The 57,671-nt window shown below is 47.5% G+C and carries 52 protein-coding genes (2 of these 52 cut by a window edge); 21 read left to right on the top strand and 31 right to left on the bottom strand.

Annotated features, from left to right (window positions below; all coding sequences use genetic code 11):
• Positions 1 to 242, bottom strand: the 5' portion of a protein-coding gene (locus tag HB364_RS01770; RefSeq protein WP_167286180.1) for a hypothetical protein. The gene continues 232 nt to the left of window position 1, outside the view; only the first 242 of its 474 coding nucleotides appear in the window; it begins with the start codon at positions 240 to 242; its stop codon lies off the left edge, out of view.
• 282 nt (positions 243 to 524) lie between these two features.
• Between HB364_RS01770 and HB364_RS01765 the strand changes: the two genes are divergently transcribed.
• From HB364_RS01765 to HB364_RS01750, 4 genes are all read left to right on the top strand, one after another.
• The gene (locus tag HB364_RS01765) at positions 525 to 3,311 is read left to right on the top strand and encodes a S9 family peptidase (RefSeq protein WP_167286179.1); all 2,787 of its coding nucleotides are present in this window, start codon (positions 525 to 527) and stop codon (positions 3,309 to 3,311) included.
• Between the two features lie 19 nt (positions 3,312 to 3,330).
• Positions 3,331 to 4,254, top strand: coding sequence for an NAD(P)-dependent oxidoreductase (locus tag HB364_RS01760; protein ID WP_167286178.1), 924 nt, complete (start codon positions 3,331 to 3,333; stop codon positions 4,252 to 4,254).
• A gap of 246 nt (positions 4,255 to 4,500) precedes the next feature.
• Entirely contained in the window at positions 4,501 to 4,974 is a 474-nt protein-coding gene (gene greA, locus HB364_RS01755; protein WP_167286177.1) for a transcription elongation factor GreA, read from the top strand.
• Positions 4,975 to 5,089: 115 nt separating this feature from the next.
• Positions 5,090 to 5,479: an HIT family protein gene (locus HB364_RS01750; protein ID WP_167286176.1), complete on the top strand. Its 390-nt coding sequence runs from the start codon at positions 5,090 to 5,092 to the stop codon at positions 5,477 to 5,479.
• 4 nt (positions 5,480 to 5,483) lie between these two features.
• On the opposite strand, the gene ruvC is transcribed toward HB364_RS01750, so the two are convergent.
• Entirely contained in the window at positions 5,484 to 6,053 is a 570-nt protein-coding gene (ruvC, locus tag HB364_RS01745) for a crossover junction endodeoxyribonuclease RuvC (RefSeq protein ID WP_167286175.1), read from the bottom strand.
• An 80-nt stretch (positions 6,054 to 6,133) separates the two neighbouring features.
• Here ruvC and HB364_RS01740 point away from each other — a divergent pair, with 80 nt between their 5' ends.
• Positions 6,134 to 7,090, top strand: coding sequence for a lysylphosphatidylglycerol synthase domain-containing protein (locus HB364_RS01740; protein ID WP_167286174.1), 957 nt, complete (start codon positions 6,134 to 6,136; stop codon positions 7,088 to 7,090).
• A 58-nt stretch (positions 7,091 to 7,148) separates the two neighbouring features.
• A complete protein-coding gene (locus HB364_RS01735) occupies positions 7,149 to 7,958 on the top strand; it encodes a DUF3108 domain-containing protein (protein WP_167286173.1) in 810 nt (269 codons plus the stop codon).
• A gap of 28 nt (positions 7,959 to 7,986) precedes the next feature.
• Here the strand turns inward: HB364_RS01735 and HB364_RS01730 are convergent, their stop codons facing one another.
• From HB364_RS01730 to HB364_RS01710, 5 genes are all read right to left on the bottom strand, one after another.
• The gene (locus tag HB364_RS01730; RefSeq protein WP_167286172.1) at positions 7,987 to 8,826 is read right to left on the bottom strand and encodes an MBL fold metallo-hydrolase; all 840 of its coding nucleotides are present in this window, start codon (positions 8,824 to 8,826) and stop codon (positions 7,987 to 7,989) included.
• A gap of 16 nt (positions 8,827 to 8,842) precedes the next feature.
• Complete coding sequence (locus HB364_RS01725) at positions 8,843 to 10,138, bottom strand: MFS transporter (protein ID WP_167286171.1); 1,296 nt, start codon at positions 10,136 to 10,138, stop codon at positions 8,843 to 8,845.
• Positions 10,139 to 10,184: 46 nt separating this feature from the next.
• Positions 10,185 to 11,018, bottom strand: coding sequence for an undecaprenyl-diphosphate phosphatase (locus HB364_RS01720; protein ID WP_167286170.1), 834 nt, complete (start codon positions 11,016 to 11,018; stop codon positions 10,185 to 10,187).
• A 23-nt stretch (positions 11,019 to 11,041) separates the two neighbouring features.
• Positions 11,042 to 11,299, bottom strand: a complete 258-nt coding sequence (locus HB364_RS01715; protein WP_167286169.1) for a DUF3098 domain-containing protein — start codon at positions 11,297 to 11,299, stop codon at positions 11,042 to 11,044.
• A 135-nt stretch (positions 11,300 to 11,434) separates the two neighbouring features.
• Positions 11,435 to 12,310: a cell division protein FtsX gene (locus tag HB364_RS01710; RefSeq protein ID WP_167286168.1), complete on the bottom strand. Its 876-nt coding sequence runs from the start codon at positions 12,308 to 12,310 to the stop codon at positions 11,435 to 11,437.
• Positions 12,311 to 12,563: 253 nt separating this feature from the next.
• Here HB364_RS01710 and leuS point away from each other — a divergent pair, with 253 nt between their 5' ends.
• Complete coding sequence (gene leuS, locus HB364_RS01705; RefSeq protein ID WP_167286167.1) at positions 12,564 to 15,350, top strand: leucine--tRNA ligase; 2,787 nt, start codon at positions 12,564 to 12,566, stop codon at positions 15,348 to 15,350.
• Here leuS and HB364_RS01700 read toward each other — a convergent pair.
• Entirely contained in the window at positions 15,347 to 16,354 is a 1,008-nt protein-coding gene (locus tag HB364_RS01700) for a hypothetical protein (RefSeq protein ID WP_167286166.1), read from the bottom strand. The genes leuS and HB364_RS01700 overlap by 4 nt on opposite strands.
• A gap of 204 nt (positions 16,355 to 16,558) precedes the next feature.
• Between HB364_RS01700 and HB364_RS01695 the strand changes: the two genes are divergently transcribed.
• Positions 16,559 to 17,038 (top strand): hypothetical protein, encoded by a 480-nt coding sequence (locus tag HB364_RS01695; RefSeq protein ID WP_208419831.1) that lies wholly within the window; start codon positions 16,559 to 16,561, stop codon positions 17,036 to 17,038.
• Between the two features lie 140 nt (positions 17,039 to 17,178).
• Here HB364_RS01695 and HB364_RS01690 read toward each other — a convergent pair whose 3' ends face one another.
• Positions 17,179 to 20,436, bottom strand: coding sequence for a S41 family peptidase (locus HB364_RS01690; protein WP_167286165.1), 3,258 nt, complete (start codon positions 20,434 to 20,436; stop codon positions 17,179 to 17,181).
• Between the two features lie 195 nt (positions 20,437 to 20,631).
• Here HB364_RS01690 and HB364_RS01685 point away from each other — a divergent pair, with 195 nt between their 5' ends.
• Positions 20,632 to 21,342 (top strand): peptidoglycan DD-metalloendopeptidase family protein, encoded by a 711-nt coding sequence (locus tag HB364_RS01685; protein WP_167286164.1) that lies wholly within the window; start codon positions 20,632 to 20,634, stop codon positions 21,340 to 21,342.
• Positions 21,343 to 21,356: 14 nt separating this feature from the next.
• Here HB364_RS01685 and HB364_RS01680 read toward each other — a convergent pair whose 3' ends face one another.
• The 4 genes from HB364_RS01680 to HB364_RS01665 form a co-directional block, all read right to left on the bottom strand.
• On the bottom strand, positions 21,357 to 21,641 hold the full coding sequence (locus HB364_RS01680) for a hypothetical protein (RefSeq protein WP_167286163.1): 285 nt from the start codon (positions 21,639 to 21,641) through the stop codon (positions 21,357 to 21,359).
• A gap of 94 nt (positions 21,642 to 21,735) precedes the next feature.
• Complete coding sequence (locus HB364_RS01675) at positions 21,736 to 22,626, bottom strand: NAD(P)H-binding protein (RefSeq protein ID WP_167286162.1); 891 nt, start codon at positions 22,624 to 22,626, stop codon at positions 21,736 to 21,738.
• 67 nt (positions 22,627 to 22,693) lie between these two features.
• On the bottom strand, positions 22,694 to 23,122 hold the full coding sequence (locus HB364_RS01670) for a MarR family winged helix-turn-helix transcriptional regulator (RefSeq protein ID WP_167286161.1): 429 nt from the start codon (positions 23,120 to 23,122) through the stop codon (positions 22,694 to 22,696).
• A 334-nt stretch (positions 23,123 to 23,456) separates the two neighbouring features.
• On the bottom strand, positions 23,457 to 24,152 hold the full coding sequence (locus tag HB364_RS01665) for a type 1 glutamine amidotransferase (protein WP_167286160.1): 696 nt from the start codon (positions 24,150 to 24,152) through the stop codon (positions 23,457 to 23,459).
• 49 nt (positions 24,153 to 24,201) lie between these two features.
• Between HB364_RS01665 and ruvB the strand changes: the two genes are divergently transcribed.
• Positions 24,202 to 25,230 (top strand): Holliday junction branch migration DNA helicase RuvB, encoded by a 1,029-nt coding sequence (gene ruvB / locus HB364_RS01660; protein ID WP_167286159.1) that lies wholly within the window; start codon positions 24,202 to 24,204, stop codon positions 25,228 to 25,230.
• A 123-nt stretch (positions 25,231 to 25,353) separates the two neighbouring features.
• Positions 25,354 to 26,280 (top strand): hypothetical protein, encoded by a 927-nt coding sequence (locus tag HB364_RS01655; RefSeq protein ID WP_167286158.1) that lies wholly within the window; start codon positions 25,354 to 25,356, stop codon positions 26,278 to 26,280.
• Positions 26,281 to 26,346: 66 nt separating this feature from the next.
• Here the strand turns inward: HB364_RS01655 and HB364_RS01650 are convergent, their stop codons facing one another.
• On the bottom strand, positions 26,347 to 27,048 hold the full coding sequence (locus HB364_RS01650) for a response regulator transcription factor (RefSeq protein WP_167286157.1): 702 nt from the start codon (positions 27,046 to 27,048) through the stop codon (positions 26,347 to 26,349).
• A gap of 126 nt (positions 27,049 to 27,174) precedes the next feature.
• Between HB364_RS01650 and HB364_RS01645 the strand changes: the two genes are divergently transcribed.
• Complete coding sequence (locus HB364_RS01645; RefSeq protein ID WP_167286156.1) at positions 27,175 to 27,546, top strand: co-chaperone GroES; 372 nt, start codon at positions 27,175 to 27,177, stop codon at positions 27,544 to 27,546.
• A 152-nt stretch (positions 27,547 to 27,698) separates the two neighbouring features.
• A complete protein-coding gene (locus tag HB364_RS01640; protein WP_167286155.1) occupies positions 27,699 to 29,264 on the top strand; it encodes a helicase HerA-like domain-containing protein in 1,566 nt (521 codons plus the stop codon).
• Here the strand turns inward: HB364_RS01640 and HB364_RS01635 are convergent.
• Together HB364_RS01635 and HB364_RS01630 are read right to left on the bottom strand one after the other, a co-directional pair.
• Positions 29,261 to 31,150 (bottom strand): RecQ family ATP-dependent DNA helicase, encoded by a 1,890-nt coding sequence (locus HB364_RS01635; RefSeq protein ID WP_317170688.1) that lies wholly within the window; start codon positions 31,148 to 31,150, stop codon positions 29,261 to 29,263. The genes HB364_RS01640 and HB364_RS01635 overlap by 4 nt on opposite strands.
• Before the next feature lie 11 nt (positions 31,151 to 31,161).
• Positions 31,162 to 33,348 carry a heavy metal translocating P-type ATPase gene (locus tag HB364_RS01630; protein WP_246228281.1) on the bottom strand — a complete coding sequence of 729 codons (2,187 nt, stop codon included), beginning with the start codon at positions 33,346 to 33,348 and terminating at the stop codon, positions 31,162 to 31,164.
• A gap of 203 nt (positions 33,349 to 33,551) precedes the next feature.
• Here HB364_RS01630 and tsaE point away from each other — a divergent pair, with 203 nt between their 5' ends.
• Together tsaE and HB364_RS01620 are read left to right on the top strand one after the other, a co-directional pair.
• Complete coding sequence (tsaE, locus tag HB364_RS01625) at positions 33,552 to 33,965, top strand: tRNA (adenosine(37)-N6)-threonylcarbamoyltransferase complex ATPase subunit type 1 TsaE (RefSeq protein ID WP_167286154.1); 414 nt, start codon at positions 33,552 to 33,554, stop codon at positions 33,963 to 33,965.
• Positions 33,966 to 34,024: 59 nt separating this feature from the next.
• On the top strand, positions 34,025 to 35,239 hold the full coding sequence (locus tag HB364_RS01620) for an alanine dehydrogenase (protein ID WP_167286153.1): 1,215 nt from the start codon (positions 34,025 to 34,027) through the stop codon (positions 35,237 to 35,239).
• A 143-nt stretch (positions 35,240 to 35,382) separates the two neighbouring features.
• On the opposite strand, the gene HB364_RS01615 is transcribed toward HB364_RS01620, so the two are convergent.
• From HB364_RS01615 to HB364_RS01595, 5 genes are all read right to left on the bottom strand, one after another.
• The gene (locus tag HB364_RS01615) at positions 35,383 to 36,030 is read right to left on the bottom strand and encodes an ABC transporter ATP-binding protein (RefSeq protein ID WP_167286152.1); all 648 of its coding nucleotides are present in this window, start codon (positions 36,028 to 36,030) and stop codon (positions 35,383 to 35,385) included.
• On the bottom strand, positions 36,011 to 36,817 hold the full coding sequence (lpxA, locus tag HB364_RS01610) for an acyl-ACP--UDP-N-acetylglucosamine O-acyltransferase (protein ID WP_167286151.1): 807 nt from the start codon (positions 36,815 to 36,817) through the stop codon (positions 36,011 to 36,013). The genes HB364_RS01615 and lpxA overlap by 20 nt, the downstream gene beginning before the upstream one ends.
• 222 nt (positions 36,818 to 37,039) lie before the next feature.
• Positions 37,040 to 38,446 (bottom strand): bifunctional UDP-3-O-[3-hydroxymyristoyl] N-acetylglucosamine deacetylase/3-hydroxyacyl-ACP dehydratase, encoded by a 1,407-nt coding sequence (locus HB364_RS01605; protein ID WP_167286150.1) that lies wholly within the window; start codon positions 38,444 to 38,446, stop codon positions 37,040 to 37,042.
• A gap of 145 nt (positions 38,447 to 38,591) precedes the next feature.
• Entirely contained in the window at positions 38,592 to 39,644 is a 1,053-nt protein-coding gene (gene lpxD / locus HB364_RS01600) for a UDP-3-O-(3-hydroxymyristoyl)glucosamine N-acyltransferase (protein WP_167286149.1), read from the bottom strand.
• A gap of 15 nt (positions 39,645 to 39,659) precedes the next feature.
• The gene (locus tag HB364_RS01595) at positions 39,660 to 40,877 is read right to left on the bottom strand and encodes an HD domain-containing protein (protein WP_167286148.1); all 1,218 of its coding nucleotides are present in this window, start codon (positions 40,875 to 40,877) and stop codon (positions 39,660 to 39,662) included.
• A 207-nt stretch (positions 40,878 to 41,084) separates the two neighbouring features.
• Here HB364_RS01595 and porX point away from each other — a divergent pair, with 207 nt between their 5' ends.
• From porX to HB364_RS01570, 5 genes are all read left to right on the top strand, one after another.
• Positions 41,085 to 42,641, top strand: a complete 1,557-nt coding sequence (gene porX / locus HB364_RS01590; protein WP_167286147.1) for a T9SS response regulator signal transducer PorX — start codon at positions 41,085 to 41,087, stop codon at positions 42,639 to 42,641.
• Positions 42,642 to 42,847: 206 nt separating this feature from the next.
• Entirely contained in the window at positions 42,848 to 43,123 is a 276-nt protein-coding gene (locus HB364_RS01585; RefSeq protein ID WP_167286146.1) for a hypothetical protein, read from the top strand.
• Positions 43,124 to 43,147: 24 nt separating this feature from the next.
• A complete protein-coding gene (locus HB364_RS01580; protein WP_167286145.1) occupies positions 43,148 to 43,924 on the top strand; it encodes an MBL fold metallo-hydrolase in 777 nt (258 codons plus the stop codon).
• 63 nt (positions 43,925 to 43,987) lie between these two features.
• The gene (locus tag HB364_RS01575) at positions 43,988 to 44,926 is read left to right on the top strand and encodes a ComEA family DNA-binding protein (RefSeq protein WP_167286144.1); all 939 of its coding nucleotides are present in this window, start codon (positions 43,988 to 43,990) and stop codon (positions 44,924 to 44,926) included.
• Between the two features lie 106 nt (positions 44,927 to 45,032).
• Positions 45,033 to 46,175: an acyl-CoA dehydrogenase gene (locus tag HB364_RS01570; protein ID WP_167286143.1), complete on the top strand. Its 1,143-nt coding sequence runs from the start codon at positions 45,033 to 45,035 to the stop codon at positions 46,173 to 46,175.
• 124 nt (positions 46,176 to 46,299) lie between these two features.
• On the opposite strand, the gene HB364_RS01565 is transcribed toward HB364_RS01570, so the two are convergent.
• The 10 genes from HB364_RS01565 to HB364_RS01520 form a co-directional block, all read right to left on the bottom strand.
• Positions 46,300 to 46,473 (bottom strand): hypothetical protein, encoded by a 174-nt coding sequence (locus HB364_RS01565; RefSeq protein WP_167286142.1) that lies wholly within the window; start codon positions 46,471 to 46,473, stop codon positions 46,300 to 46,302.
• 85 nt (positions 46,474 to 46,558) lie between these two features.
• Positions 46,559 to 47,797: an ATP-dependent Clp protease ATP-binding subunit ClpX gene (gene clpX, locus HB364_RS01560; RefSeq protein WP_167286141.1), complete on the bottom strand. Its 1,239-nt coding sequence runs from the start codon at positions 47,795 to 47,797 to the stop codon at positions 46,559 to 46,561.
• A 125-nt stretch (positions 47,798 to 47,922) separates the two neighbouring features.
• Positions 47,923 to 48,552 carry a ClpP family protease gene (locus tag HB364_RS01555; protein ID WP_246228280.1) on the bottom strand — a complete coding sequence of 210 codons (630 nt, stop codon included), beginning with the start codon at positions 48,550 to 48,552 and terminating at the stop codon, positions 47,923 to 47,925.
• A gap of 18 nt (positions 48,553 to 48,570) precedes the next feature.
• Positions 48,571 to 49,266, bottom strand: a complete 696-nt coding sequence (locus tag HB364_RS01550) for a ClpP family protease (protein ID WP_167286140.1) — start codon at positions 49,264 to 49,266, stop codon at positions 48,571 to 48,573.
• A gap of 203 nt (positions 49,267 to 49,469) precedes the next feature.
• Positions 49,470 to 50,849: a trigger factor gene (gene tig, locus HB364_RS01545; protein WP_167286139.1), complete on the bottom strand. Its 1,380-nt coding sequence runs from the start codon at positions 50,847 to 50,849 to the stop codon at positions 49,470 to 49,472.
• Between the two features lie 180 nt (positions 50,850 to 51,029).
• Complete coding sequence (locus HB364_RS01540; RefSeq protein WP_167286138.1) at positions 51,030 to 51,845, bottom strand: universal stress protein; 816 nt, start codon at positions 51,843 to 51,845, stop codon at positions 51,030 to 51,032.
• 219 nt (positions 51,846 to 52,064) lie between these two features.
• The gene (locus HB364_RS01535; protein ID WP_167286137.1) at positions 52,065 to 52,784 is read right to left on the bottom strand and encodes a LytR/AlgR family response regulator transcription factor; all 720 of its coding nucleotides are present in this window, start codon (positions 52,782 to 52,784) and stop codon (positions 52,065 to 52,067) included.
• Positions 52,781 to 53,911 carry a sensor histidine kinase gene (locus HB364_RS01530; RefSeq protein ID WP_167286136.1) on the bottom strand — a complete coding sequence of 377 codons (1,131 nt, stop codon included), beginning with the start codon at positions 53,909 to 53,911 and terminating at the stop codon, positions 52,781 to 52,783. The genes HB364_RS01535 and HB364_RS01530 overlap by 4 nt, the downstream gene beginning before the upstream one ends.
• A gap of 92 nt (positions 53,912 to 54,003) precedes the next feature.
• A complete protein-coding gene (locus tag HB364_RS01525) occupies positions 54,004 to 56,448 on the bottom strand; it encodes a TonB-dependent receptor (RefSeq protein ID WP_167286135.1) in 2,445 nt (814 codons plus the stop codon).
• A 39-nt stretch (positions 56,449 to 56,487) separates the two neighbouring features.
• Positions 56,488 to 56,982: a hypothetical protein gene (locus HB364_RS01520; RefSeq protein ID WP_167286134.1), complete on the bottom strand. Its 495-nt coding sequence runs from the start codon at positions 56,980 to 56,982 to the stop codon at positions 56,488 to 56,490.
• Positions 56,983 to 57,315: 333 nt separating this feature from the next.
• On the opposite strand from HB364_RS01520, the gene HB364_RS01515 reads away from it, so the two are divergent.
• Positions 57,316 to 57,671, top strand: partial view of a sialate O-acetylesterase gene (locus HB364_RS01515; protein WP_246228279.1) — the 5' end (the start) only. The gene runs 1,165 nt beyond the window's last position; only the first 356 of its 1,521 coding nucleotides appear in the window; its start codon is at positions 57,316 to 57,318; its stop codon lies off the right edge, out of view.

Below are 57,671 nucleotides of genomic sequence, written 5' to 3'. Positions count from 1 at the left end.
TTTCCTGGTTGGCCGCAATGGCTGTAATAAATGCTGAGCTGGTCATTATAATTGGCCTTGCCCAGTTCAAAACTTTTAACCCCTCCTTTCATATGTACATGTTGTTCAAACACCAGTTTGTTGTTCAGGTAAATGCTAAAGCTATCGCCACCACGATAAGAAGAAAAAGAAAATAACGTGGCGCATACGGCCAGCAGGGCCAGCGTTTTAGCCCAAAGGCGGTTACTGTTAATGAATTTCATAAAAGCTATTTTTTATAGTGAATAATTACATTACACCACAAAACAATAGCATATCCCGCCCCTGAAATAATTACTTTGACGAACCAGTCAATAACCTTGACGATATGCACCGCTCTGCGAGGCTTGCAGCCTCGCACCCCTATTACAGGGCCTCTGGCCCTATCGAAGCAAACGCCCTACGCTGGTGCAAGTATGCAGCCCGGCCCTGTGTCTGGCGTACTTGTGCCACTCACAACTCACATTTCTTCCGTACTTTAGCCCCTTATTAAACCCAGTCTTTTTATGAAACTTGTTGGTTCCCTGTTAACCCTTTTCCTGCTGCTGACCACCACCCTTACAGCCCAGAAAAAGTACCTGACCCCCGACGATTATGGCAAATGGCAAAGCCTGAGCTATGCCGACATATCGCCCAATGGCGAGTGGATCGCTTACATTGTAGCCTCCCAGGAGGAAAACGACACCCTGTATGTAAAAAACCGGCTTACCAATAAGCAATACAAGCTGGAATTTGCTACCAACTTCGAGCTGTCCAAAGACAACCAATGGATTGCCTGGCAGATCGGGGTATCCTATAAAGAAGCCGAAAAACTGCGCGACCAGAAACTGCCCATCCGTTATAAAATGGGTTTGCTCAACCTGGCTACCGGCAAAAAAGAGATCATACAGGATATCAGCTCATTTCGTTTTTCCCGCAATGGCAAGCTCCTCGCCGTTAGCCTGGAGCCGCCCAAGGAAAACAAAGACAAAGGTGCTGTACTCTTATTGAAAAAGCTGGCCGATAGCAGCACCCGGATCATTGGCAACGCAACCACTTATGCCTTCAATAAAAAAGGCGACTACCTCGCTTACATTGTGGAGTCGGCAAATATTGCCGGTAATTCTGTAGAGCTATTCAACCTGGATAACTACTCCCTCAAGGTCATTGCCAGCGATACCTGCAAATTCTCCAAGCTCACCTGGCAGAAAGAAGGAGAGGGACTGGCATTCTACAAGAGCTTCAAAAAAGAAGGTTATGAAGAAGAAAATGCCATGGTATATGCTTATGTCAACATCTATAAAGCGCCGGCACTGAAAACCTTTGATGGTACAAAATACAAAGGCTTCCCGGATAGCATGCGCATCAACAATGCTTCCAATCTTGTACTCAGCGATGACATGAATGCCGCTTTCTTTGGTATCAAAAGCTGGACTGCCAAGCCAAAGAAAGAAGATAAAAAAGCCGATAGCAGCAAAACAAAAACGGATACCGCTAAAAAAGCCGATTCCACAAAGAACGTAGCTGCCGCACCGCCGAAGAAAGAGGATAAAATGGCGGCAGTAGATATCTGGCATTGGAAAGATACAGAGATACAGCCCCGCCAGAAGATCACTTACATGCAGGACAAGGAATTAAGCTATCAGTCAGTATGGAACCTTGATAACAATACCTTCTTCCAATTGGCGCAGGAGGAAACTCCTTACGCCGCTTTCAGCGATAACAGGAAATGGGCCGTTACCTACACCAATACAAAATACAGACCGGCCTTTAAAGAGGACTCTGCTGATTTCTACCTCGTGAATGCCAGGACCGGTGAGAAGAAGCTCTTGTTTGAAAAAATGCTGTCAGGCTTTTATACAGGCCCGCAACCTTCTCCCGAAGGGAAATACCTGGTATACTTCAAAGACAAAAACTGGTGGAGCTATAACACAGCTACTGGTCAGTCCGTGAACCTGACGGAAAAAACAGGCGCTACCTTCTGGAATACCCGCGATGATCATCCGGCTACCAAACCACCCTTTGGTTTTGGCGGATGGCTCAAAGGCGATAAAGAACTGCTGGTATATGATGAATACAATGTATGGGCGCTGAATCCCGATGGTAAAGCTGCCCGCAAACTGACGGACGGTGAAAAAGAAGAGATCCAGTACCGCGTGTACAGGCTCGACTTTGAAGATCCCTTTATTGACGATACCAAACCCATTTACTTGTCGGCTTATGGAGATAAGACCAAGAAGTTTGGCTTCTCCAGGCTGGAAAAGAACAAGCTCACTAAACTGCTGTTTGAAGATGCTTACCTGAGCAGGCTCGTCAAGGCAAAAGATGCCAACGTGTTCACTTACTCAAAACAGGATTACCATATTTCTCCTGAGCTGTATACGACAGAGAACTTCGGTGATAGTAAACAGGTAGTGGCTACCAACCTGCAGCAACAAAACTATTACTGGGGCAAAAGCGAGCTGGTGAGCTTCACCAACAAGAAAGGCAAGCCAATGCAGGGAGCCCTGTTCTATCCGGCCAACTACGAGCCGGGTAAACAATATCCCATGATCGTGTACATCTATGAAATTTTATCCAATACGGTGCACATGTACGCTTCGCCATCTGTACGCAGTGCCTACAATACGAGCAACTATACCACCAATGGCTACTTTGTGTTCCGCCCCGATATCGTGTATGACATCAATGAGCCCGGCACCAGCGCCGTGGATTGTGTGGTGCCTGCAGTAGAGCAGGTATTGAAAACCGGTATGATCGATAAGAACAAGATCGGTTTGATGGGACATAGCTGGGGCGCTTACCAAACGTCTTTCATCATTACACAAACCAACCTCTTTAAAGCAGCCTGCGCCGGGGCGCCGCTGACCGATCTCATCAGCATGTCCATGTCTATCTACTGGAACTCCGGTATCCCCGACCAGAAGATATTTGAGATCAGCCAGGGGCGTTTTGATGGCCCCTGGTATGACCGTATGGATGCGCACATACGTAACTCGCCCATGTTCAACGCCGATAAGATCAAAACACCCTTACTGGTGGCTTTTGGCGATAAGGATGGTGCGGTAGACTGGCACCAGGGTATTGAAATGTATGGCACCATGCGCCGCATGGAAAAAGAACACGTGATGCTGGTATATGCCGATGAAAACCATGGCCTGGCCAAAAAAGAGAACCAGATCGATTACCAGAAGCGCCAGCGGGAATGGTTCGATCACTTCCTGCTGGGTAAACCAGCCCCTTCCTGGATCAAAGAAGGCACCAGCTATCAGGATAAAATGAAAGCCCTGGAAAAAGAGACCAAAACACCTTAAATAAGATAGTGTAGCAGTAATGAAGAAAGTTATAGTTACGGCCAAAGTGCACAGTTACCTCGTGGAACAATTGCAGTTGAAAGGATTTGCGGTAGAGTACCTCCCGCAGATCACCTATGAGGAATTATTACAACAGGTAGGAGAAGCTGCCGGCCTCATCGTTACCACCCGGTTGAAAATAGATAAGCCTATGCTCGACAGGGCGGAGAAGCTACAGTGGATCGGCCGGTTGGGCAGTGGCATGGAGCTGATTGATGTGCCCTATGCCGAAAGCAAAGGCATCACCTGCGTAAGCAGCCCGGAAGGTAACCGCAATGCAGTAGCCGAGCAGGCGCTGGGCATGTTGCTGAGCCTCATGAACAAAATGAACAGCAGCATGCAGGAAATACGGGAAGGTAAATGGGTCCGTGACGCTAACCGTGGCACCGAGCTCACCGGTAAAACAGTGGGCATCATTGGCTTTGGCAATACCGGCAGCGCTTTTGCCAAAGTGCTCGCTTCCTTTGATGTTACCATCCTGGCTCATGACAAATACAAATTCGGCTTTGCCAAAGGGTTGATCAAAGAGGCCAATGCCAGCCAGGTGGCGCGGTATGCTGATGTGATCAGTATGCACCTGCCTTTAACCGATGAAACCTATCATTATGCCAATGATGATTTCTTCGAAGCCCTGGAACGGACTCCTTACTTTATCAATACCTCCCGGGGTAAAGTGCACCATACTGCTGCACTCATCAGGGCATTGAAAAATGGTAAGATCGCGGGAGCGGCCCTGGATGTACTGGAGAATGAAAAGCTACCTGCCTATACAGAGGAGGAAAAACAACAGCTCGACTGGCTGCTGGCCCAGCCCAATGTGTTAATAACTCCCCATATTGCCGGCTATAGCCATGAAGCCTTTTATAAAATGGCTAAAGTGGTATTGGACAAGCTGGGGGTTTGATAAATGTGTATACGCTACACTAAATAAGGCTGAATAATAACGCCTTATGCAGGAGGGGCTGCCAGGTGAAGCCAGTTGCCGTTAGGAACAATATTCCGGGCAGTATTGAATACTATTTCGAAATAAGTCATACTTTTGCTTTAGTACACAATCATGCAACGCTTCAGCGGGATACCTGAGGCGTTGTTCTTTTTTTCTGTTTACGGAAGCCCCCAGGCGCTTCCAGGTTAAAAAAAGGAGGTTTTTATGAGCAGTGTTTTGTATGTAAGTAAAGAAACACTTGAGCAAATGAGAGAAGAATTATTACGTATGCGCACGGTAGACAGACCCGCTGCTGCCCGGGCCATTGCTGAAGCACGCGAAAAAGGCGACTTAAAGGAAAATGCAGAGTATGATGCTGCCAAGGAAGCACAGGGCATTCTCGAAGCAAAGATCAAAAAGCTGGAAGGTGACCTGGCCAGCGCCCGTATACTGGAAGCTGATAACGTAGATACCAGTAAAGTATCTATCCTCACCAAGGTCACGCTCAAGAACCTGACTACCAAAAAGGAGCTCACCTACCAGATCGTTTCAGAAAAAGAAGCCGATCTTAAGCTGGGTAAAATATCCATCACCTCGCCCATTGGCAAAGGATTGCTGGGTAAAACAGTGGGGGAAGTAGCCGAAGTGCAGGTCCCCGCGGGAGTGGTCAAATTCAAGATAGAAAACATCACCGTATAGATTGACAACCCCGCCAACCGGCGGGGTTTTTTGTTAGCTTTGAGGGATGAAAGGGCTGTCTTTCATACGACTTAAATCCACATTGCTTAATCTCATTTCCAAAATCAGGGGTGGTATGACCATTTTTTCAAAGATCATTGCCGGAGAAATACCTTCTTATAAAATTGCAGAAAACGATAAATTCTTTGCTTTTCTCGACATCTTTCCGCTGGTGGAAGGCCATGTGCTGGTAGTACCGAAAGTGGAGGTAGATAAGTTTTTTGACATGCCCGATCAATACCTGGCTGAGATACTCACCTTTGCCCGGCCCATTGCGCATGCCATTGAAAGCGTTTTCCCCTGCAACCGTTGTGGTATCTCTGTAGTAGGGCTGGAAGTTCCTCATGCGCACCTGCACCTCATACCCATTAACAGCGCCGATGACCTCAACTTTACCCGGGGCAAACTAAAACTGTCCCCCGACCAGCTAAAAGCCATACAGCAAAAGATCGTATCAAAACTCTGACATCCTACTTCGTCTTCACTCTTCCCGGATTGGCCTTAACGAAAGCCTCCCATCCCTTCACCTTATTGCCTGCATCTGTCTTTATCATCCGCTCCTGGTAATGGTGGCATACGGCTACGGCCAGTGCGTCGGAAATATCATGGTGGGCAATCACCGTATCCTGTAAGGGGAGGATCCTTTGCAGCATCTTCCATACCTGGTCCTTATCGGCATTACCGTTACCGGTAATGGATTGCTTTACCTTCTTCGGCGAGTACTCATATACGGTTAAACCTGCTCCCATAGCCGCAGCAATCGCCACGCCCTGGGCCCGCCCCAGCTTCAGCATACTTTGTACGTTCTTTCCGAAAAAGGGCGCCTCAATGGCAAAATATTGCGGTTTAAAGGTCACGATCAGCTCCGTGATCTTCTGGTGGATCAACTGCAACCGTTCATAATGGTCTTTCTTACTGCTCAATCGCAGTACATCCATCTCTAATACCGTGATCTGGCGGGTAGAGGCGGCAATAATACTGTACCCCATCATCAGGGTGCCGGGGTCAATACCAAGAATTATTTTTGGCGAGTGTTGCAAGGAGTGGGTCAATTCAGTTTATTTTGTACCTCATTTAGTTATAGCCACTGAACAAAAATATCAAAATAATCCTCAACTATGTGATCGGCCCGTTGGTGTTCTGCCTCCTGGCGGGGTCCATTTACCATCAATTGCAACGCCAGCCCAATTGGAAGGGATCATTTTTGCACATTCAGCAGGCTTTTACCGGACCAGGAATATGGAAATTATGGCTTGCAGTGATCTTAATGCTGGTAAACTGGGGCATTGAAGCCCGCAAATGGCAGGTGGTCATCCGGCGGATACAGCCTATTTCCCTGGTACAGTCGCTAAAAGCCATCTTTACCGGTACTACCATGGCTTTCTTTACACCCAACCGCATCGGGGAATATGTAGGCCGCATACTGTACATCGAAGAAAATAAGCGTATCCAGGCTATTTCACTCACCATTGTGTGCAGTATTGCGCAGTTGCTGGTGACCCTTTTTGCCGGATTGGGAGGATTGCTATACATGAAAGGGGTAATTGCCCAAAAACAGCCGGGCGATGGGTCCCTGGTATTCTGGATCAATACCCTCCTGTACATTACCGCAGCGGGTGCGCTCGTTTTAACATTATTTTATTTTCGATTAGCGTGGCTGGTGAGGTGGATCGAAAAAATACCAAAGATCGAGCGGTTTGTACGGCATATCCGTGTTTTAGATTCCTTTAACGCAACTATCCTGCTGCGCATCTTGTCTTTATCTGTAGCCCGGTATTTCGTATTCATCGGGCAATACTATTTGCTCTTTGCGGTTTTTGATGTATCCTTAACCCCCGGACAGGTATTGGCCTCCATAGGGGTGGTCTTCCTGGTGCTGGCCGTGGTACCCACCATCGCGGTCATTACCGAACTGGGTGTACGTTGGAAGGCCAGCATTGAAGTGGTACAGTTTTTTAGTACCAATACATGGGGGGTATTAGCCACTTCGTTGTCTGTATGGATTATCAATTTGGTAATACCTGCATTGATAGGGAGTTTGCTAATTTTAGGAATCCGTATCTTCAGGAACAAATAAAAGCGCAGGAATTCAGGCAGTATTGATTTTGATACATTATTAAGAATAAGATTGTTACATGAAACTCTACCGACCTTTGGCTTTCTTTCTGCTCGTGGTGATCAGTTTCCCGCTCCGGGCAGGTAACGGTTCAGGCGATGGCTTTTGCGACATCCGTAACACTGCTTACCAGGCCAGCGAAATATTGACCTATAAAGTCTTTTATACCGTTATAGGCGCTTATTTCGGGGCGGGTGAAGCCACCTTCAGGTCTAACATTGAAAACCTCAACAATAAGCCGGTATACCACATAACAGGAGAGGGTAAAACCTATAGTTTTTATGATGGGGTCTTCAAAGTGCGGGATAAATATGAAACCTATATCGATACGGCTACCTTCCAGCCTTACCGTTTTATACGCAACGTAAACGAAGGCAGCTATAAGAAATACGAGACCGTTACCTTCAATAAAACCACCAATACGGCCATTACCAATGATGGTGTGTTCAAAACGCCGGAATGTGTGCAGGATGTATTAAGCGCCATCTATTATGCACGCAACATTGACTTCAGCAAATACAAGCCCAACGATAAGATCACCTTCTCTTTATTCCTCGATAAAGAAGTCTTTGAAATGTACATCCGTTACCTGGGCAAGGAAACAGTCAAGACCAAATACGGAAAATTCAGGGCCATCAAATTCAAGCCCCTGCTCATCAAGGGCACCATCTTTGAAGGAGGTGAGAAAATGACCGTATGGGTAAGTGATGACAAAAACCACGTACCACTGCGGGTGGAAAGCCCCATCTCTGTAGGTAGTGTGAAAGTAGACCTCATCAGCCAGCGCAATCTTCGCCACGACTTTACATCACTGATCGAGTTACGGTAAAAGATTTTCAGACTTCAGACTTCTGACTTCAGATCTCCGCCAGCCTGAACACTTCTTTCTGCCGTATACCCCTTTCTGTCCCTTGAAGGGTACAGCATTCGTTGACCGGATCATGTTCAAAAAAGAGGATATAATCATTCTCCAGCGCTTCCTGCAGGAATTGTTTCTTTTCCAGTAGCGTGGTCAGGGGAAACATATCATAGGCCATTACATAGGGCAGGGGGATATGTCCGGTAGAAGGCAGCAGGTCGGCCATAAAAACGAGCGTACGGTCCTTATAAAGGATCTGCGGCAGCATCATCGCATCGGTATGCCCGTTCACAAAACGGATGGAAATATGCTCAGTAAAAGAAATGCCGTTGGTAGGCTCTACAAACTTTAACTGCCCGCTCTGTTCTATCGGTAATATATTTTCTTTCAGGAATGAAGCTTTCTCCCGTTCATTGGGTTGGGTAGCCCATTCCCAGTGTTTCAGGTTACTCCAGTATACAGCATTCTTAAAAGCAGGTACCAGTTGATCTCCTTCCCGTACAATACTGCCGCCGCAATGATCAAAATGCAGGTGGGTAAGGAATACATCTGTTATATCGTTCCGGTCAATGCCCAGCTTATGGAGGGATGCATCCAGCGAATCATCGCCATGCAGGTAATAATGTCCCATGAATTTGGCATCCTGTTTATTACCGATGCCATTGTCTACCAGTATCAGCCGGTTGCCTTCCTCGATCAGCAGACAGCGCATGGCCCAACTGCATAGATTGTTTTCATCTGCCGGGTTCAGTTTGTTCCAGATGCTCTTGGGCACCACGCCAAACATCGCGCCGCCGTCCAGCTTAAAATTGCCGGTATGGATCGTGTATAACTTCATGACTACAAGGTATTCATTATAACCGGATCTGCGCCTTTCTTTGCTTGTGGGCAGTATAGAAAAGCATTAACAGTCCCAACACAAAAAATACAACCAGGATCAATACGGAGTTCCGCATGCCACCATGATGTTCTGTAAAGTCTTCAATAATACCAAAGCTGAACAGCCCGATCACAATAGCCAGCTTTTCCGTCACATCATAAAAGCTAAAGAAGGATGCCGTATCCTTGGTTTCAGGCATCAGTTTGGCGTAGGTAGAGCGGCTCATGGATTGTATACCACCCATTACCAGGCCTACTAGTGCAGCCAGTATATAAAAATGAATCTCGGTAGTAATGAAATAAGCCGTCAGGCATACTCCTATCCATAATACCACTGTTGCGATCAGCACCCTTATATTACCATACCGGACAGACAGACGCGACATGCCTATAGCGCCTATGATTGCCACCAACTGTATGATCACTGCTGTAATGATCAGTTTTGTGTCTTCCAGGTGTAATATTTTAATGCCAAAATCTATAGCTATCAGCATCACTGTTTGTACACCCATACTATACAGGAAAAAGGCAGCCAGGAAATTGCGAAGTACCGGCATTGCTTTGATCTGTTTCCAGACGATCTGCAATTCATGAAAACCATTTGCCAATACATTCTTTCTTGCCTTTCGCTCAGATTTATTACTCTCCGGCAGTGCTTTAAAAGTGATCTGGGCAAACGCGATCCACCAGACGCCTACAAGTAAGAAAGTAAGTTTAAGCGGTAATGGACTATCTGGTATGGCCAATACAAGCCCAAAGCCGACAAGCTGCATCAATACACTGCCAACATATCCAAAAGAATATCCCTTGGCGCTCACCCGGTCCCTGTCTTGCTCGGCAGCTATTTCCGGTAAATAGGAGTTATAAAATACCTGGCTGCCATAAAAACCAATGCCGGCAAACATAAAGCATAGTAACCCCAGCGTTACATTGTCCTTATCGAAAAAGAACATAATTGAGCAGCTCAATGCACCCATATAACAGAAAAAGCGCATGAAATTCTTTTTACTGCCCCGGTAATCCGCCATTGATGAAAGAATGGGAGAAAGCAATGCAATCAATAAAAAGCCGAAAGCAAGGACATAATCTTTCAGTGCTGTATTGACAAAATGCCTTCCCAGGAATGGCACACCATCCGGAAAGTTTTTAGTCGAAGTAACAAAGGCATAATAGGCAGGGAAGAAAGTCGTCGTAATAACCAGGTTGTACACCGAATTGGCCCAGTCATACATGGCCCATCCGTTGATCACCTTTTTGGAAGCTGTTTGCATGGCAGAAGGGTTTATAACATGTTTGTCACCACACCTCAGGGGCCTGCTACTCTGTAATCACCTGGGTAAAGATCAGGATCAGCAATACAATACCGGCAATAATGCGGTACCAGCCGAATAAACGGAAACCACGTTTCTGTAAAAAGCCAATAAAAAAACGGATGGCCAGCATGGCCACCACGAAAGCAACAATATTACCTACAATAAAAGCATACAAATTATCGGATGAGCTCAGGAGAAGCTCATATCCTTTTTGTGCCGTGCCGGAACCATCCCAGTCTTTTACAAACAGGGAATAGCCGCTGGCCGCACACATCGTAGGCACCGCCAGGAAAAAGGAGAATTCTGCCGCCAACTTCCTGCTCAGCTTTTGTTGCATGCCACCAATAATTGTAGCGGCACTGCGGCTTACGCCCGGTATCATCGCCACGCACTGCCACAGGCCAACAGCAAAAGCTTTCCCATTGCTGATGTCCGGCTCGGTCTCAATCCGCTGGCCGGCCTGCTGGTTAAAGATCTTATCAACAAACAACAGGAAAACGCCCCCCACCAGCAGCGAGATGGCTACCGTGGTCGGACTTTCCAGTAAAGCATCAATCTTATCAGAGAATAAGGCGCCTAACGCAATAGCGGGTATCACCGCAATGATCAGTTTCACATAAAACTGCCAGCGTTTAAAGTCGAAAAACTTCTTCCAATACAGGACTACCACGGCGAGAATAGCGCCCAACTGGACCGCTACTTCAAATAACTTGGTAAACTCCTGTTTGTGAATATCCATCAGGCTGCTGGCGATGATCATATGCCCGGTGGAAGAGATGGGGAGATATTCAGTAATGCCTTCTACTATAGCGATGATAATAGCCTCAAATATGCTCATGGAAGAACTTGATTATTTCCCAATTAACTTTTCGGTTTCCGGAAAATAGCAAATACTTCAATGCCCAGTCCGAGCAGAATAAGGATGGGAGCTACGGTAATACGTCTTACGCTATATACCTCATCATTGGTAAATACATTGGGGTCCTTGCTATTGCCGCCGGCCATCAGGAGCAGGCCCAGTAACATCACTGCCAGTCCGGCAACAATCCAGATATAATTCTCTTTACCAAAGAGGGTAGAGGAAGTTTGCTTTTTATCAGTCGTTAACTTTTCAGCCATTATCCAATACAATTAGGGCTGCAATATAGTAAATAAGCTCAAAGGCACAAGTTTCTGGCAAACAGGCTCGTACCCTTGCTTGTCTGTAAGCTGAATGGCCGATTGATCCCGCAAGCTTGCGGGACCGATTCACGATTAATACAGGTCGTCCAGCTTCATTTTCAGGTACTTCACCACACTCCGGTAAGTACTGAACAGGGAAATACTGATGCCCAGGATCACCAGGAAGGCGAACAGCAAGGCCATCTTGCCATTATCGCGCAGGTCGCGCAGGTAGGGCAGGAAATACTCGCTCAGCATCATCACCACGTAAATGATCGCAATGGCCATAATGGCGGAAATGGTGCCGTTAACAATGGCCCGTACCGTCATGGGGCGGGCGATAAAGCCGCGGGTGGCTCCTACCATTTGCATGGTCTTGATAATAAACCGGTTACTATACATGGCCAGGCGGATCGTATTATCGATCAGTACAATGGAGAAGATGCAGAAAATACCTGCCAGGATAGCGAAAACGATCAGCCCTACCCGTACCGAAGAGCTCATCTTTTCGATCACAAAAGCGGGGTATTGTACGCTTTCCACGACCATCGACTGCTTTTCCAGGTCGGTCTTAATAGTGGTCACACTGTCTTTATGTACGTAATTAGTCTTCAGGTTCAGGTCAAAAGAGGCCGGCAGGGGGTTCTCGTCCAGCAGCTCTTTAAAATCGTTCTCACCGCTCTTCAGCCAGCGCTGTTTGGCGGTTTCCTTATCAATATATTCGTAAGATTTTGTATATGGCTGCGCGGCGATATAGGTCTTTAAAGTCTCCACGTCCTGCGGGGTGATATTCTTGCGCAGGAATATCTGCACCTTCACATCTTCCTTCATCTCCTCCGTATATTGCCGGGCATTAAGCAGTAACCAGCCGAAAATGCCCACAAAGAACAATACAATGGTTACCCCGAGGATAGCCATAAAATAAGAGGGTTTTGAACGCCTGGCTGATCCTTTTCCTAATTGCGCCATGAAACAATCATTTTGATGGGTTAGTTAATAAACCGATAACGGCAAAAATAGCAGTTTTATCCCGCTTAAGCCGGATAATCCGTATTTTTGACGCCCTACTAACGGATGCGGAGCCGGAAAAATTTTTCGGGGTAACGCCTTTTAACGTTTCCTCAACGAATATAAAAGTAGCGACGCCCCGGAGTGCCAGCCCTGGTGCAAGGGGTACAAGAATAATACCATTAAAAAAATCTGAATCGTAACGGAGAGATATATGGAATATAAATTCAGCCAGATAGAGAAGAAATGGCAACAGATCTGGAAAGAGACCAACGCATACAAGGTGAGCAATACAAGTGACCGGCCCAAATACTATGTGCTGGATATGTTCCCTTACCCCAGTGGGGCAGGCCTCCACGTAGGCCATCCGCTCGGCTACATTGCCAGCGACATCTTTGCCCGTTATAAGAGGCTCAAAGGCTTCAACGTACTACACCCCATGGGCTATGACGCCTTTGGTCTTCCGGCCGAACAATATGCCATAGACCATGGTATTCACCCCGCCGTAGCCACGGATGCCAATATCAACAACTTCCGCCGGCAGTTGGACAACATCGGCTTTTGTTTCGATTGGGACCGGGAAATAAAGACTTCCGATCCTTCCTATTATAAATGGACCCAATGGATCTTCCTGCAGCTCTTCCATAGCTGGTTCAACCGGAAAACGAAGAAGGCAGAACCCATTGCCCAATTAATAAAGCAGTTTGAAAAGGAAGGCAATGTCAGCCATCCCTGTCCCGGCGATTCCTCTATCCGGTTTACCGAGCAATTATGGGTAAGCTTTGATGAGCGCCAGCAAATGGACATATTAATGGAATACCGCCTGGCCTATTGTGGCTTTGGGGAAGTGAACTGGTGCGAAGCATTGGGCACGGTACTGGCCAATGATGAAGTAGTGAATGGCGTAAGTGAACGCGGCGGCTTTCCCGTGGTGAGAAAAAAGCTGCGCCAGTGGTACCTGCGCATTACGGAATATGCCGATCGCCTCCTGGAAGGACTGGAGCAGGTTGACTTCAGCGATGCCATGAAGGAAATGCAAAGCAACTGGATCGGCAAAAGCTACGGCGCTGAGATCACCTTTGCGTTTAAACCCGCAAACGCCCCACTCGCCACTCGCCACTCGCCACTCACCGTCTATACCACCCGCCCCGATACCATCTTCGGCGTAGACTTTATGGTCATTGCGCCCGAACATGAATTGATTGACCAGATCACTACGCCCGTTCAGAAACAGGCGGTGGAGGATTATATCGCCTATGTAAAGAGCCGCAGTGAGCGGGAGCGCATGGCCGAGAAAAAGATCTCCGGTGTATTCACCGGCGCCTATGTGCTCAATCCTTTCGATCAGCGCGAGATCCCGGTATGGATCTCTGAATATGTATTGGCGGGATATGGTACCGGTGCCATCATGGCCGTGCCTTGTGGCGATGAGCGTGACCATAAATTTGCCAACCACTTCGGTATATCCATCACCAACATCATCGGCAGCCATTACAATGGCGAAGAGGCCAACCCTACCAAGGATGCCATCCTGGAGAACTCTGGTTTCCTCAACGGACTGGTGATGCGCCAGGCCATGGAAGTAGCCAGCAATAAACTGGAGGAGCTGGGCATCGGCATCCGGAAAGTCAACTATAAAATGCGGGATGCCGCTTTCAGTCGCCAGCGTTACTGGGGTGAACCATTCCCCATTGCCTGGAAAGAAGGCGTGGCTTATCCTTTATCCGAAAGTGAATTGCCGGTATTATTGCCGCACCTGGATGAAATAAAGCCTGGTCAGGAAGGTGAGGGGCCATTGAGTAACCTGCCTGAGTGGATCAACTCCTCCCCCATTGGCGGACAAAGGGAAAGCTCTACCATGCCCGGTTATGCCGGCAGTAGCTGGTACTTCCTGCGGTATATGGACCCGCATAATGACAACACCTTCTGCGACCGTAAAGCCAGTGATTACTGGGGCCAGGTAGACCTGTACATCGGTGGTACCGAACATGCTGTAGGTCACCTGCTCTATAGCCGCATGTGGACCAAGGCCCTCTATGACCTTGGTTACATTGGTCATGATGAGCCTTATAAAAAACTGGTGAACCAGGGAAAGATTGGTGGTGATTCCAGGCTGATATACCGCCTGCGTGGCACCAATCAGTTTATATCAGCCGGTTTGAAAGACCAGTATGAAACAGATGAACTGCATGTGGATGTTTCCATTGTGGATGGCTATGTGCTGGACCAGGAAGCATTCAAACAATCAAGGGCAGAATATGAAACGGCTTCCTTCATCCTGGAGGATGGCAAATACATCTGTGGCTCACGCCTGGAGAAAATGAGCAAACGTTACTTCAATGTGGTGAACCCGGATGATATTGTAGATAAATACGGCGCTGATACCTTCCGCATGTATGAAATGTTCCTCGGACCGGTAGAGCAGGACAAACCCTGGGATACCAAAGGTATTGAGGGTGTACACCGCTTCCTGAAAAAGCTATGGCGTTTGTTCTATGATGAAATGAAAGGGCAGGTATGGAATACAGCAGCGCCTACGGATGCAGAGTTAAAAGTATTGCACAAGGCTATCAAGCGGGCAGAGGAAGATACCGAAAGGTTCTCTTTCAATACGGCCGTGAGCTCCTTCATGATCTGTGTGAATGATCTTTCTGAAATGAAGTGCCACAAAAAGGATATCCTGCAGCCTTTACTCATATTGCTTACGCCTTATGCACCACACGTGTGCGAAGAGTTGTGGCATTTACTCGGAAATGACTCCGCCATCCTGGATGCTGCCTATCCGAAATTTGAACCCAAATACCTGGTAGAAAGCAACAAGGAATACCCCATTTCTGTGAATGGTAAACTGCGTACTACCATCAACATCGCATTGGATGCGCCGCAGGAAGACGTGGAGAAAATCGTACTTTCCAATGATGTCATCCAGAAATGGATGGAAGGCAAGCCACACAAAAAGATCATCTATGTGAAGGGGAAGATGGTGAATGTGGTAGTTTAAGGTTGTTTAATCAATCTTATCAAGGCACTGCTGTTTTCATCAGCATACAGTCTTGCTTCATAGCGTTTCTTGCCTACAATGGCTACCATGAAAGAAGTATTGGGCGGAATGGAGCCCAGGTTCTCAGCTACCATCACCAGTTCATTGTCATTGGCCAGTTCATCCGCATCCAGGAAAATAGTATAAGGCTGATCGGTAAGGCGGATATTCTTAAAGATGAGCTTCTTGTTCAGGAATAGAGCAATAGAGTCGCCATCCACCTGTGCATTGTCATAAAAGCGCAGCTCAATCTTCTTGCTGGTAACAGGGATCACTGTTTGCAGCTTATTGGTACGGGCCGTGAACTTATCTTCCGGTGTAATAGGATTGCTCACCTTCTTCTCTGCAGGTACAACCGGCGCAGGCGCTTTCACCTTGGGGGCAGCTACCGTTACCGGTGCTGTGGCAGGGACGGTCGTAGCCGGTATCTCTCTTTCCGGTACCTCTTGTTCCATAGGTGGCGGGGCAAAAGATAGCCGTGCTATGCTGTCAATAATATCCGGGTGATTGGCGCCTACCAGGTAATTATCAATCACAAAATCCCATTCATCGGTGAAGGTGGGGCTGGTAATCTTCTCCAGCGCTACTGGTCCTTTGGGTACGTCTTTGTGGTCGCGCTCGGTACTGCTGCCATCCAGCAGCATCTTATCTTCCCCCGGACAGTTAAAATCTGCCACGCTCAGTACCGGCTCTTTGGAGGAGCCAAACAGCCCACCGGATGCTTTGTCTTCCAGCAAGGCTTCATCCCACCAAACCACGTCATTGGTTTGTCCATCAAAATACCCACGCACGGCATAGCGCCGGTAATGGTTCTTAGAGGTATAATAGTAAGCGGTGCCCAGCAGGCTGTCGCCTTTCTTCACCAGCTTCAGTTCTGTACGCACATTACCGGTCTTTCCCTTCCAGGCGCCTGTAATGGTTTGTGACAGAGCAGGTTGCCTGACCAACAAAAATGTTGCTGCCAAACAACACAGCGGAATAGTGATAGTTTTCAAATGGTTATTGTTGGATGATACCTGTAAAAACGCACTCCACACATGAATATTTTACCTTAAGTTTCTTTTAACGAATGGCATAACCAAGGTGGGCCGCCCCGTACAACGGGGGCGACTCACCTTTAATCTGAACAATGCATCCGCTGCATTGTTTTTTTTAGGAAATTAGTACCTATGGCTTACCCAACGATAGAGCTGATAGAGGGGCTGCGCAAAGCCGCTGCCACGTTGCGTGACGGTGCTTATTATGCCTGGGGACATCATGGCGCCTGTAACTGCGGGCATCTGCTGCAGGCCACTACACAGTTGAGCAAAGAAGAGATACGCGCCTATGCCCATACTGGCCCGGGTGAGTGGACAGAGATTGCCCAGGAAGCCTGCTCTGTGACCGGCGCTCCCATCACCTTGTTGCTGACTAAACTGGAACAGTTAGGACTAACACCTACCGATATCCATCATGTGGAATACCTCGAAGACAGGGAAGTGTTGAAGCAATTGCCTGGCGGCTTTCGCTGGCTGAAAAGAAATAACCGGGAAGAGGTGATTCTGTATTTTGAAACCATGGCCAATATGCTGGAAGATAAGCTGGCGGCCCGTGTATCCATCCCGTATGGTCAGTTATTTGAACAGCCTGTGGCTGTAACATTCATGTAGCGCTCATGTAATGCAAAATAAAACGGTGAGCACCTTTTGAAGAAAGGCTCACCGTTTGCTTTATTACACCATGTTCGTTTTCAATTCATGCACTTCTGTCTTCCTCGTTGCCTGAATGCCTCACTGCCTGGTTGCCTTTCTTAAAACCCTTTCTTCGGTCCTTTCTTAATCTCTTCCAGCATCTCTTTCACGGCCCTTTCCAGTTGCTGGTCTTTACCTTTCAGCACATCCTTATAATTATTGGCCAGCTTAATATCCGGCTCCAGTTGCAGGTTCTCGGTGGGGCGCTTCTCTTTACCAATAGTAGCTACCATAGGAATGCCAAACACCAGGGTCGGGTCGATCTGTGTTTCCCACCATACCGCTGTACCAGTACCCGGCACGGGCATACCGATCAGTTTGCCCAGGTCAAGACTCTTATAAGCGTATGGGAACAGGAAGGCATCAGAATAATTGCTTTCACTCATCAGCACACAGGAGGGATTGCTCCATTTATTGCGTGGCTCGCCCGAAGTGGGTGTTACGCCCTGTGGTGAGAAATCCATATACTTCTTACCGCCCAGGAAAGTCACCAGGTCATCATGCAGCCAGCCGCCACCATTAAAACGGGTGTCTACGATCAGCGCTTCTTTGATGGCATTCTTGCCCAGCACATCTTCATACACCGTGCGGAAGCTGCCATCATTCATGCCCTGCACATGTACATAACCTACCTTACCGCCGGAGAGCTCATCTACCTTCTTACGCATGATCTTTACCCAGCGTGCATACAGTAGCCCCTGCTCTTCCTGCTGTGCAATAGGCTTCAGGGTTTCTTCCCAGCGCTCTTTTGTAGCGGGATTGTACAGGTTCAGCAAAACATTCTTACCAGCTTTGCGGTTCAGTAACTTGTTCCAATCCATATTCTCTGTGATGGTTTCCCCATCAATCTTTTCAATCACGGTGCCTACTGCAATCTTTGTCTTGGCATTCAGTAAGGGGCCGCCTTCTACTACTTCCATCACCTTCACACCCGCGCCATCATAGGTTTCATCATACAGCAATCCCAGGCTGGCAGTCGCATCGGTATTCACCTGTGGAGGGGCATAGCGTCCACCAGTATGGGAAGCATTCAGTTCGCCTAGTAGCTCACTCAGCAATTCCTGGTAATCATAATTATTATTGATGTAGGGCAGGAATTTCTCGTAAGTGGTTTTATACAGCTTCCAGTCTGTGCCCTGTAACTTGGGATCATAGAATTTCTTCATCACCTGGCGCCAGGCATGTTCAAAAATATAGGTCCTTTCTGCTGCGGCATTCAGGATCATCTCACCATTCACAGTAACCGGGGTAACCCGGCCAGCCTCCGCATCCACCTTCATAATGCGGCCATCACTTACTACAAACAGGCTCTTGCCATCCTTGGAAATATCCATACCTGCGGGGCCGCCATCCAGCTTGGTAAGGATCTTGGTTTCGCGCGTGCGGGTATTGGTAAGCCATAGGTCATACCCCTTTTCCACCCGGGCCAGGTAATACAGTTTCTCTCCATCGGAGGATAATATATAATCGGAGATATTGCCGGAATTGATCGTAAGCCTTTCCTTACGGTTGTCGAGGTTCTCAAACAGCGGCTGCCAGTCTTTTTCCTTTTTGGCAATGGCAGCTTGTAAAGCAGAATCCTTCTTTTCTTTCTTTTCATTTTCCTCTTTCTCCTTCAGCAAGGCATAATCATCTTTGCTCAGTTTGAAGCGGTCATACAGTTCCTGGTCAAAGAACATAGCGTATATATCCACCTCCCGGGCGCCCTGGAAGGCCAGTGGTTTCTTACCATCACGGTCGGTTAGCCACAGCAGCACTTTTCCGTTATAGCCCCATTTGCCGCCAAAGTCGGAGAAGCCGCTTTCCGTCACATTCTTTCTTTCACCGCTGCCATCTGCTTTCATCAGGGCTATCTCTGCCGTGGTCCAGCGCCCTTCAGCCGAATTGAAGGCGATCCACTTGCCATCCGGTGACCATTTGTAACCCTGGTCACCATCTGCATAAGAAAAGTTAACGCCCTTGGGTACAATCGTACGGCTCTTTTTGGAAGCGATATTGTACACCTTCACAACATTCCTTTCTTCCAGGTAAGCTACTTCTTTACCATCCGGGGAAATCACCGGCTGAAACTCTTCTGCTTCTGTAGCGATCAGCGGTTCTTCTTTCAATACCGTGGAGGCATAGAAATAAGGCTCTTCTTTTCTGTCAATCGTGGTGCGGTAAATATCCCAGCTATTGCCCCGCTCGGCGGCATAAATGAGCGAACGGCCATCGGGGGTAAATTCCACCGTGCGTTCCTGTTGCGGTGTATTGGTAATACGCTTGGTAATGCCACCTTCCACAGAAGTCACAAATACCTCCCCGCGTACTATGAAGGCAATCTCTTTCCCATTGGGCGATAAAGCCGTTTGGGTAACGCCGGTATTGATGGGAATGATCTTTTCTATATTGGTGCGTCCATCCGTATTAATGCGGATAGCTACCTTCTTTGGCTGATCGCCTTCTTTCAGGGTATAAATCTCGCCATCATACGAAAAGCAAAGCGTGTTGTCATTGGCGCGGGAGAGGTGACGTACAGGGTGGTCTTTAAAGGTTGTCAACTGCTGCTCCGCGATCTTTGTTTTAACGGGCGCTTTATAAATATTCTGGCTATTGCCATTCTTTTCGCTCAGGTAATAAAAAGACTGGTCATCGGCAGAAAAGAGTGGCTCACGGTCTTCACCGGCAAAGCCCGATACCTGCTGGTAGTCATCCTTCTTCACATCATAGATCCAGATATCCCGCGTCACGGCAGAAGTATGGTGTTTGCGCCAGGCATCCTCATAACCTTTCCTGTCCTGGAATACCAGTTGATCTCCTTTACTATTGAAACGGGCAAATTCTGAACCGGCCGACAGGAACATCACAGATCGTCCGCCTGTAACCGGTACCTCATACAATTTCTGGAATAAGCCACGCTGGGGAAAACGTACGCTGGTATAAATATCATTCCTGTTGGTGCCAAAGATCACCTTCTTGCCATCGGGTGTAAAGTCATACGGATAATCATTGGCCGAATGATACGTGAGGCGGGTGGCTTCACCGCCGGCAGCCGGCATCACATACACATCAAAATTACCATAACGGTCACTGGCAAAGGCAATATACTTGCCATCACGGCTCCATACCGGCATAAAATCATGCGCTTCATGTAAAGTTAAGGCAACGGCATCGCCACCGGTGGCGGGCACCTTATACAGGTCGCCTTTATAACTGAACACGATCGTTTTGCCATCCGGCGATAAGGCGGGGTATCTCAACCAAAGTGGTGAGGATTGGCGGGCCACTGTTATCTGCCCGATAGTCAGCAGAAACAGTGCGAACAGGTATTTATTCATAAAAATGTGTGTTTTTGTAATCCGAGGTTGATTTAAAGGTAGCAAACCGGGATATTTGCAGGAGGCGGGAATGCATAAAAGGCGGCAAATTGCTTATAAACGGCAGTACCGGAGACCTGACAGGTTTCGCTTACGACGCAAACAAAACCTGTCAGGTCTTGAAACAGTAGTAACAATCTTTTCAAAATCCTCTATATGCCCTCTGTATTTGAAAATACGATTCGTAAATATCAGTCTACTTTTCATCCGGTAGTGCCCGTTGATCCTGCAAAGGATAAACTATTGCTGCTCGACTTTACAGAAAAGAATACAGAGCTTACGAGTAATATCATCAGCGATACGGCCAGCTTTTCAGCCTACATCAACCGTAAACTGCAGGCTGCTGATTGCCGGCTGGGTATTGGTGGTTACAATGAGCACAGGACCGTGTACAACCGCAGCGCTTTATTTGATGCAGCAGTACCTGGTGAAGAGCCCCGCCGCCTGCACATCGGTACAGATATCTGGGGCGCAGCCGGTACACCGGTGTATGCTTTTATGGGAGGCATGGTGCATAGCTTTGCTTTTAATGACCATTTTGGCGATTATGGCGCTACCATGATCCTGCTGCACCAGTTGGATGGATTGCCTTTTTATACCTTATACGGCCATGTTAGCCTGAAGGATATTCAGAAACTTTCCAGCGGACAATATATTTCCATCGGGCAAAAGATCGCCCATTTTGGGGAGCCTGCAGAGAATGGCCACTGGCCGCCTCACCTGCATTTCCAGATCATACTGGACATGGAATTAAAAGAAGGGGATTATCCGGGTGTATGTAAATATTCCGAAAGACAAAAATACCTGGGCAACTGCCCCGACCCGGAACTGATACTTCAACTGAAGCGTTATACCAAAAAGCCATAAGGTCCTTCACTACATCAGAGCAACGCTTTTACGATCTCTTCCCATTCCTGTTCCAATGAATGGCCGGGCATGCGCTTATTGGCTTTATTGTACCAGTAATTGGCATTAAAAACATCGCCTTCCTTGCGGTGCAGGTAGGCATGGATCCAGGAAGCTGTTTTATCAGGTACATCCTGTATAATCTCATGGGAAGCGTCCCAGTCGCCTTTGGCATCATACCACAGTGATTTTAAGTAAACGCTTATTCCCGGTGGTGGTGTGGCATGGGTGATGCTGGCATAAAACTGATCGTAGTTCATAGTGTTTCAAAGATACAAAAACAAAGAAGTGATACCTTTCCTTGGAGAAGCAAGGGAAAGGTGTCACCTCTTATTGCCAATTCATGTAATTCGCTTAATTCGCATTATAGGCCGCTGCAAACGTCTTTGCAAAATCATCCAGCTTTACCTTTCCCAATGGTTGCTTGTGCTTCCAATAATCTTCAAACATAATACCGTTATCAATAGCATGTCCCATTTCAATATAGTTGTCGGCAAGGTCCTCGGTCAGGCCAGCTTGTAACATGCCTGCTTTGGCCTGGTCGTCGGGGAACTTAACCCAGGGAAGGTCTGGCTTGCCAATGGCTTTGCCCAGTGCGGAGGCAATGGCGTCTGTACCTACTTCATCACTGACGATATACCGTACCTGGTGACCTTTAAAATCCAGCTTCAGGAGTTCTTCCGCCGCCACTGCAGCAATATCACTCGTATCAACGATCGGGAACTTGTTGGCAGCCACACTAAAATTGCCACCTGCAATGCCAGCCTGTTTGATCAACCCGATATTGGCAAAGAGGTTATAATAGAAATAGGACGGGCGAAGGTGCAGGACATTGGTGCCGGGTAAAGTGCGTAATGACTGTTCTACCCGGTACAGGCCGCTTACGGGACCTACGCCTTCGGGGAGGTGGGCGCCGATACTGCTGAGTTGTACCACGTACTTGATATTGGCGGCTTTAAGCGCTGCTGTAAAGTTTTTGCCCGTTTGCTCCAGTGTTGCTTTTACAGCAGTATTGGTATAATCGGGCGGGTTCATAACGTATACCGCATCTGCTCCCGCAAAGGCGGTGGTCAGGAAGGCAACATCGTTTACAGAGCCAATCGCTGCTTTAGCCCCCTTATTGACTAATTCCTGCAGGTTGGCGGCATTGCGCCCGATGACTGTTACCTGGTGGCCTGCTGCCAGTAATGCTTCTGCCAGGGGCTTTGAAATGTGGCCTGCGCCACCTGTAATTACGTACTTCATAATAGTTGATTTAAAATAATTGTTGTGTTAGGCTTATTTGTATGTACAAGTATTGGTATAAAAAAAATTACTCACCCAGTTTATCGGCCAGGCAGGCCATATTCTTCACCATGCGCTTACTTTCTTCTTTGCCAAGGATATAGGTGTAGTTTTCAATAAAATGGTCCAGGCATTCCTGTAGTTTGGGATATAGTTCTTTGGCTTGGGCGGTAGGGTACACCTTGGTAAGCTTGCCTTCTGTGCTACGGGTTACCAATCCTTTATCCTCCAGCTTCTCAATGAGCCGGGTAATGGTAGAAGGGGTCAGGATCAATTGTTCACTCAGGGCCGTCGGTTGTATGCCTGGCTCTTCGATGGCCAGCATCAGCAGATAAGCGTGACTGGGCGACAGGTCTACCTTCTTCCAGCTTTCCATAGCCAGCTTCTCTATCCTGCGCCCCAGGGCATTGGCTACGAAGTACATGCAATGGCGGTATTTGCTTTCCGAAGGTTTCATTGACAAGACAAAGGTAGGGGCTCTTATTTGTATATGCAAATATATTTTTAATATCCCCATTGAGTTACTCTTAGGCCGGTTTCCTTTAAGGCTGGTTAAGGGCATCTTTGTTGATAAGCTGTATTTAGCCTACTTATAAAATGCTTATTAGTCGTAGATATCCCGCCTTTATATAAAGACAGCTTATCTACGGCTTATCTACGAGATATATACGGGATATCTACGGCTTATTCCCAAATATGGACACAAGAGAGGCATAACAAACCTGCTGGTAATCCCAAAGTGGAGTAATTCAATGCGAAGACTGATACAAGGAATTGAAAATAAGAGAGGATCAGAGAGTCAGGAACCTGTTTATAAAATCCAACAACTGTTTTTGCTGGGCAGCCGCATAGCGGGCGCTTAATTCCTGCATTTGCCCGGCCGTTTGAATATAAGGGGCGGTTACCAGCTCCTCCTGCCCATATTTTGCCATTTGCTGTACCAGGCTGGGGGTGGCTTCCATATGAAATTGTAATCCTGCCACCTGCTCATTTAGGAGGAAGCCCTGGTTAGGACAAATGGAGGTAGCAAATAAATGTACTGCGCCGGCTGGCAGGTCGAAAGTGTCACCATGCCAATGGAAGGTGATGAACTCATCAGGCAGCGTTTCGGTGAGCGGCAAAGTTTTTTCATTGATGATCTTGCGGATGGGCCACCAGCCAATTTCTTTTTGGGCATTGGGGTATACTTTGGCGCCCGATACTTCGGCAATAAGCTGTGCACCGAGGCAGATGCCCAATACTTTTTTACCGGCAGCGATCACTTCTTTTATAAAGGCTTTTTCTGTTGCCAGCCATGCGTATTTATCTTCTTCATATACACCCATAGGGCCGCCCATGATGATCAGCAGGTCTATATTGTCAGCAGCAGGAAAGGGATCTCCTTCAAATATTTTGGTGTAGCTGATCGTGTGTTGCTGTGCTGTAGCCCATTCCAGTAAATAGCCCGGCGTTTCAAAGTGTACGTGTTGTATAAAATGTACGTGCATGGTATTACTGCCTTACTTTTGTGTAGATTTACAAAGTTGACCGAAAAGCATGTCCAATCCAAACTTAAATACAGAAAGAAATTCCTTATCTGCCGCTGATAAAGAGTTCGAAAATAATATCCGTCCCACAGAAATAGAAGACTTCGCCGGGCAGGGACAAATTATTGAGAACCTTAAAATATTTATCAAAGCAGCCAAGCTGCGTGGTGAGGCATTGGACCATGTGTTATTTCATGGCCCTCCGGGATTGGGCAAAACCACGTTGAGCCGTATTGTGGCCAATGAGCTGGGCGTGAATATCAAAGAAACTTCCGGGCCTGTTATTGAAAAGCCGGGTGATCTGGCCGGACTGCTCACCAACCTGGAGCCCAATGATGTATTGTTCATTGATGAAATTCACCGGCTGAGTACGGTGGTGGAAGAATACCTGTATGCTGCGATGGAAGATTACCGGCTGGATATTATGATTGACAGCGGTCCCAATGCACGAAGCATACAGATTAACCTCAATCCCTTTACGCTGGTAGGCGCTACTACGCGCAGCGGCCTGCTCACGGCGCCCTTATTATCCCGCTTCGCGATCAAATCACGACTGGAATATTATACGGCCGAGGTGCTGCAAAGGATCATTACACGGGCAGCCGGCATTCTGCATGTGAAGATCACTTCCGATGCTGCTTTTGAAATTGCCCGCCGCAGCCGCGGCACGCCCCGAATTGGCAATGGCCTCTTACGCCGCGTAAGGGATTTTGCACAGGTATTGAGCAATGGTGTTATTGACCTGGCCATTACACAACACGCCCTGCGGGCATTGAATGTGGATGAATATGGTTTGGATGAAATGGATAATCGTATACTACTCACCATCATTGATAAATTCAAAGGCGGCCCGGTAGGCATCACCACCATCGCTACAGCGGTGGGTGAAGAAACGGGTACGCTGGAAGAAGTGTATGAACCTTTTCTAATACAGGAAGGTTTTATCAAGCGCACGCCCCGCGGCCGCGAAGTAACGCCCAAAGCTTATGAACATTTAGGACGTAAGCATGGTGGCAGCGGCGAACATTTACTGTTTTAATCAAAAAATTAAATTGGCCGGTTCTAATTCCATAAGTGGTACCCTTTTTGTTAATCTTCTGTTCTGTTAATTACCTACCCAATGACCCCTGCCAGATTGCATTAACCTTTATTGATTAGTGTTATGAGTGTATTGAAGTCCATCGTGTGTCTTGGGGTACTGTCCTTTTGTGTCCATACCGTAGCCGGCCAATATTATTTTTATGATGATGAGCGGATCGAGCCTGCTGTATTGTGGGAAGCAGGCGTCTCAGCCGGTGTTATGAACTGCTTTACTGATCTTGGTGGAAGAAAAGGATTGGGTAAAGGATTCATTAAAGACCTTAACGGGCGGCAGTTTAACTTTGCCGGTGGTATTTATGCAGGCGCCTTGTATAAACAAACCATCGGTGGCCGGCTGGAAGCCACCTTCGGCAGGGTGAGCGCTTCGGATAAAATATTAAATGGTGATCAGTCTGCTGCTAAATCCCGCTACCAGCGCAACCTGCATTTCCGCAGCCGTATATCAGAAGTAGCCTTACTGGCGGAGTTCCATCCTCTTACGCTGTTTCAATCATTGGCTAAGGAAGCTCCGCGCTTTTCACCTTATATAATGGGTGGAGTGGGTGTGTTTAATTTCAATCCGGAAGCATATATCAACGGTAGCTGGGTAGCCTTGCAACCGCTGCATACAGAAGGGCAGGGTTTTCGGGAGTATCCCGACAGAAGACCTTACCGGCTTACGCAGGTTAATTTCCCCTTGGGTATCGGTGTTAAATATGAAATATCGGCCTTGCTGAATGCCCGGGTAGAGATCATGCACCGGATATTGCAAACGGATTACCTCGATGATGTGAGCCGGCAATATATTGACCCTGCCCTGTTTTCGGAAAATCTGTCGCATGGGGCTGCGGAGCTGGCGGCGCAACTGGCCGACAGAAGGCAGGAACTTGATCCCTCCATAGTGACCCAGGAAGGAGGCATAAGAGGCGATCCCAAACACAATGACTCCTATTTCACCATCCAGTTCAAGTTCAGTCTCTCTATAGGAAGGGTAAAAAGAAAGTATTAACGCATCAACAATAAATCCCGCCTTGTGGGCGGGACTTATGTATTTGTTGAGGTATGTACTGCGGAATTATATGGTAGGTGCTACCAGCCGGAAGCCATTACCGTGAATGTTGACGATCTCTATTTTATCATCTTCCTTCAGGTATTTGCGCAGCTTGGCAATGTACACGTCCATGCTTCGTCCGTTGAAATAAGTATCGCTGCCCCATATTTTCTTCAATGCCTGCTCACGGGGCAACAGGTCATTCATGTGCTCGGACAGCATTTTCAGCAATTCATTTTCTTTGGGCGACAAAGTCTGTGTTTTGCCGTTATGGCTCAGTTCACGGAGCTTGGGATTGAAGTGATAACTGCCGAGGTCGAACTCTTTGTTTTCCTGTTCACGGGTTACCTCTTCATTTCTTTTCATGATGGCTTTTATCTTCAATAACAGTACCTCGCTGTCGAATGGCTTGGTAATGTAATCATCGGCACCCAACTTATAGCCCTGGATGATGTCTTCCTTCATGGTTTTGGCACTGAGGAAGAACAAGGGGATATCCGGATCAATATCACGGATCTCCTCCGCAAGGGTAAATCCGTCCATGTGAGGCATCATAATGTCGAGCAGGCAAAGCTCAAATTTCTCTCGCTGGAAAGCGGCCAGTCCGAGGCGGCCATCACGTTCCAGGGTCACATCGAAATCATTTAATTCCAGGTAATTCTTTAGTACACTGCCCAGGTTCTGATCGTCTTCACACAACAAGATTTTAGGTTTCTTTCCTTCCATTGTTAGGTAGATTTAGTTCGATAGTGTAAATAAAATTAAATCATTTGCTATAACCGACAAGTGGCGTGTAATATTTTGTTAATAAATGGGGGAGAGGGGGTAATTTTGCCCTTTAAGATCATTCTTATGCGACTGACGAACGATAATACTTTTAAGAAGCTGATTGTAATAGGCGACCGGGTATTAATACGGCCTTCCAAAGCCAATGAACGCACAGAAAGTGGTTTGTACCTGCCTCCCGGGGTACAGGAAAAGGAGAAGGTGCAGCAGGGATATGTGATTAAAACAGGACCTGGCTATGCTATTCCCATGCCAGTGGAAGATGAATCGTGGAAAGGGCATGAAGAACAGGTGAAGTATATTCCCCTGCAGGCAAGGGAGGGCGACCTGGCCGTGTTCCTGCTCAGCGGAGCGACGGAAGTATTGTACGAGAATGAGAAATATTATATCGTACCCCAGAGTGCGATCCTGATGCTGGAAAGGGAAGAGGAGATGTGAGGGAAGGACGGCAATCGGCAGTCGGCAATCAGCAATGCGCTTGCTTCGAGGGTGTGGTGAGTAGGGAACAAGTACTCCGATTACTTACAGATAACAAGTTTTTGTGATTGATTTTCTTTCAATCCTGTATCTTCCCCTTATAAATCTGCCTTATGCCAAACACTGAAGTATTCCTGCAAGCCGTGCAGGAAGGTTATACTTTCAAAGGAGAATTTGCTGTATTGGGCGCCGGTATGCTGGACAAAGCAGCCGTGCCCGGCGCTTTGGTAAAGCTGCCCCTGAAAACGATGAACCGGCATGGCCTGATAGCCGGTGCTACCGGTACCGGTAAAACTAAAACTTTACAGGTAATAGCAGAAGCCCTGAGTGATGCCAGTGTGCCGGTATTGCTGATGGATATTAAAGGCGACCTGAGTGGCATTGCCGCTGCAGGTACCGATAATGAGAAGATCAAAGAACGGATGGCGGTGATTGGAACAGCCTATAAGCCTGCCGCCTTCCCGGTAGAACTAATGACCCTGAGTAATGAAAAAGGGGTACGGTTAAGGGCTACGGTGAGCGAGTTTGGTCCCATCCTCCTATCCAAGATATTAGACCTGAATGATACACAGCAGGGGTTGGTATCCATGATCTTCAAGTATTGCGATGATCATAAGCTGGCCCTGCTCGACCTGAAGGATTTTATCAAGGTATTGCAGTTTGTAAGCAATGAAGGCAAGGCAGAGATCGAAAAGGAATATGGTAAGATCGCCACTACCAGCACAGGTACGATCCTGCGTAAGGTGATAGAACTGCAACAGCAGGGGGCGGATGTTTTCTTTGGCGAACCATCTTTTGAAGTAGACGACCTGATGCGTATTGCCGATGATGGCCGCGGCATGATCAGTGTGCTGCGGGTAACAGATATGCAAAACAGGCCCAAGCTGTTCTCTACTTTTATGTTGCAATTGCTGGCCGAATTGTATGCTACGCTTCCGGAAGCCGGCGACCTGGATAAGCCCAAGCTGGTGATGTTTATTGATGAGGCGCACCTGGTATTCCAGGAAGCGACGGATGCCCTGCTGCAACAGATTGAGACAGTGATCAAACTCATCCGCTCCAAGGGTGTGGGCATCTTTTTCTGTACGCAGAACCCGCAGGATGTTCCGGCCAGCGTGCTGAGCCAGTTGGGATTGAAGGTGCAACATGCACTGCGCGCTTTTACCGCTGCCGACCGCAAGACGATCAAGCAGGCCGCACAGAATTATCCTGAAACGGAATTCTATAAAACAGAAGAGTTACTTACCCAACTGGGTATTGGCGAGGCCCTGGTAACGATGTTGAACGAAAAGGGCATTCCCACGCCACTGGTACATACGATGCTGGTGCCCCCACGCTCCAGGATGGATGTATTGACAGATGGTGAAATAGACGGTATTGTGAATAGCTCCAAACTGGTGAAGAAGTATGCAGCAGTAGCAGATACTGAAAGCGCTTATGAAATACTGAATGCCAAACTGGAGGAAGCCGCAGAACGGACGGCAGAAGAGAAAGCTGCAAAAGAAGAGAAGAAGGCTTCGGGTGGTGGCAGGAAAGAAAAGTCAACTATAGAAAAAGTGCTGGATAACTCTGTTACCCGCCAGATAGGCCGTACTGCCGCCAATGTGATCACCCGTAGTTTGCTGGGTGCTTTGGGATTAGGTGGTAAGAGCAGGAAGAAGAGCAGTAGCTGGTTTTAGGATGATAAGCTGATCAATCCCTTTTCATTTACCGATATTTTTTGTTCGGCCTGGAGGAAGCTAATCACCTGCCAGGCCTTTTCTTTTTTGATGCCATTGAGTTGGTAGAGTAGTTCATCTGCTGTAATACTATGGGCGCCTATGATGTCTACGATGCGTTGATGTATCTGTTTAAATTCTTCGGCTGTTAAGGGTTGCTCCTGCCGGTTGAGGCAGTTATCACAAATGCCGCAATCGCGGGTGGTATTGTCGCCAAAATAGACCGCTATGTATTGGCTGCGGCATTGTTTCCTTTCCCGGATGTAATGGATGATGGCGGCAATGCGTTCCTGGTATTGTTGCTTGCGCTTTTTGTAATCCACCATGTCTATTACCAGGTCTTCTGCTTTTACGCGGCGGCGCAGGAAGTAAAGCTGCGGACTGTCTTTCTGCGGCAGGTAATCAATGACGGCATTGGCATCCAATATTTTTAACTGTTTGACAATTTCTTCCTGCTCCTTTCTCAGCAGGAAAGCCAATGTTTTTTCATGAATGCTCACCGGTATATCAAAAATGCCTTCATAGGTCCTGAGTAAGGTGGTGATGAGTGGCTCCAGCACCGGGCTGCTTTCCTCAAATTCATAGAGCCATTGTTTATTGGTTACAAACTGTACTTTGGAAGGCAGGAATACCTGTTCATTAAAGGAAAGCCAGCCATCCTGCTCCAGTGCCTTGATAACATAGGTGGTGGTCCAGGCGTCCAGCTTGAATTTACTGGCGAAGTCTGTAATGTCGAAATCATAGTAAACACCTTCACCGGAACCAGTGGGCAACTGGAGGTAGTTCACGATGGCCTGGTATACGGTACGAATGGTTTCCAGTGAAGGGAAACGTACATCGGGCAATAACTGCAGCTCATCCAACTCCTTGTTATCATACAGGAGCACGGCATAGGCTTTCTTGCCATCCCGGCCTGCACGTCCCGCCTCCTGGTAATAGTTTTCCAGGCAGTCGGGTACATCGGCATGGATCACAGTACGTACATCAGGTTTATCAATGCCCATCCCGAACGCGTTGGTACAAACGATAACGCGTGTGTGGTTCTTGATCCAGGCTTCCTGTTTTTTACTGCGTTCTTCCTGTGGCAGGCCGGCATGGTAGTAGTCGGCCTGGATATCCTGCATATTCAGCAGGTCGCTGATGGACTTGGTGCGTTTGCGGCTTTTGCAATAAACAATGCTGCTGCCCGGTACTTTCTGCAGGATGTCAACGATCTTATTGATCTTGGCGTCTGTTTCAAAGAGGCTGTAGGAGAGGTTGGGCCGCTCAAAGGACTGGCGGAAGATGCCGGGCTGGGTAAACTCCAGCTTGTCGCAAATATCCTGTTGTACGAGGGGCGTAGCGGAGGCGGTGAGGGCCAATATGGGAATGCCGGGTAATTCTTCACGCAGGGCCGCTATGCGTAAGTAAGGTGGCCTGAAATCATATCCCCATTGGGAAATACAATGCGCTTCATCTACTGCGATGAGGTTGATGTCCAGCGCGGGCAGGTATTCTTTGAACAGGGATGTTTCCAGCCGCTCGGGTGATACATAGAGGAATTTGCAGTTACTGTCGGTCGCTACTTTCAGGGTGTTGATGACTTCCTTGCGGCTCATGCCGGAATAGATGGCAAAGGCTGTGATTCCTTTTCTGCGCAGGGCCTCTACCTGGTCTTTCATCAGCGCAATGAGTGGACTTACTACGAGGCATAAGCCCTCCTTTGCCATGGCCGGCACCTGGAAGCAAATGGATTTGCCCCCACCGGTGGGTAAGAGGGCCAGGGTGTCTTTGCCACTGAGGATGGAATGGATGATGTCTTCCTGGAAAGGCCGGAAGGAATCATACCTCCAGTAGTTTTTTAATATGGAATGAATGTTCAGGTTACTTTTTTAACGAACAAACGTACTGAATTCACCGCTAATACCACATCGCTCAGTCCCATGACCAGGGCGCCGAAGGTAGGTGTGAGCAAGCCGAAGGCGGCTACGGGAATAGCAATGATGTTGTAGAAGAATGCCCAGAAAAGGTTTTGTTTAATGGTAAGGAAAGTATGCCGCCCCAGTCCCAATGATAAGGGAAGGTTTTTAATACCCTGGTTCATGAGCACCACATCGGCTGTTTGCATGGCTATTTGTGATGCTTCGCTGAGTGAGATACCAATGGTAGCTTTGGCCAGTGCCGGTGCATCATTGATGCCATCGCCCACCATGGCCGTAGGGCCCTGCAGGGTGAGGTCTTCCACGACGGTTAATTTTTCCTCAGGCGTTTTTTCTGCAATGACTTCATCTATGCCGAGGAAGTTGGCCAGTTGTACACATTTGGCCTGACGATCGCCGCTGAGCAGGATGGTGCGTATGTTCCTGTGCCGCAGGTATTGTACGATCTGGATGGCTTCGGGACGTATTTCATCTTTTACATCAATCCAGCCCAGCAGTTGGTCATTTTTCAGGATGTATACATTGTGGCTGTCATCGCGGGTATGGGCCATGGCTACCCGGTAAGAACCGGCCTGGTATATATCGCCTTCTTTGGTAGTAGCTTTCATGCCCTGCCCTTTTGCCTCTTCAATTTGCTGCCAGCGGATGTCTTCTTTTGTTTTCCATTCAGCGGCAATGCTTTTGGCAATGGGGTGATTGGAATATTTCTCCAAGGAAGCGGCTATCCCTTTAAATTCTTCTTTGGTCATGTTCTCCGCCTTGAGTTCAAAACCTGCCACTACAAAGTTGCCCGTGGTAAGGGTGCCTGTTTTATCAAATACCACCTGCCGGATGTTCCGGAACAGTTCGAGGCTTTTGGCATTGCGGAAGAGGATGCCATTGCGTGCTGCACGTCCCAGGCCCACTGCTATGGCAGCCGGTGTGGCCAGTCCCATGGCGCAGGGACAAGCTATGACCAGTACGGCAATGCTGCGCATGAGGGAGGCGGTAAAGTTTTGCAGCACGATGAAGTTGACGATGAAGGTTACGGCAGCAATGCCCAATACGATGGGTACAAAGATGGCGCTGATCTTATCGGCCATTTGCTGCACAGGTGGTCTTTCACTCTGTGCCCGTTTAACGAGGTTGATGATGTTGGCCAGTACCGAGTCTTTGGCTTCGGCCATAACCTGTGCCCTGGCTGTACCATCTATTAATAAGCTGCCACCGATGAGGGTGTCTTTGGTTTTTTTGTGCAGGGGCATGCTTTCTCCGGTAAGGATGGCTTCGTTGACGGTCACTTCGCCGGTCAGTATTTTACAATCGGCCGGTACCTGTTCGCCGTTCTTGATGAGGATGAGGTCGCCGGAGCGGAGGGCGGTATTTTCTACGGGGAAGATATTTTCCTGTCCTTCGTGATAAGCAATCATGTTGGCCATTACTTTCTGTGATTTGGCCAGTTTATTCAATGCCCGCTGGGTAGATTGTATGGAAGCATCCTCCAGGTAATTACCCAGGAATACGAGGGTGATGACGGAGGCGGCCGTTTCATAGAAGAGGAAACTTTCGCCCAGGTTAAAGATAGTACCCACGAAGCTATACACAAAAGCGGCAGTAGCGCCCAGGGCTACCAGCACATTCATATTGGGGATGCCATTGCGGATGCTTTTGATGGCGCTGCGGCCGAAGTAGTCCATGCCTACGAGGAAAACCGGCAGGCAGAGCCCCAGTTGCACCCAGTGATTCATGAGCCAGTGGATGTGCACCCATTTGTCGAGCATGTGGAGCATGAGGGGTGCTGTAAACAGGAGGCAGAATAAGAAACGTTGTTTATGGCTGGGCAAAAATCTCTTTTTGGAGGGCGTAGTGCCGCCCTGCTCATCATGAACAGTATAGCCGAGGGATTCAATGCCTTTGACGATCTGCTGGCCGGTGGTATCACCGCCATTGATACCAAAGCTGACATCACCGCTTGCCAGGCTGACTTTTATATCCTGCATACCTTCTTTTTCGAGGTATTTATGGATGGTAAGGGCGCAGTTAGAACAGGTCATGCCTTCAACTTTCCAGTTCACTGTTTTCATGTACTTGCCGGGTTTTGATCTCTCTATGAAGCTACTGCTGATCATTCCGATCATGCAGTTCATAGTTTTGATTTGGTGTTTTTACTGGTTGGCTGGCAATTCATAGCATATCTCGGGAAAAGGGAGGTGTTTGCACCAGGTCCACCGCAAATTTACCAAGGAATGACGGGAGGCGCACTATGAATCTACGATAATATCTTTACCGGGTTGCAATTTCCTGCGGGCATTTTCCCAAAAAACTGACCCCGGCAGTATCTTTGCGGCCTATGGAATTACGGTTTACGCTGGAAGGCATCCAGGATGCAGCCCGGCAATTCTGGCAGGCAGCAGCAGGGGCGAAGGTTTTTGCTTTCCATGGCGCTATGGGAGCCGGCAAAACTACTTTTATCCATGCCCTCTGTGATGTAAAGGGGGTAAGCAGTACAGTGGGCAGTCCTACTTTTTCCATCATTAATGAGTATGCCTGGCCGGGTGGAACGATGTTCCATATTGACCTGTACCGGCTGAAGGATGTGGAGGAAGCCATCCAGGCTGGCGTGGAAGATTGCCTGTATTCCGGTAATATCTGCCTGGTGGAATGGCCGGAGAGGGCGGAGCCAATTTTCCCTGATCATACCGTACCTGTATTCATCAGCGCCCCTGACCATCAAACCCGCCTTCTGAGGATCGGGGATAAATGAGTATATTTGATGGCTTTCTAAGTAATCAAACCAGCAACCAGAAAACTGAAAAACGCTTCATGTCTCAGCAAAAACCGATCATCAGCACCTCTTTCAGTTATGAAACACTTGAAGAAAAACTTGATATAAAACCCAAAGGGGCCCAATTGCATATTGGTATTCCTAAAGAAACGGCTTTCCAGGAGAACCGGATTGCCCTGACGCCGGAAGCCGTAGGTGTATTGATCAGTAACGGACATGACGTGGTGATTGAGCACAATGCCGGTGAAGCTGCCCATTATCGTGACCGCGATTATAGTGAAGCGGGCGCCCGTATTGTATATGATAAAGCGGAAGTGTTCAGGTCGCCTATATTGGTGAAGAGCGCCCCGGTGGTGGAGGAAGACCTTCCTTACCTGCAGCTTAATCAGGTGATCATATCTCCCATCCATCTTTCGGCCATGAAGGCTGAGTTGCTGCAGAAGATGATGGACAAGCGTATTACCGCTATTTCATTTGAGAATTTAAAGGACGACAGCGACAGCCTGCCTATTGTTCGCAGCATGAGTGAGATTGCGGGCAGTGCGGTGATGCTGATCGCAGCACAATACCTCAGCTCGGCCAATCATGGGAAAGGCGTATTGTTGGGAGGTATCTCGGGTATTCCCCCTACCAAAGTCATTATTCTTGGAGCAGGCATTGTAGGAGAGTTTGCTGCCCGTGCCGCCCTGGCGCTGGGTGCTTCTGTAAAGGTATTTGACAATAGTGTGTACCGCCTGAAGCGGTTGCAGAATAATATCGGGCAGCGCATGTGGACTTCTGTGATGGAGCCACGCATCCTGGCCAAGCAGCTAAAGACCTGCGAGGTAGCGGTGGGCGCCCTGGCATCACAAAGTGGCCGTACGCCGGTAGTGGTGACGGAAGAAATGGTAAGCAATATGCGCCCCGGCAGTGTGATTATTGATGTAAGCATTGACCGTGGCGGATGTTTTGAAACGTCGGAAATTACCAGTCATGAGCAACCCATTTTTATGAAGTATGGGGTTATTCATTACTGTGTGCCCAATATACCTTCGGGATTTGCCCGTACGGCCTCCCAGGCCATCAGCAATGTACTGATGCCTTTGTTGCTGGAAGCGGGGGATGAGGGAGGCTTTGAAAGCCTGGTATGGCATAAGGTGCACCTGCGTAGCGGCATCTATATTTTCAAAGGCGCCCTCACCAATTTTCACCTCAGTCAGCGTTTTGACTTAAAGTATACCGACCTGAATTTATTGATCGCCAGCCAGCGTTAAATTAATAACGCTCCGATCAACAACTCATTGACAATTTGTCCAGCTATAAACGGTGTCCCACGCGTAGCCTGTCACGTTTGTTAACTCCACCAGGTCTATACATCCCCGTATGAACATAAAAGATGGTGAGCAGAAACAATCAGTTATTTATAATCGAGGATGCTGATCTTCTCTTTACAGAAGCCGTATTCCTGGCTGTCATTGCTGCTGACGATGACGAGGCGGTTAGCGCAGTAATCGTTGATGAGCTGCTGATAGAGGGCGATACCTTCTGTATCGAGGTTGGTGCAGGGTTCGTCCAATAATAGACAGGGTACATCACTGAAGATGGCCTGTGCCAGTTTTACCCGTTGTTTCATGCCACTGCTGTAGTAACGGATCTGTTTATGGGCCGCTTTCTCCAGTCCAACAACGTCAATGATTTTTTTAATGGTAATACCGGGCAGCAGTGTTTTAAACTCGGTGTGGAATGCCAGGAATTCGGTAACGGTCATTTCTTCAATGACTTCGAGATAAGGGGCGGCGATGGCTATATGTTGGTATAGATTGTCCGTTGATTGTTTACCATTGCCCATTATAGGTGGTTGGTTCCCGGTTCCCGGTACTTCGTACCTGAGATCGCCTTCACTCATCATGAGGGCGCCGCCGATCACCTGGAGTAAGGTGGATTTACCGGAGCCATTAGGTCCGGTGATGGCATAGGCATTGCCTGCATTAAATTCGTAAGTAATGTTACGGAAGATCCAGTCGCGGTTGAATCGTTTGCCTGCTTTAGTCAGCGATATCTTCATCCACACTACCTTTTACATAGCGTTTTATGATACCGCGGCCGCTTTCGCGGATAAAGGTTACGATTTCATCACGTTCATCAGTCGCAGGGAATTCTTCTTCCAGGTATTCAAGTGCCTGGCTGGTATTCATTCCTTTGTTGTAGATGACGCGATAAATATCGAGGATATGATTGATCTTATCAATGGTGAAGCCCCTGCGTTTGAGGCCTACTGAGTTGGCGCCTGAATAGCTCAATGGCTGGCGGCCTGCTTTGATATAGGGAGGAACATCTTTACCTACGAGTGAGCCACCGCTTACAAAGGCATGCTGGCCGATCTTCACGAATTGGTGAACGGCGCACATACCACCGAGTATCGCCCAGTCGCCTACTTCTACGTGGCCGGCCAATTGGGTATTGTTGCTGAGTACGCAGTAGTTGCCCACAATGCAGTCGTGCGCCAGGTGGCTATACGCCATGATGAGGCTGTTGTTGCCTACTTTGGTCTTCCAGCGATCCTTGGTGCCCCGGTTAATGGTTACAAATTCCCGTATAGTAGCATTATCACCTATTTCAACAAGGGTATCCTCTCCTTCAAATTTAAGATCCTGCGGAATGGCAGCTATTACAGCGCCGGGGAATATCCGGCAGTTCTTGCCAATTCGTGCGCCTTCCATAATGGTCACGTTACTACCGATCCAGGTACCTTCTCCTATTTCTACATTCTGATGAATAACTGTGAAAGGGTCGATCTTAACGTTGGTGGCCAGTCTGGCATTAGGATGAATATACGTATGCGGATGGATCATTGTGTTGACGTTCTTAAGTGTAGCCTGAAATTGGCTTTTTGGAGCGACGGACATCTCTTCCCCCTGGGGATCCGGCTGATGTTCGCCCGGCGTATACTTATGGATTGATTGATGTTTGATATTAAAAGATTGTACTAAAATAGACAAAAGTCATGCAATAAACCCCTATAATCAAATATAATTTATTGTGATAAGGGCTTTTAAGCACCTATAACTATCTCGTTAGCCACGTTTTACCAGTTGAGCCATGAGATCTCCCTCAGTAGCTATTTTATTGCCGATGTATACTTTTCCCCTCATTTCGCAGATGCCACGACGTATTGGTGCTAACAACTCCATTTTAAGGATCATAGTATCTCCGGGCACCACTTTTTGCTTGAACTTAACATTGTCGATTTTAATAAAGTAAGTGTCATATTCACCGGGGGGCATGGCATTGATACAAAGAATACCTCCTGTTTGGGCGAGGGCTTCTACCTGTAATACGCCGGGCATTACCGGGTTGCCTGGAAAATGACCCTGGAAAAAGGGCTCATTGAAGGTGACATTTTTGATGCCTACTATGTGACGATCGCTCAGTTCAATGATCTTATCGACCAACAGGAACGGAAAACGATGCGGCAATGTTTTTTCTATTTGCTGTAACGTGTAAACAGGCGGTTGGTTGGCATCGTATACCGGAATATCCTTTACATGCTTATTCTTTTTAATGTACTGCTTGATCTTGCGTGCAAAGTCAACGTTGGTGCTATGCCCCGGACGGTTGGCAATGATATGCGCTTTGATGGGATAACCTATCAGGGCAAGATCACCTACTACATCAAGTAGCTTATGCCGTGCCGGCTCATTGGAGAAGCGAAGCTCCAGGTTATTGAGGTATCCCTCGCTTTTCACTTCTACTTTCTTACGGCCAAAGGCCTTTGCCAATCGTTCCATTTCTCCATCTGTTACGGGCTTGTCCACGACCACGATGGCATTGTTGATATCGCCTCCTTTGATCAGGTTGTGCTCCAGCAGCATTTCCAGCTCATGCAGGAATACAAAAGTGCGGGAGGAGGCTATTTCGGTTTTGAATTCCTGCATGGATTTGAGGCCGGCGTGCTGTGTGCCCAGTACGGGGCTGTTAAAATCTATGAGTGTAGTGATCTTGTATTCCGTTGCAGGGAGGGCGGTCATTTCCACCCGTTTTTTTTCGTCGTAATGGGTAATGTTGGTATCTATGGTGTACCAGGCCTTGGCAGCTTCCTGCTCCACAACCCCTGCTTCCTGGATGATCTCTACAAAGGGGGAAGAACTTCCGTCAATGATGGGAATTTCCGGGCCATTGAGCTCAATGAGGCAGTTGTCTACCCCCATGCCTACCAGGGCGGCGAGAATATGCTCCACGGTGCTTACTTTGGCGCCATTGTCTTCGAGGGTGGTACCACGGGATGTGTCTGTAACGAGTTCACAATCAGCCTTGATAACGGGCTGGCCGGGCAGGTCTATACGCTGAAACTGGTAGCCAAAACCAGCATTGGCCGGTTTCAGGGTCATATCTACATTGATACCGGTGTGTAAACCAGTACCGGAGATGCTGACGGCCGAATTCAGAGTATGTTGTTTATCAGGATTAAAGGTAGCGTCCATTCTTGTTTTTTAAAGGATGGCGCAAAGATAACAGAAAGTTTGCTTGCGGGGCTTAGTTTGTATGATTGTTTACCCTAAACCCTTGTGAATGAGGGGATCAGTAAAATATTGGTTTGTGAATGATGAAAGCTGGTTCGGTGAAGTATTATAAATTTACTTTTTCGGACAGAAGCTGTTGCACCAGTTTTTCCAGTTCCTTGATGCGCTTTTCCATGTCGGGCAGGTTGCGGCTGAGCGCCTGGCTGCGGAGGGTGCTGGTATAATCGAATGCCGGTGAGCCTGTTACGGCCGTATTGGGAGTTTTGATGGATTTGCTTACGCCGCTCTGGGCATTGATACGGGCCCCGTCGGCAATCGTCAGGTGGCCTACGATACCTGCCTGGCCGCCGATCATCACATTGTTACCGAGCTTGGTGCTGCCACTTACCCCTGCCTGGGCGGCAATAACGGTATTGTTGCCTACCTCTACGTTGTGGGCTATCTGGATGAGGTTATCCAGCTTGGCGCCCGATTTAATGAGGGTAGAGCCCATGGTGGCCCGGTCAATGGTGGCATTGGCCCCTATCTCCACAAAATCTTCTACTACCACATTGCCGATCTGGGGTACTTTTTTGAAGCTGCCGTCGGCCTGGGGAGCAAAGCCGAAACCATCGCTCCCTACTACGGTACCGGCATGAATGGTGACGTTCTTACCCACCACACAGTCGTGGTACACTTTTACGCCGGGATGAATGATGGTATTATCGCCCACTTTCACATTGTCGCCAATGAAAGTGTTGGGGAATATTTTTACGTTGTTGCCCAGCGTTACATTTTCTCCTATATAGCTGAAGGCGCCGATGAAGATGTTTTGTCCCAGTTTGGCTGATTTGGCAATGTAGCTGGGCTCCTGGATACCGCTCATTTGCTGGGTAACCATTTCCTGGTATTTGGACAGCAGGGTAGCAAAGGCAGTATAGGCATCCGGCACGCGGAGCAGGGTGGCGGTGACCGGTTGTTTCAGTTCCTGTGACGCATTGATGATGACGATAGACGCCCCGGTAGTGTACAGGTAATCTTCATATTTGGGATTGGCCAGAAAAGCAAGCTGGCCTTTTTGTGCTTCTTCAATTTTTCCGAATGAACCAACGGCGGCATTGGCATCACCTTCAATGGTTCCGTTTATGAGCATGGCTATTTGTGCTGCCGTGAATTGCATGGTTGTAGTTTATAGCTAGTTTAAGTAGCAAATGTAATATTTTTTCACAGGGCTGGCGAGTGCCTGGTGTATCAAAGCGTTGTCAACCCGGGAAATATCTTTTATGGTGCCGTCCTTGAACAGGATGTTGATCTTTTCTTCGCGGGGGTCGTAGGTGGTATTTTCGGCTACGCCGCCAAAAAGAAAGTAGTGACAATCCTGCTCTTCAATCTGCATATCGCGGCAAATCCTGTTCCGTTGTTCTTCCAGCCAGGCAGGATCAACGGGTGTAGCCGTTAATTTAACTTTTAATAAACGCCGGGTAACGAGGCAGTGGCACAATTTGGCCAGCACTTTATCAGGATGGAACATCCAGTTTTTGATGGTGGCCAGTACATCGTAGTCGTCCAGCAGGCAGAATTGCTCCAGGTGGTTTTCTATGGAGGTGACGGAATGGTGGTTTTGCAAAAAGAAATCAAATACAGGAGAAGTACAGCTAACGGATTGCCCCCTGGTAATGAGTTCCTGCGCCCTTTCAACAATCTTTACCAGCATTTTTTCGGCGCAGAGTACTGTTTTATGCAGGTATACCTGCCAGTACATGAGCCGGCGCGATACAAGGAATTTCTCAATGGAATAGACGGCTTTTTCCTCTACCATTAGTTCATTGTCCTCTACGGTGAGCATTTTCAGGATGCGGTCATAGCCTATAACCCCCTCCGATACACCGGTAAAGAAGCTGTCGCGGGTGAGGTAGTCCATGCGGTCTACATCCAACTGGCCGGAGATGAGCTGGTGAAGAAACGGTTTGTGGTATTTGTTCGTAAATATATCAATGGCCAGGGTGAGCGCCCCTTCCAGTTCATTGTTCAGGATCTCCATGATCCGGATGGAGATAGTTTCATGGTGTATGCCCTTCAGGAGCTTGTTTTCCAGTGCATGGGAATAGGGGCCATGGCCTATATCATGCAACAAAATGGCTATTTTGGCCGCCACTTCTTCCTCGGGGGTAATGTTGATGCCCTTATTTTTCAGTTCATGGAGGGCATTGCTCATAAGGTGATAAGCACCGAGGGAATGGTGCAGACGGGTATGAACGGCGCCAGGATATACCAACTGGGCAAAGGCCATCTGGTGGATCCGGCGCAGGCGCTGGTACCAGGGATGGGCAATGACTTTAAAGATAAGCGGATGATCGAGGGTAATGAAACCGTAAACAGGGTCATTTATGATCTTTCTGATGCCGGACGTCATTTCGCTGCTTGCTGTTTTGTTAAAATTGCTGCTAAAAGCAGCGGACAAAAGTACATATTAACTGATTGCACCGGGAATAATGTATTTTGAGGAGATTAGAGAATACGGCAATCAGCATTCAGAAGGCGGCAAGAGGCGAATGGGCAGGGTGGCTTTTGAATTGCTGAATCATACCTATAATAAATAATCAATTATTAAAAATTTTACATGGCATTAGGAAAGATACTCTGGGTAGATGATGAAATAGAAAGCTTACAATCGCAGATCCTGTTCTTACAGAACAAGGGTTATGAGGTAAGTGCATTGACCAATGGTTTTGATGCCGTGGACTTTGTGCGCGATAATATTGTGGATGTGGTATTACTGGATGAAACGATGCCCGGTATTACCGGCCTGGAAACGATTGCCAAGATCAAAGAAGTAAACCAGCAGGTGCCTATTGTGATGATCACGAAGAATGAGACGGAGAACCTGATGGATGAAGCGATCGGCAGCCAGATCACGGATTACCTGATCAAACCGGTAAATCCCAACCAGGTACTGTTGAGCCTGAAGAAGATCATTGATAATAAAAGATTAGTGGCTGAGAAAACGACTACCGCCTACCAGCAACAGTTCCGCAACCTGTTTATGGCGCTGAACAGCAGCCCGGATTATAATGAGTGGATGGAGATCTATAAAAAGCTGGTGTACTGGGAGCTGGAAATGGAAAAAAGTGACAGCCCGGAAATGCAGGAGGTATTCCAGTCGCAGAAAAGTGAGGCCAATAATGAGTTTTTCAAGTTTGTGTCGAAGAACTACGCCAAATGGGTGAGCCCGAAGAGTACAGAAGGACCGGTCATGTCGCATACCCTGTTTAAGTTCAAGGTAATGCCCCATGTAGAGAAGGGAGTGCCTACTTTTTTCCTGCTGATCGATAACCTGCGTTTTGATCAATGGAAAGCCATACAGCCCATTTTTGCGGAGAGTTTCCGCATCCTGGAAGAGGAAAGTTTTTACAGCATTCTGCCTACTGCTACCCAATATGCACGGAATGCCATATTCAGTGGTTTACTCCCGATGGATATAGAAAAAGCTTATCCGCAACAGTGGAAAAATGATGATGAGGAAGGGGGGAAGAACCTGTTTGAGGAAGAGTTTTTCCGTGGACAACTGAAGCGTATGAAGCGTGATGATGTGCGTTTTTCCTATACCAAGATATTGAATAACCAGGCGGGGCAGGACCTGGTAAATAATATCCATAACCTGCTGAATAATGACCTGAATATTATTGTATACAATTTTGTGGATATGCTGAGCCATGCCCGCACCGAGATGGAGGTGCTGAAGGAACTGGCAGGCGACGAAACGAGTTACCGGTCTGTAACCAGGAGCTGGTTTGAACACTCCCCTCTGCACCAGGCATTAAAGAAGATTGCAGATAAGAAGATCAATATTGTATTGGCTACCGATCATGGCAGTGTACGGGTGAAGACGCCGGCCAAGGTGATCGGGGATAAGCAAACAACCACAAACCTGCGGTATAAGCATGGCCGCAACCTGAATTATGAGCCCAAAGAGGTGCTGGCCTTCCGCGATCCCAAAGAGGCCGGATTACCGGTTCCTACAGTGAATTCTTCCTTTATTTTCGCCAAAGAAGACCTGTTCCTCTGCTATCCGAATAATTACAACTATTATGTGAATTATTACCGGAATACCTTCCAGCATGGGGGGGTAAGCCTGGAGGAGATGATCGTGCCGGTGATTAAGATGACGAATAAGTAAGAGCGGCAATCGGCAGTCGACAATCGGCAATGGGGCGTAAGCGGGCAAATGTGACTACTGTCGACGGCTGGTTTTCGGGGTGTTTTTTATGAATATTGTGGGAAGTAGCTGATTTTCTGTCCACTGGGTGTGGAAAACATTAATAGCCTATAAATGGCGTACCGCGGACATTTGGCTAATTTTGTTAGTGAATTTGGAGTATGACTATGAAATATACCCAGCATACATTAGATAAGATTGAGCGTATCCTTGACGAGATGGAATATGTGGTTCGCTATGAGCGGGGCAATTTCCAGAGCGGTTATTGTATCCTGGAGGCAAGGAGGGTAGTGGTGCTGAACAAATTCCTGCAAATGGAAGGACGTATCAACACCCTGATAGATATTATTCCCCAATTGAATATTGATCCCGAGTTACTTTCCAATGAGGCCCGCAAGACTTATGAGGATGTGCTGGCCAAACATGCGGCGGAAGAGAAATAACCCCAGACTTCGTATTTTTAACGCGTGAGTTATCCTTCATTAACTATCACTTTTTTAGGAACGGGCACCAGCAGCGGCGTACCCATGATTGCCTGCGATTGCCCGGTTTGCCAATCTACCGATCAAAAAGACAAAAGGCTGCGGTCAAGTATCCTGGTACAATCACCCACTACCACCCTGGCAGTTGATGCCGGCCCCGATTTCCGCTACCAGATGTTGCGGGCGAAAGTAAAACACCTCGATGCAATTATATTTACCCATCCCCATAAAGACCATGTGGCGGGGCTGGATGATGTGCGGGCCTTTAATTTTTTCTCCCGGCAGCCGATGCAGGTGTTTGCCAATGAGATGACGCAGGAGGTGATTGTCCGGGAGTTTCCCTATGCTTTTTATGAAACGAGGTATCCGGGCTTGCCGGAGATCCATCTTACCACGATTGACCTGACGCCTTTTATGGTAGGCGATATCCTGGTCACCCCTGTGCAGGTATGGCATTTAAAGATGCCGGTGATGGGCTTTCGCTTTGGGAAGTTTACCTATATCACCGACGCCAATAGTATCGAGCCTGCAGAGAAAGAGAAGATCCGCGGGAGCGAGGTATTGGTGTTGAATACCCTGCGGAAAGAGAAACATATTTCGCATTACAGCCTGTCGGAAGGCATTGAAGTAGCGCAGGAATTGCAGATCCCCCAAACTTATTTCACCCACCTTAGTCACCAGATGGGCAAGCATGCCGATGTTGAAAAAGAGCTCCCCGAGGGTATTCACCTGGGCTGGGATGGGCTGGTGATAAATCTATAACCCGTTTACCTCGTATGTATAGAAGTGCCGGCCATTATAACACCGCCGGGCACTGTATATACCATGAAAAACTACCTGCGGGAATATTTCAGCTTCACTAAGAAAGAGCGGACCGGCATTATTGTATTGCTGGTATTGATAGGAGTTACTGTTGCCCTCCCTTATTTTATAAGGGTTCCTTCCACACCACCCGACAGGGCTGCTTTTGAAAAGCTGCAACAACAACTGGCGCAACTGGAAACGGCAAAGGATTCCGGCTATGAAGCACCCTATACTCCAGACCATGATCTTGTTACAGAAAGCCGGGATGAAGAAGTTGTACTGTTTGCCTTTGATCCGAACCGTTTACCGGCGGAAGGCTGGAAAAGACTGGGCATCCGGGAACGTACGGCCCATGTTATTCAGCATTACCTGGCTAAAGGCGGCCGGTTTCGCCGGCCCGACGATCTATATAAGATTTACGGGCTGCGGAAGGAAGAAGTTGACCGTTTGTTGCCGTATGTGACGATAGAAGCCATTGAGCCGGCAAAAGAACGGCCCGTTGCAGGACGGACCCCTGATTCTATAGCACACCACAACCTGCCCAAACGCTTTAAGGAACCTGCTGTGATTGATATTAATACGGCTGATACAACAGCCTTTATTGCCCTGCGTGGCATTGGCAGTAAACTGGCGCAACGGATTGTTCATTTCAGGGAAAAGCTGGGTGGTTTTTATGCCGTGGAGCAGGTGGGAGAGACATATGGCCTGCCGGACTCAACTTTTCAGCAGATCAGGAAATTACTGCATTGCCCATCACCGGCCTTGCGGACGATCAATATCAATGTTACTGATGTCACTACGCTTCAACAGCATCCCTATATCCGTTGGCCGCTGGCCAATGCCATTGTGCAATACAGGCAGCAGCATGGCGTTTATGAATCGGTAGACCAGTTATTGCAGATCAACACGGTAACACCTGTCGTGTTGGAGAAAATAAGACCCTATCTGGCTATTGAGTAAATAGGGTAAAGATTTCTTATAAATTAACGCTAACAATTGTTAGTTTTTCGAAAATAGTATTATCTTGCAGGAGCCCTCTAAGGATTCTTGCCAACGAATTTATCTTATGAATTTCGAGACTTCTGAATTAACACAACAGGTAGCGCAAACAGCCCGGGATTTTGCACAACAGCACATTAAGCCCTATGTAATGGACTGGGATGAAAGCCAGACTTTCCCGGTTGAAGTATTCAAAGAGATGGGAAAGCTGGGGTTGATGGGGGTACTGGTGCCTGAAAAGTATGAAGGCGCTGGGCTTACGTATCTTGAGTATGTAGCCATTTTGCAGGAGATAGGTAAAGTTTGTGGTTCTGTGGGCCTGAGTGTTGCTGCTCATAATTCCCTCTGTACGGGGCATATTATGGCATTTGGCAACGAGGAGCAGAAGCAAAAATACCTGCCCAAACTGGCTACGGCCCAGTGGTTGGGCGCCTGGGGATTAACTGAACCCAATACCGGTAGTGATGCTGGTAATATGAAGACCACTGCTGTAAGAGATGGTGACCATTGGGTACTGAATGGCACCAAATGCTGGATTACCCATGGTAAAAGCGGTGATGTGGCAGTAGTGATTGCCCGTACCGGCGAACCACGATCCAAGGACAATGCCACAGCCTTTGTAGTGGAACGTGGCACACCAGGTTTTTCAGGTGGTAAGAAGGAGAATAAGCTGGGCATGCGCGCCAGCGAAACGGCCGAAATGATCTTTGATAATTGCCGGATACCGGATGCCAACCGTCTTGGTGAAGTAGGAGCGGGATTTAAGCAATCCCTGAAGGTGCTGGATGGCGGGCGTATTTCCATTGCGGCTTTGTCATTGGGTATTGCGAAAGGCGCTTATGAAGCTTCTGTGCAATATTCCAAAGAGCGTCACCAGTTTGACCAGCCGATTGCCAATTTCCAGGGTATTTCGTTTAAGCTGGCCGATATGGCAACGGAGATCATGGCGGCAGAGTTGCTTACGCTGCAGGCCTGTGACCTGAAGATAAGAGGTGAGCAGATGACGAAGGAAGCTGCTATGGCTAAGTATTATGCCAGTGAGGTAGCGGTGAAAGTGGCCAATGATGCTGTACAAATATTCGGGGGCTATGGTTATACCAAAGATTTCCCGGTAGAAAAATATTATCGCGATAGTAAACTCTGTACTATCGGCGAAGGTACCTCTGAAATCCAGAAGCTGGTTATTTCGAGAGAAGTTTTAAAAGCCTGAATGTTTTGAGATAGGTTGCTTGTCACGTCAAGGGCTCCGTTGGTTGCGGGGCCTTTTTCATGCAAAAGGGTGAGCTGCCTTTGGAAGACGACCCACCCTTTTGCCTGTGGGATAATTCATTTATTTAAGGCATGAAATCATCATCGCTTTTCTTCGCGTATTTGTCGAATACTTTATCAATAGCGCCACCGAAGATGGGGAATTTTTCCTTGGCGAAGTTTTTCATGATCTCCACTGCTTTATAAGCCTGTTGTTCTGTGAGTCCCTCTGCCATGAGTTTTTTAATTAAATCGTCCATAGTCTTTAGTGTTTAAGATAACCACCAAAAGAGAGAGACACAAAATATGTGCCTCTGCCTTTTGATGAAATATGTTTTATATAGCTTATGCTACTTTGAGTAAGCTCATTTTGCTCTTGTCGAACTTCTTCTGGGCATAATCCAACGTGAGGTGGAAGGTTTGTTGCTTGGAGGATGGCATCTCAAACATGGCATCGGTGAGGATGCTTTCACAAATGCTGCGTAAGCCTCTTGCGCCGAGCTTGTATTCAAGGGCTTTGTCTACCATGAAATCCAGCACATCTTCATCTACATTGAGTTGGATGTTTTCCAGTTCAAACAGTTTTTTATACTGTTTGATGAGCGCGTTCTTGGGTTCGGTAAGAATGGAACGCAGGGTGGATTTATCCAACGGATTGAGGTGGGTAACTACCGGCAAACGGCCCAGCAGCTCCGGGATCAATCCGAATGATTTGAGGTCGGTAGCATTGATGTACTGCAGCAGGTTCTTTTTCATGTGTTCCTGCAGGTCTTTGTTTACATTGAACCCGATGGCATTGGTGTTCACCCGGCGTGCAATGACCCTGTCAATACCATCGAAGGCGCCTCCACAAATGAAGAGGATGTTCTGGGTATTGATCTTGATGAGCTTTTGTTCCGGATGTTTACGGCCTCCCTGCGGGGGTACCAGTACATCGGTTCCTTCGAGGAGTTTTAACAGGCCCTGCTGAACCCCTTCGCCGCTTACATCGCGGGTGATGGAAGGGTTATCGCCTTTGCGGGCAATTTTATCAATCTCATCTATGTAAACGATACCCCTTTCAGCAGCGGGTACATCATAGTTACAAACCTGTAATAAACGGGTTAAGATGCTTTCCACATCCTCCCCCACATAACCGGCCTCTGTAAATACAGTAGCATCTACAATAGCAAAAGGAACGTTGAGCAGCTTGGCAATGGTTTTAGCCAGGAGTGTTTTACCGGTACCGGTTTCTCCTACCATTACGATATTGCTCTTCTCGATGTCCACATCACCTTCCGCCACTTTTTGCTGAAGACGTTTGTAGTGATTGTATACTGCTACGGCCAGTACTTTTTTAGCATCATCCTGTCCGATGACATATTCATCGAGGAAGCGCTTTACTTCCACCGGCTTTTTTACGTTTAATTTAAAAGAGGAGGAAGCAGCCGGTGTTTCACTACGGATCATAAGTTCCTGCTCAATAATTTCGCGGGCATGTTCTACACAGTTCTCACAAATATGACCTTCCTGGCCGGCAATAAGGATTTTCACCTCATCGCGGCTACGCCCACAAAAAGAACAATGTAAGGTTGTCTTTGCCATTGGTATAAGTATCTCCGGCTACAAAGGTATTCAAAGGGATTTCTATCTCCAATTAAATACCTTGTAGCCGGGATTATAGATAAGTTAATAAGGGATTACGCTTAGACGCATTGACCCTTAATGTGTTAGAATTTCTCGAAAACCTTGTCCACAATGCCATATTCGATGGCTTCCTTGGCGTCCATCCAGTAATCGCGGTCAAAGTCTTTCATGACCTGTTCCGGCTTTTTGCCGCAGTTTTCGGCCAGGATACGGGCGCTGATCTCTTTTACGCGCTTGGTTTGCTTGGCCTGTATTTCCAGATCGGCGCTAACCCCCTGTATATGGCCTCCGAGGCTGGGCTGGTGGATCATTACTTCCCCGTGAGGGTAGATGTACCGGCTGCCCTTGGTCCCGCCACTGAGCAGGATAGAGCCCATGGATGCTGCCAGGCCCATACAGATGGTGCTGACAGGGCTTTTAATCATTCTCAGGGTATCATAGATGACCATACCGCTGGTTACGATCCCACCGGGGCTATTGATATAAAATTTGATCTCCGTTCCAGGCTTATCGGCATCCAGCAGGAGTAATTTGGTGGTTACGTCCCTGGCCGATTTGTCGTCAACTACCCCCCAGAGGTAAATGCTGCGGGTGTCGAAGAAATACTGCTCCAGCTTTTTGCTGAAGATCATAAGGTCCGACTTGGGTTGTTCTTCCTTTTCTTCTTCATCGTCCATGCGATAGGGCTTGGCTGTATATTTTGAGTAGTTCATATTTTAAGCTATTTGTGGTTAGTCTTCTTTTTTCTCTTTACGTGGGTTGATGAGCAATACTTCATCTACCAGGCCATAGTCCTTGGCTTCTATGGAGGTGAGCCAGTAGTCGCGCTCGCAATCTTTTTCTACCTGTTTGCCGGTTTTGCCGGTATGATTAGAGATGATATCGTACAGGTTCTTTTTGATCTTTTTGATCTCATTGACGGTGATCTCGATATCGCTGGCCTGACCGCCGATGGCGCCACTGGGCTGGTGCAACATTACCCGGCTGTGTTTCAGGGCTGTACGCTTACCTTTGGTGCCGGCGCAAAGCAGCACGGCGGCCATAGAGGCTGCCATACCGATACAGATGGTGGATACATCGGGCGTGATGTATTGCATGGTGTCATATACACCCAGGCCTGAATATACACTACCACCGGGGGAATTGATGTACATCTGGATATCGCGGGTACGGTCGGTACTTTCAAGGAATAATAACTGGGCGGTTACGATATTGGCTACTTCATCATTGATGGGGTAGCCAAGGAAGATGATCCGGTCCATCATGAGGCGGCTGTATACGTCCATCACAGCTACATTCATAGGGCGTTCTTCAATAATATTGGGCGTAAGATTGGTTACCTGGTATTTTTGGTAATCATTCAACGTATTGCTGGAGATACCCCTGTGCTTCACTGCGTATTTTTCAAATTCTTTGCTGAGGTTCATAGACTTTCCTATTGATTTAGTGAGCAATTTAAGTCATTTGGCAAATCAATTACCGTGCTATATCTAAAATCGGACATTTTGCCATAAAAGTGGGGTGGGGATGATTAGGGTAGAGGAAAGGAGGGGGGTGATTATGGCAGGTCTGGTCAAAAAAAAGCCACCCGCGGCAGGCGGATGGCTTTTAATATTAAGTTTTTTGCCGATTAATGGTGGTGGTGCTGGTGCTTTTCCAGCTCCTTGGTGAACTCGTCTACAGTTACCGGTTTTTCGGTAGCGTTGATCTGTGTTTCAGCCCAGTTGAATATTTTTTCTGTCTGGATGCGGTGGTAGGCATCTTCTACAAACTTCCTGTCCTGCATCATCCGGTTGATGTAATCTGCTACCCAGGGTTGTTCTTCAGCGCCTCCGGGCATTCCCATATAGCTGAACAATTGATTCCGGGCAAAAGCCTGCAGGTCTTCGGGCTTTACTTCAATGTTGTTATCACGTACAAGCTTATCAATAATGAGCGTCCATTTCAGTTGGTTGGCGAAGGTGGGAAACTCGTGTTCAGCTTGTTCGGCCGTTTTCGGCTCTTCACCGCCCATCTGGATCCAACGTTTGAGGAATGATTCGGGGAACTCAATTTTGGTATGATCGAGCAGTACGTGGTATAATTCATGCTGCAAGTGGTTGCTGCCTTGTTTATCCCAGTACGATTGAATTTCCGCTTTTACAGTGTTGCGGAATTCTTCTTCTGTTTTAATGCCTTTGCCGGGATAGGCTGCTTCAAAGAATTCTTCGTTCAGCTCAGCTTTCTCTACCAGTCCTACTTTGGTGATGAGCATGTTGAAGAACTTACCGGCGGCGGCTGTATCATGTTTATCAAAGCCCAGATCGCCCAGTATCCATTCTCTTTCCTTTTCATCAAAGGCTTTGGTTAATTGTACCTGCACGGCATCATCCTTTTTCCTGCCGAGTAAAGTCTTGCGAAAATCTTGTGCAAAATATTTTACCAGGAGGGAGTTGTCTTTCTTTACACCGTCTTCTGCCACATTGCCTTCTTCATCCGTTTCTGTGAAGGTTACATTCAGTACGTTGTCATCGCCGGTCACTGTTTCCGGATCGGTCATTTTACCATGACGCAAACGTAAGCGATCCACTTCCTCATTCATCATTTCGTCGGTAATGGTCACTTTATAGCGGGTAGCTTTTTCGGTAGCCAGGTCGGCTACTTTAAAGTCGGGTTTCAAACCTATTTCGAAAGCAAAAGCGTACTCGGAAGGTTCATTAACGTTCAACTGATTGGGGTTGTTTTCCATCATCGGCAGTGGCTGGGCAAAGATCTCCAGCTTTTCGTTCTGCATGAAGTCGCTCAGTTGTTTCTCTACGGTCCTTAATACTTCATCCGTAAATACAGACTGGCCATGCATTTTTTTGATCATGCCGGCAGGTACCATTCCTTTCCGGAAACCTGGTATATTGGCAGTTTTGCTATAATTCTTCAGGGCTTTTTCAAAAGAGGGCAGGTAATCTTCTTTGGCCACTTTGACAGTGATCCTGTCGTTCAGCAGACCTATATTCTCTCTGGTAACTGTTGCCATAGTGCTTTTTTTATTGGGGTGCAAAAGTACGGAAAAATCTGAAGTCGGAGGTCAGAAGTCTGAAGTCCGGAAAGTCCGGGATATGGAGAAGCCTGTAAGACAGGAAGTCAGGGGTACGGGACCTGAAAGGTAGTAAAAGGCCTTTTGGATTCAGTTTCAGGACTATAGATTACCGGCGGTCTACCCTTTATCCTGTAGTACCAGGAGGGGGATCTTCGTTTCATAGCACATGGCGGTGGTGCGGCTTTTGGAGAAGATGCGTTCAAAGAAGGTATGGGTATGGGCCACCATGACCAATAGCTCGCTGGCATGGTGCTGGAGGTAGTCATTGATGCCATGGGTAACAGAATTGTCTGTAACGTTCACAAATTCATGGTCATAACCACTGAAAGCCCGTTCTGTGCTTTTCCTGCCGGCCAGCTCATCTATTTTAACGGCGTCTTTCTGTACGTGTAATATATGGATCTTAGCCCCCAGTGTTTTGGCTATTTCCAGCAGGGGGGCGAAGAGGTTGCTGCTGGTTTTATAACTGAAATCACTGGCGTAAGTAATATGTTGTACCTGCTTATAACCGGCGTCGTGTGGAATGATAAGGACAGGTGTCTTTAACTTGCGGATGACGTTGGTGGTGGTGCTGCCAATGATCTTATCCAGTCCACCGGCTCCCTTCATGCCCATGACTACGAGGTCAACGGACTCCTCTTTGGCCAGTTCCCTGATCTCATCCGAGGCAATGCCGATCCGTACCAGCGATTCTACTTCCACGCCATAGGTGGAATGGAGGTTTTGGGCTTCCTTTTTGAGAAAGGCCTCATTTTCCTGCTGCATTTCATCGGCGGTTACCATTACATACGGTACCTCGCTGACGGGGGTGGGCAGCATGTAGGCATGGAACAATAACAGGCGGGCCTGGAAGAACCTGGCCAGTTCTGCGGCGTATATGGCAGCGTTTCGGGAAACCGGTGAAAAATCAACCGGAACAAGTATCGTTTGCATACTTAAAGGTTTATATAAAGTTACCAAAGGTTGACCGGGAATGGCATAATAAAAATCGGATACCACAGCGGCGATAAAAGGCTGGTATAGTGAGTGAAAGCCATGGAGGGCAGGCTTTCAGGCGGCTTAAGCCCGGGTTTTAGGCAGTAGCGTGTATGAATGAAAAACGGGTAATTTATTACCCGTTCCGGGGAGTTGCCGATGGTAACAGGAGGGCGTTTAGATGATCTTCCCTTTCACTATTTTCATCAGTTCGGCTTTGTAGTTTTCACTGGCTACTATTTCGGCCGTGATGCCTTTCAGCAATACCCGGTTGCCTTCAATGCCCGTGATACGGTCTATGGCAATGATGAAAGACTTATGCACCCGGATGAAGTGCCGGCCAGGCAGGCGCTCCTCCATATCTTTCATGCTGGTGTATACCAATGTTTTCTTTCCGCCCGAATAGATGGCTATGTAGTTTTTCATGCCTTCTATGTAGTCTATATCGGCCAGGTTGATCTTCAGGAGCTTTCCTTTGGATTCTGTTTTAACGAATATGTAATCGTCCTCCGGCTGTTCCCTGGGAGGCTCCGGAGTTGTATTGTTGAGTGCTGTTGCTGCCTTTTGCACAGCCGTGAGGAAGCGTGGCAGGCGGATGGGTTTTAATAAGTAATCCACTACATCGAGGTCATAGCCTTCGAGCGCAAACTCCGGATAGGCTGTGGTAAGGATGACTTTACTTTTTCCATTGATGGACCTGATGAAGTCAATACCCGACAGCTCGGGCATCTGGATATCTAAAAAGATCAGGTCAACTTTTTGGGTGGCCACTATTTGTAAGGCTTCCAGCGGATTGGTGGTGGAAGCCACGAGCTGTAATAAAGGTGTTTGATTGATGTAGTGCAGCAGGATGTCTAATGCGTGCTGTTCATCGTCAACGATAAGGCAACGAATCATAGTGTATGAATGATTAATTGGGTGGTATACAATTCGTGTTCATCTTTTATGTCAAGGGTATACTGGTCTTTATAGGCAAGATCGAGCCGTTTTTTGATGTTATCAAGTCCAATACCTGTAGAAAGCTCCTTGGGTCCTGCTTTCTTTTTATTGCGGCAATAGAACTGCAGGCTGTTGTCGTCAACAGTTAGTCGGATATCTATCGGGTATTCGGTACTTTTCAGGTCGCCATGTTTGAAGGCATTTTCGACGATGGTAATGAGCACAAAGGGAATGATGGTGGTCCCGTTGACGATGCCATTCACTTCAAAGTTAACGTGCAGGTTGTTGTTATAACGAAGCTGGTGGATCCTGATCACATTGCGCAGGTGCTCTATTTCATCCTTAAGGGCGGCTTTACCATTTTTTAAATTCCCTTCGCTCAAAGCGTAGCGCATAATGTCGCTTAATGTTAGTATGCCCTCGGAAAGTTCCGGTGAGTAGGGGAGGGATTTGGCATACAGGAAATTGAGGGTATTGTGCAGGAAATGTGGGTTGATCTGTGCTTTGAGGAAGTTTAAATTGGCATTGGATTTTTCTACTTCGAGCTGCATTTTCTGTTCTTCCAGAACCTTGCGCTGTTTTTTCTCATCGCCATGACTGGCTATAAAAGCGATAAGCATGCAAGGAACGGCAGAAAGAAGAAAACATACTAAGAAAAAGACAAGCGCAATAGCGGGACTCCATGCGCCTTCTTGTAAATCAGGTCTCAAATAGCCATCCGCTAAGTAATAACCCCAAAGTATGAATGATACCAATATAGAAGAAGTGAAATAATGAAATAAACCTTTTTTATTAGCGATGAGGTGATAGAAATGATTGACCGCGAAATAATAAAAGAAAGTATAGAATGCCAACCCTGCTGCAGTACTTATCAGGGAATATTTATTGAAAAGGCCTTGCAATTCTGCGGGTTGATTTTTTGAAGGAAACGTGTACATAGACATTACTGCCAGTACCATCAATATGATATGGATGATCAGTACTATCCAGAATACCTTCAGCAGCGAAAACCTTTTTTGTGATAATAGTTTAAACACAAACGATACGTTTTTATAATCGGATAAAGCCTTTAAATTAGCAAACATACTGCACCTTTAGAATTAAATAATCAGCTATCTCAGGCGGTTACACGCTTATCCCACACTTGCGGAGCAGGCGTATAGTTGGTTTTTCGTTTCTATTTTACTCCCTTGCTTCCGGTTCCTCCCTGTGCTCTTTTTTGTTCATCTTCCAGACCGGTACTGCGCTGGCGGGCAGCTTTTACCTGCGTATTGCCAAAGCGGTAACTAATGCTCAGTTTGAACAGGCGGCTTTCGAAACTGGTATTGGATATGGTTTGTTGTCCTGCAAAATCACTCACTTCCCGGTATTTCAGGGTGCGGAATACATCACTCAGGGCTGTTTTAATGGTGGCTTTCCCCTTTAGTATTTGTTTTTGAATGCCTGCATCCATGCTCCACATAGCCTTGTATTTGGATGTACCGGTATAGAAGGGCGAATAGTAGTAACCGGTCAGTTCGGCTGTCCAGGTTTTGGCAAAGCGAAGGCTGTTTTGTGCAAAGAAGCTGAAGTTGGTGGCATTCCTGTTGATGTTACGTCCGGTCCCCATATTGGCTTCGTATGTTGAGTAATTGGTATTCATATTCATGTAAGACATGAAGGATTTGTATTGCAGCATATAGCTTACGTTGAGGCTGAGCACTTTTTGCGTGGCCAGGTTTAAGCTGGATATGGCGGCTTTTGATGTTTCTGCAGTGTCGGTCAATGCCGTGAACATATCTTTTACCAGGCTATAGTTCAGGGTAGTGGTTAAACTGCCTTTGTAGATATGTGTAAGGCCAAAGCTATTGGTATATTGGGGGCGCAGGTTGATATTGCCTTTGATGAACATGTAGTCGTCTATTTTAAATTCAAAAGGATTCAGGTCGCTATAGGCAGGCCGGTCAATACGGCGGCTCCAGGTGAGGCTGAACTGGCTCATAGGGTTTTTGTTGAAGGTGATGGCTGCACTCGGAAAGAGGTCGGTATAGTTGCGTTTGAAAGAAGATTGATAAGGCGTATAATCTGTGCCGGTCTTCTTCAGGCCATTGGAGGTGCCTTCTAGATTGGTATTCTCTGCCCGTAAGCCTGCCTGGATGGTGAAGCCTTTAAAAGACCTGTTATAGTTCACATAGGCGGCATTGATGTTTTCAGTATAACGGAAACGGTTGCTGCGGTCTTTGTCCAATTCCTGCCCGGATGCATAAATATTGTATTGCTGAAAATCATTGTCGGTATTTACCCAGGATATTTTCCCCCCTGCTTCCAGCTTTCCTTTTCCCAGGTTTTGTTCGTAATCGGCTTTCCAGGAGTAAAGGTTAACACGCGTTGGGGTAATCATCTGGCTCAGTATACTCCTGATCTTTTCTTCACCCGCTGCATCGAGGTAATTATTGGACTGTAGCTGGCTATTGCTTTTTTTGTGGAAGCCATAATCGCCATTGATGGTAAGGCTTTTGTTGCTGCTATAAGTGTGTACATAGTTCAGGTTGATATTGATATTGTCGCTTTTGCTATCGCCGTTGTTGTCGGCTACCAGTATCCGGTTGGTAATACCGGTTGGGCGATGGATAATGGGTGTACGGCTGTAGTTGTCGAGGTCAGTATTGTTCAGGCTGCCATTGACCATTATTCCCAGGGTGGTTTTTTTGTTGGGGAAGTAGTCAATGCCTGTTTTAAAGTTGTGCCCGGTACTTTTCATAAGGAATAAACCGCGCTGGTCGAACAGGGTATCGGGAAGGGTGCGGCGGGAATCAATGTGCGATTCCATAGGACGCTTGTAGGCGCTATAGCTGCCAAAGACGTTCACCTTTTTATTTCTGTGGTTCAGTGAAAAGCCGCCATTGTATTTAGCATAGGTGCCGATGTTCCAGCCTGCATTGACCGAGCCATTGGTACCAAAGGCTTTGTTCTTTTTCAGTACGATATTGATAATACCTGCATTACCTGCGGCATCGTATTTGGCAGAAGGATTGGTGATGAGCTGGATGGATTCAATCTGTGAAGATTGCAGGGATTTGAGCCAGGCAGCAAGGTCCTGGCCGGCCAACGGTGAAGGGCGGCCATCCACATAGATCTTTACGCCGTTTTTACCGCTCATACTAAGTCTGTCATCTTTATCAACGATTACGCCGGGGGACCTGCGTAATAGTTCCAATGCATCTGACCCTGTGGCATTGATGGTTCCCTCTACGTTCAGGATGGTTTTATCGGCTTTTACTTCAATCAGTGGTTTCCGGGCAGTCACTGTAACGGCCTGCATACCGGCAGCAGCAGGTTGCATGACCAGATCGGGTATAGTATTATCGGCAGTACCCATTGAAAAAGGGGCAGAAAAGATAGGCTGGTAGCCTGTATGGCTGGCGCTTACCAGGTAGTTGCCTTCCAATACGCGGGGAAAGCTGTAGAAGCCGGAATCATTGGATAGGGCCAGTTTTATCACGGCGGAATCGGCAGTCTTTAATAAGCTAATAGTTGTTCCGCTGATGGGCGCCCCTTGTGCATCCTTAATAAAACCGTTTATTTTTTGGGCAAAGCTGCCGGAGGTAATGCAGGTGAACAGGAGTATATAAAGCAGACGCATGAGAATGATTTTAATTGTATGAGGGTATATGATCAGAGCTTATCTGGATAGGGTTAAAACAGGCAATATGGAAGGGAGGGCTTCTGTAATTATCCGGGCGATGTCTTCATGGTTGGTCAGCCGGCCCCGGGTTTTGAGCAATAACTCCAATTGATCCGAACCTCCGCCAATGGCTATGCCTGCTACATATAAAGTATATTGACCGTTCCCGGCTTTCCTGGCCGGTTTTGTTGCTGTGGTAGTATCTTCCTGTACAGCGGCTGCGGGTTGACTGATCAGTGTATCGGGGATGTTGACTATAAAGAATGAACTTACGCTTTGCTTGCAAATCCCTTTTGAGGAGATGATGACTTTGGCAGTATGGACCCCGCTGCTGGTACGGGACGATTGTTTGACCGGGCCGGAGTCTGTGAGGCCCTTGGTAATTGCATAGGTATGGGATGCAGCCTGTTTTGTTACCACAAAGCCGTTGATGGTTTGACCAATGATACTGTTGTTTACCAGTATAAACAGGAAGAAGATAAAGCGTGACATAGTTGTAAGTTTTGCGTGAAGGAATAGGTTGTTGTAATTCATGGGTCAAACGTATAAAAGGCCGGAGGCAGGAAGAAAAACGTTACACCAACAAGGGTTTTGCCGGTACAAAACCGGGTTTTTTGAAACTGTTGTTCCAAATTATCCCAACACTATTCACCCGGTTTTGGGCGAATGCTGTCTATAACGGTTAGACTGTTGCGGATGGCATAGTGGGATCGATCCCATGCTTTTTATGCCGGTTAGCCAATAAAAATGAATGTTTTTTGTTGTTTCAGTCAGGAGAGATGCTAACTTGTATTTTGATTGTTTACGTATGAATATTTATAAACTATGATAAGAAATAGCAAAAGCCTGTTTTTAGTTGCCTTCCTACTTGTTCATGCAATAGTAAAAGCGGAGGTACAGCCCAATAGTTTGTTCAGTGACCATATGGTATTGCAGCGGGATATTGCTGTACCGGTGTGGGGCACAGCCAGTGAAGGTGAAAAGGTAACGGTCACCTTCAACGATCAGCAGGTTAGTGCTACGGCAGTTAACGGCAAATGGATGGTGAAGCTAAATCCTTTGAAAGCGGGTGGACCGTTTGTAATGGCCATTGCCGGCACCAATACCATAACGATTAATGATATCCAGGTAGGCGAGGTATGGCTTTGCGGCGGACAATCGAATATGGAACGTCATCTTGG

Origin of the sequence: Paraflavitalea devenefica (assembly GCF_011759375.1) — a bacterium.
Taxonomy (GTDB): Bacteria; Bacteroidota; Bacteroidia; order Chitinophagales; family Chitinophagaceae; genus Paraflavitalea; species Paraflavitalea devenefica.
The sequence above is the reverse complement of the archived record's forward strand: the minus strand, read 5'-3'. Positions and strand labels throughout refer to the sequence as shown.

Excerpts from the sequence above, each read along its gene's own strand:
- leuS (WP_167286167.1), top strand. The coding sequence starts at position 12,564 with ATGGAATATAAATTCAGCCAGATAGAGAAGAAATGGCAACAGATCTGG.
- HB364_RS01730 (WP_167286172.1), bottom strand. The coding sequence starts at position 8,826 with ATGAAGTTATACACGATCCATACCGGCAATTTTAAGCTGGACGGCGGC.
- HB364_RS01670 (WP_167286161.1), bottom strand. The coding sequence starts at position 23,122 with ATGAAACCTTCGGAAAGCAAATACCGCCATTGCATGTACTTCGTAGCC.
- HB364_RS01640 (WP_167286155.1), top strand. The coding sequence starts at position 27,699 with ATGCCAAACACTGAAGTATTCCTGCAAGCCGTGCAGGAAGGTTATACT.
- HB364_RS01585 (WP_167286146.1), top strand. The coding sequence starts at position 42,848 with ATGAAATATACCCAGCATACATTAGATAAGATTGAGCGTATCCTTGAC.
- clpX (WP_167286141.1), bottom strand. The coding sequence starts at position 47,797 with ATGGCAAAGACAACCTTACATTGTTCTTTTTGTGGGCGTAGCCGCGAT.
- HB364_RS01680 (WP_167286163.1), bottom strand. The coding sequence starts at position 21,641 with ATGAACTACGATCAGTTTTATGCCAGCATCACCCATGCCACACCACCA.
- HB364_RS01675 (WP_167286162.1), bottom strand. The coding sequence starts at position 22,626 with ATGAAGTACGTAATTACAGGTGGCGCAGGCCACATTTCAAAGCCCCTG.
- HB364_RS01530 (WP_167286136.1), bottom strand. The coding sequence starts at position 53,911 with ATGTTTGCTAATTTAAAGGCTTTATCCGATTATAAAAACGTATCGTTT.
- HB364_RS01540 (WP_167286138.1), bottom strand. The coding sequence starts at position 51,845 with ATGCAAACGATACTTGTTCCGGTTGATTTTTCACCGGTTTCCCGAAAC.
- HB364_RS01605 (WP_167286150.1), bottom strand. The coding sequence starts at position 38,446 with ATGGACGCTACCTTTAATCCTGATAAACAACATACTCTGAATTCGGCC.
- HB364_RS01620 (WP_167286153.1), top strand. The coding sequence starts at position 34,025 with ATGTCTCAGCAAAAACCGATCATCAGCACCTCTTTCAGTTATGAAACA.
- HB364_RS01615 (WP_167286152.1), bottom strand. The coding sequence starts at position 36,030 with ATGAAGATATCGCTGACTAAAGCAGGCAAACGATTCAACCGCGACTGG.
- HB364_RS01595 (WP_167286148.1), bottom strand. The coding sequence starts at position 40,877 with ATGACGTCCGGCATCAGAAAGATCATAAATGACCCTGTTTACGGTTTC.
- HB364_RS01550 (WP_167286140.1), bottom strand. The coding sequence starts at position 49,266 with ATGAACCTCAGCAAAGAATTTGAAAAATACGCAGTGAAGCACAGGGGT.
- HB364_RS01535 (WP_167286137.1), bottom strand. The coding sequence starts at position 52,784 with ATGATTCGTTGCCTTATCGTTGACGATGAACAGCACGCATTAGACATC.
- lpxD (WP_167286149.1), bottom strand. The coding sequence starts at position 39,644 with ATGCAATTCACGGCAGCACAAATAGCCATGCTCATAAACGGAACCATT.
- porX (WP_167286147.1), top strand. The coding sequence starts at position 41,085 with ATGGCATTAGGAAAGATACTCTGGGTAGATGATGAAATAGAAAGCTTA.
- HB364_RS01725 (WP_167286171.1), bottom strand. The coding sequence starts at position 10,138 with ATGCAAACAGCTTCCAAAAAGGTGATCAACGGATGGGCCATGTATGAC.
- HB364_RS01645 (WP_167286156.1), top strand. The coding sequence starts at position 27,175 with ATGCGACTGACGAACGATAATACTTTTAAGAAGCTGATTGTAATAGGC.
- tig (WP_167286139.1), bottom strand. The coding sequence starts at position 50,849 with ATGGCAACAGTTACCAGAGAGAATATAGGTCTGCTGAACGACAGGATC.
- HB364_RS01665 (WP_167286160.1), bottom strand. The coding sequence starts at position 24,152 with ATGCACGTACATTTTATACAACACGTACACTTTGAAACGCCGGGCTAT.
- tsaE (WP_167286154.1), top strand. The coding sequence starts at position 33,552 with ATGGAATTACGGTTTACGCTGGAAGGCATCCAGGATGCAGCCCGGCAA.
- HB364_RS01520 (WP_167286134.1), bottom strand. The coding sequence starts at position 56,982 with ATGTCACGCTTTATCTTCTTCCTGTTTATACTGGTAAACAACAGTATC.
- HB364_RS01630 (WP_246228281.1), bottom strand. The coding sequence starts at position 33,348 with ATGAACTGCATGATCGGAATGATCAGCAGTAGCTTCATAGAGAGATCA.
- HB364_RS01655 (WP_167286158.1), top strand. The coding sequence starts at position 25,354 with ATGAGTGTATTGAAGTCCATCGTGTGTCTTGGGGTACTGTCCTTTTGT.
- HB364_RS01735 (WP_167286173.1), top strand. The coding sequence starts at position 7,149 with ATGAAACTCTACCGACCTTTGGCTTTCTTTCTGCTCGTGGTGATCAGT.
- lpxA (WP_167286151.1), bottom strand. The coding sequence starts at position 36,817 with ATGATCCATCCGCATACGTATATTCATCCTAATGCCAGACTGGCCACC.
- HB364_RS01715 (WP_167286169.1), bottom strand. The coding sequence starts at position 11,299 with ATGGCTGAAAAGTTAACGACTGATAAAAAGCAAACTTCCTCTACCCTC.
- HB364_RS01685 (WP_167286164.1), top strand. The coding sequence starts at position 20,632 with ATGCCCTCTGTATTTGAAAATACGATTCGTAAATATCAGTCTACTTTT.
- HB364_RS01765 (WP_167286179.1), top strand. The coding sequence starts at position 525 with ATGAAACTTGTTGGTTCCCTGTTAACCCTTTTCCTGCTGCTGACCACC.
- HB364_RS01525 (WP_167286135.1), bottom strand. The coding sequence starts at position 56,448 with ATGCGTCTGCTTTATATACTCCTGTTCACCTGCATTACCTCCGGCAGC.
- HB364_RS01575 (WP_167286144.1), top strand. The coding sequence starts at position 43,988 with ATGAAAAACTACCTGCGGGAATATTTCAGCTTCACTAAGAAAGAGCGG.
- HB364_RS01555 (WP_246228280.1), bottom strand. The coding sequence starts at position 48,552 with ATGAACTACTCAAAATATACAGCCAAGCCCTATCGCATGGACGATGAA.
- ruvB (WP_167286159.1), top strand. The coding sequence starts at position 24,202 with ATGTCCAATCCAAACTTAAATACAGAAAGAAATTCCTTATCTGCCGCT.
- HB364_RS01750 (WP_167286176.1), top strand. The coding sequence starts at position 5,090 with ATGACCATTTTTTCAAAGATCATTGCCGGAGAAATACCTTCTTATAAA.
- HB364_RS01710 (WP_167286168.1), bottom strand. The coding sequence starts at position 12,310 with ATGGCGCAATTAGGAAAAGGATCAGCCAGGCGTTCAAAACCCTCTTAT.
- HB364_RS01690 (WP_167286165.1), bottom strand. The coding sequence starts at position 20,436 with ATGAATAAATACCTGTTCGCACTGTTTCTGCTGACTATCGGGCAGATA.
- HB364_RS01565 (WP_167286142.1), bottom strand. The coding sequence starts at position 46,473 with ATGGACGATTTAATTAAAAAACTCATGGCAGAGGGACTCACAGAACAA.
- HB364_RS01570 (WP_167286143.1), top strand. The coding sequence starts at position 45,033 with ATGAATTTCGAGACTTCTGAATTAACACAACAGGTAGCGCAAACAGCC.
- HB364_RS01720 (WP_167286170.1), bottom strand. The coding sequence starts at position 11,018 with ATGAGCATATTTGAGGCTATTATCATCGCTATAGTAGAAGGCATTACT.
- greA (WP_167286177.1), top strand. The coding sequence starts at position 4,501 with ATGAGCAGTGTTTTGTATGTAAGTAAAGAAACACTTGAGCAAATGAGA.
- HB364_RS01650 (WP_167286157.1), bottom strand. The coding sequence starts at position 27,048 with ATGGAAGGAAAGAAACCTAAAATCTTGTTGTGTGAAGACGATCAGAAC.
- HB364_RS01695 (WP_208419831.1), top strand. The coding sequence starts at position 16,559 with ATGGCTTACCCAACGATAGAGCTGATAGAGGGGCTGCGCAAAGCCGCT.
- HB364_RS01760 (WP_167286178.1), top strand. The coding sequence starts at position 3,331 with ATGAAGAAAGTTATAGTTACGGCCAAAGTGCACAGTTACCTCGTGGAA.